Origin of the sequence: Pseudomonas sp. P42, from assembly GCF_017973755.1 — a bacterium.
Classification (GTDB): Bacteria; Pseudomonadota; Gammaproteobacteria; order Pseudomonadales; family Pseudomonadaceae; genus Aquipseudomonas; species Aquipseudomonas iridis.
On sequence record NZ_JACOPU010000003.1, the window covers coordinates 454,337 to 512,007 of the forward strand.

The following is a 57,671-nucleotide window of genomic DNA, read 5'->3' on the forward strand; positions in this document are numbered from 1 at the left end:
CGCAAGGTCTATGTGATTTTCGAACAGAAGGGCTGAGGATTTTCGCTGGCTGATCGGGCCTCATCGCTGGCAAGCCAGCGATGAGGCCCGGACGGGCGCGACAAAACCTGAGAAACAAAAAAGGCCCGTATCGTGAGATACGGGCCTTTTTTGTAAGTCGGGAAAAATCAATTACTTGATTTTGCCTTCCTTGTACATCACGTGCTTGCGAACAACCGGATCATATTTCTTGATCTCGATTTTGTCCGGGGTAGTACGCTTGTTCTTGTCGGTAGTGTAGAAGTGACCAGTACCGGCGCTCGAGATCAAACGAATCAATTCACGCATGATTAGCTCCCTTAAATCTTGCCATCGCGGCGAAGTTCGGCGAGCACGACAGTGATGCCACGCTTGTCGATGATACGCATGCCTTTGGCAGATACGCGCAGACGCACAAAACGTTTCTCTTCTTCAACCCAGAAGCGGTGATGCTGCAGGTTCGGCAGGAAACGACGACGGGTTTTGTTGTTTGCGTGGGAAATGTTATTCCCAGTCACCGGACCCTTACCGGTAACTTGACATACTCTCGACATGCCTCAGCCCTCTAAAACCACATGCCCAACCCGGCATGGGTTGGCCGCTTAATCTCTCAGTCATTTGGCGCCAGGCGCCGCGTTTCTTTAGAGGTCTTACCGGCTACACCTACAGTGAAGGAACCGGGCCCCTAGAAAAGAGCGCTGCTTTATACCAGAAAGACTGGGGTGCAACAACTTTCCGTGTGCAATCAATCCACAAAAAGACGCAGATTCTGCTCGCGAACGCCTTGGACAAAGGCCGGGACGGGGTTTTACCACTCGTCGAAGAAAACCGCTCATGCGCCCGATTCTGGCTCGTCGTTGCACCGAGCACACGCCGGAACTGCGTAAAAACGTCTCCGAAAATACAAAAGGGGATAGTCATTTGCAATCGCGACCTCTAGGGTAGGACTTTTCCAGACTGCACTTGCAGATGGGCCTTCGATCTGTAATAGGAAACCGACCATGCGCCTCGCTGCCCTACCCCTGCTGTTCGCCCCGCTCCTGCTGAGCCCTCTGGCCCAGGCCGCCGCACTGAGCGTCTGCACCGAGGCGAGCCCTGAAGGCTTCGATGTGGTGCAGTACAACTCGCTGACCACCACCAATGCGTCGGCCGATGTGCTGATGAACCGCCTGGTTGATTTCGATACTGCCAGCGGCAAGGTCATCCCGAGCCTGGCCGACAGCTGGGAAATCAGCACCGACGGCCTGACTTATATCTTCAAATTGCACCCGCAGGTCAAATTTCATACGACCGAGTACTTCAAGCCAACCCGCGAGCTGACTGCCGAAGACGTCAAATTCAGTTTCGACCGCATGCTCGATCCGGCCAATCCCTGGCACAAAGTTGCCCAAAGCGGCTTCCCTCACGCGCAATCGATGCAGCTATCGGCGCTCATCAAGAAGATCGACGCGCTGGACCCACTGACTGTGCGCTTCACACTTGATCACCCGGACTCGACGTTTCTGGCGACACTGAGCATGGGTTTCGCCTCGGTCTATTCCGCCGAATACGCCGACAAACTGTTGAAGGCCAACGCCACCGACAAGCTGAACAGCCAGCCAATCGGCACCGGCCCGTTTGTCTTCACGCGATTCCAGAAAGACGCCGCGGTCCGCTACAAGGCCAACCCGGATTACTTCCGTGGCAAGCCCGCCGTGGATCCGCTGATCTTCGCGATCACGCCAGATGCCAACGTGCGCCTGCAAAAACTGCGACGCAATGAATGCCAGATTGCCCTGTCGCCAAAACCCTTGGACGTAGAGGCTGCGCAGAAAGAGCCGACGCTGAAAGTCGAAAAAACCGACGCGTTCATGACCGCCTTCGTCGGTATCAACAGCCAGCATCCGCCACTGGACAAACCGGAAGTGCGTCAGGCGATCAACCTTGCCTTCGACAAGGCCAACTACATCAAAGCCGTGTTCGAAGACACGGCTGAAGCAGCCAACGGCCCTTACCCGCCAAACACCTGGAGTTACGCGAAAAGCCTGCCGGGCTACCCTCACGACGTAGCGAAAGCCAAGGCACTGATGACCAAGGCCGGCTTGAAGGATGGCTTCCAGACCACCATCTGGACGCGGCCGTCGGGCAGTCTGCTCAACCCGAATCCAAGCCTGGGCGCCCAGATGTTGCAATCGGATCTGGCGCAAATCGGCATTCAGGCGCAAATCCGTGTGATCGAATGGGGCGAGCTGATTCGCCGCGCCAAAGCAGGCGAGCATGACCTCTTGTTCATGGGCTGGGCCGGTGATAACGGCGACCCGGACAACTTCCTCACACCGCAGTTTTCCTGCGCCGCGGTCAAGTCCGGCACCAACTTCGCACGCTACTGCAACGCCGATCTCGACAAGCTGATCAGCGCCGGCAAGACCACCAGCGAACAAGGCGTGCGCACCAAGCTCTACGAGCAGGCGCAGGCGCAGATTCAGCAGCAGGCACTGTGGCTGCCGCTGGCACACCCAACGGCGTTCGCGCTGACACGTAAAGACGTTCAGGGTTACTCGGTAAGCCCGTTTGGCCGGCAGGACTATTCCAGGGTAAACCTCAAGTAACCGTCACGCTATAGAACCTGTGGGAACTGGCTTGGCAGCGATGAAGGCGGCACATTCAGCACGAATGTTGCCTGCCGGCTATCGCTGGCAAGCCAGCTCCCACAAGGTTGCGCATGATCCTGAGACTTACATCCAGCCGCACTCGGCCATCGACAGCGGCTCCCCCTCCCCTACGATGAAGTGATCGAGCACCCGCACATCAATCAGGTCCAGCGCCTTTTGCAAACGCTTGGTCAACAACTGATCCGCCTGACTGGGGTCGCTGTTCCCGGACGGGTGGTTGTGACAAAGGATCACCGCCGCCGCGTTATTGGCCAGGGAACGCTTCACCACCTCACGGGGATGTACGCTGGTATTGTCGATGGAGCCGCGAAACAGCGCCTCGAACGTCAACACTTGATGCTTGGAGTCCAGAAACAGACAACCAAATACCTCGTGCGGCTCGTGGCGCAGCATCGATTTGAGGTAATCGCGAACCGCCTGCGGATTCTCCAGTGCGGGTTTCCTGCGCATGCGCTCAGCCAGATGCCGACGGCCCATTTCCAGCACCGCCTGCAACTGGGCGAACTTCGCCGGCCCTAATCCCAGCTCCTTGCTGAATTGCGCAAGATCGGCCTCCAGCAACACGCGCAGGCTGCCGAATTGAGTCAACAGGTGTCGCGCAAGATCCACCGCGCTTTTTCCAGTGACGCCAGTGCGTAAGAAGATCGCCAGCAATTCGGCGTCGGAAAGGCTCGCAGAGCCCTGTTCAAGTAGCTTCTCCCGCGGGCGCTCCGCCGCAGGCCAATCGCGAATACTCATACACTTTCCCTGTCTGTGGGCGCCGCTGTTCCGTAGCGGTCGCTGTGATATCTTAGCCCATCTTTTTTGCGGGCGGATTCACCCTGGGGAGGGGGTTTCGCCACGTATGTCACCCACGAAATCAAAGGCAGACCTATGCAGCGGCTGTATCGGAAACGCATCGTTCTGGGCGTCGGCGGCGGCATCGCTGCCTACAAGAGCGCCGATCTGGTTCGTCGCCTGATCGACCAAGGCGCCGAAGTGCGTGTGGTCATGACCCATGGCGGCGCCGAGTTCATCACCCCGCTGACCATGCAGGCCCTGTCCGGGCACCCGGTTCACCTGGATTTGCTCGACCCTGCCGCCGAAGCGGCGATGGGCCACATCGAACTGGCCAAGTGGGCCGATCTGGTGCTCATCGCCCCGGCCACCGCCGACCTGCTCGCCCGACTGGCCCAAGGCATCGCCAACGATTTGCTGACCACGCTGGTGCTGGCCACCGACGCCGTCGTGGCGGTCGCCCCGGCAATGAATCAGGCGATGTGGCGCGACCCCGCGACCCAAGCCAACCTGCAACTGCTTCAAAGCCGCGGCCTGAAGACGTTCGGCCCGGCCTCCGGCAGCCAGGCCTGCGGCGACGTCGGCATGGGCCGCATGATGGAAGCTACCGATCTGGCGCAGTGCGCGGCGGACTGCTTCCAGCTTCAGGCGCTGACTGGCAAGCACGTCGTCATTACGGCCGGCCCGACCCAGGAAAACATCGATCCGGTGCGCTACATCACCAACCATAGCTCCGGAAAAATGGGCTTCGCCCTGGCCGAAGCGGCGGTGGAAGCCGGCGCCCGCGTGACCTTGATCAGCGGCCCGGTGCACCTGCCGACCCCGGATCGCGTCACGCGCATCGACGTGGTCAGTGCCCGCGACATGCTCGCGGCGTGCGAATCCGCGATCCCTTGTGACGTGTTCATTTCCTCCGCAGCGGTTGCGGATTACCGTCCGGAAGTCATCGCCCCGCAAAAACTCAAGAAAGATCCTACGAGCGGCGACGGCTTCGTCCTGCAAATGGTGCGCAACCCAGACATCCTGGCCACCATCGCGACCCGCCCCGATCGTCCGTTCAGTGTCGGTTTCGCCGCCGAGACCGAACACCTGCTCGACTACGCTGCACGCAAGCTGAAGGACAAGAATCTCGATCTGATCGTCGCCAACGACGTCGCCAACCCGAGCATCGGTTTCAACAGCGAAGAAAACGCCTGCAGCGTAATTGACCGTGAGCTTCACGCCACGGTTTTCGCCCAGACCAGCAAGAGCAAGATCGCTCGCCAACTGGTCACTTTTATCGCCGAACGTCTGAACCAGGTTTAATTTACATGCACGCTTTGCAAGCCAAGATCCTCGACCCACGCATCGGCACCGAATTCCCGCTGCCACAATACGCCACCCCTGGCTCCGCCGGCCTCGACCTGCGCGCCATGCTGGAGCAGGACATCGTGATCAAACCGGGTGAAACCGTGCTGATCCCGACCGGCCTGTCGGTCTACATCGGTGACCCGAACCTCGCCGCGCTGATCCTGCCTCGCTCGGGCATGGGCCACAAACACGGCATCGTGCTGGGCAACCTTGTTGGCCTGATCGACTCCGATTATCAGGGCCCGCTGATGGTTTCCTGCTGGAACCGCGGCCAGACCGATTTCACCATGGCCGTCGGCGAACGCCTGGCGCAACTGGTGCTTGTGCCGGTGGTACAGGCGCATTTCGAGATGGTTGAAGCGTTCGTCGAAACCGAGCGCGGTACCGGTGGTTTTGGCCATACCGGCACCAAATAATCCGCGTAGTGAACTGCCACAGGCGATTTTTTGATCCTGTTTTTTAAACAATCAAAGTCAAAAGATCGCAGCCTGCGGCAGCTCCTGCAGGGGGAAATTTGCGTTATTTCAGCGACAGGTTTTAGCACCGCCAATCAAGGTTTTGCCGGACAAAAGCCACGCCAGCCGAGGCGTCATGGCCCTTTCACACCACGAACTCTCTGTGGAAAACGCCGTCATACCCTTCAGTTTGAGCCTGCCGTCGAGTGAATCGTCGGTGTGACCCACCACTTTCGAGATGGAGCATTTCCGCAGATGAGCACCCCAGCCAAGATTGCCCCGAAGCTGCCTGACAGCATCTTCCGCGCCTATGACATACGCGGCACCGTGCCGGAATTCCTCAATGCCGAAACCGCTTACTGGATCGGCCGCGCCGTCGGATCGCAGAGCCTTGCCCAAGGCGAGCCCAATGTGTCCGTCGGTCGCGACGGCCGCCTGTCCGGGCCGGAACTGGTCGCCGAGCTGATCCGCGGTATCGCCGAGAGTGGCTGCCACGTCAGCGATGTCGGCCTGGTGCCCACTCCGGCGCTGTACTACGCCGCCAACGTGTTGGCCGGCAAGTCCGGCGTGATGCTCACCGGCAGCCACAACCCGTCGAACTACAACGGCTTCAAGATTGTCATCGCCGGCGACACTCTCGCCAACGAACAGATTCAGGCTCTGCACGAACGCCTCAAGACCAACAATCTGAGCAGCGGCAACGGCAGCGTCACCCAGGTCGAGATCCTCGACCGCTACAACACCGAGATCGTCCAGGACATCAAACTGGCGCGACGCCTGAAAGTCGTGGTCGATTGCGGCAACGGCGCGGCCGGCGTGATTGCACCGCAACTGATCGAAGCGCTGAACTGCGAAGTCATCCCGCTGTTCTGTGAAGTTGACGGCAATTTCCCCAATCACCACCCGGACCCAGGCAAGCCGGAAAATCTCGTCGACCTGATCGCCAAGGTCAAGGAAACCAACGCCGATATCGGCCTGGCGTTCGATGGTGACGGCGACCGTGTCGGCGTAGTAACCAATACCGGCAGCATCGTTTTTCCGGATCGCCTGCTGATGCTGTTCGCCCGTGACGTGGTGGCGCGCAACCCGGACGCGGAAATCATCTTCGACGTCAAATGCACCCGTCGCCTGGTACCGCTGATCAAGGAGTACGGTGGTCGGCCGCTAATGTGGAAGACTGGTCATTCGTTGATCAAAAAGAAAATGAAACAATCCGGCGCGCTGTTGGCCGGTGAAATGAGCGGGCACATTTTCTTCAAGGAACGCTGGTTCGGTTTCGACGACGGTATCTACAGCGCCGCACGTCTGCTGGAGATCCTCAGCAAGGAAAAATCCACCGCGGAGGAGCTGTTTGCGACCTTCCCGAACGATATTTCTACGCCGGAAATCAATATCCATGTGACCGAAGAGAGCAAATTCAGCATCATTGATGCATTGCACGACGCACAGTGGGGCGCAGGCGCCGACCTGACCACCATCGACGGCGTGCGAGTCGATTACGCCAAAGGCTGGGGCCTGGTGCGCGCGTCCAACACCACACCGGTGCTGGTGCTGCGCTTCGAGGCCGATGACGAGGCTGAACTGCAGCGCATCAAGGATGTGTTCCACGCCCAACTGAAACGCGTTGCACCTGATCTCCAACTACCGTTCTGATCCACCCGGAGCCCTGAATGACCCTCGAACGCGAAGCCGCCGCCCACACCGCCCAGGTCCTGTCCGAAGCGTTGCCTTACATCCGACGTTATGTCGGCAAGACCCTGGTGATCAAATACGGCGGCAACGCGATGGAAAGCGAGGAGCTGAAAACCGGCTTCGCCCGCGACATCGTGCTGATGAAAGCCGTGGGCATCAACCCGGTCGTGGTTCACGGCGGCGGCCCGCAAATCGGTGACCTGCTCAAGCGCCTGTCGATCGAAAGCCACTTCGTGGACGGCATGCGCGTCACTGACGCCGCGACCATGGACGTGGTTGAAATGGTTCTGGGCGGTCAGGTCAACAAAAGCATCGTCAACCTGATCAACCGCCACGGCGGCAGCGCCATTGGCCTGACCGGTAAAGACGCCGGACTGATTCGTGCGAAGAAGCTCACCGTTACCCGCCAGACTCCGGAGATGACCCAGCCAGAAATCATCGACATCGGCCAAGTAGGCGAAGTGGTCGGGATCAACACCGAGCTGTTGAACCTGTTGGTCAAAGGCAATTTCATCCCGGTGATCGCGCCAATCGGTGTGGGTGAGAACGGCGAGTCGTACAACATCAACGCCGATCTGGTGGCCGGTAAAGTTGCCGAAGCGCTGAAAGCCGAGAAGCTGATGCTGCTGACCAACATCGCCGGCCTGATGGACAAGTCAGGCACGGTTCTGACCGGCCTGAGCACCCAGCAGGTCGACGATCTGATCGCCGACGGCACCATCTACGGCGGCATGCTGCCGAAGATCCGTTGCGCGCTGGAAGCCGTTCAGGGTGGCGTGGGTAGCTCGTTGATCATCGACGGGCGCGTACCGAACGCGATCCTGCTGGAAATCTTCACCGACACCGGTGTGGGTACGCTGATCAGCAATCGCAAGCGTCCCTGATCGCTGAAACGTAAAGATCGCAGCCTGCGGCAGCTCTTACAGGAACTTCATTTGTATGAAGCCTCTGTAGGAACTGACGAAGTCTGCGATCTTTTTTATGCGCGCGGGAAGCGTCTGACTTAACACAGCGAAACGTCCGACATCCCCTCAGAACAAATCTCCCTAGGATCTTCCCCTCATCCACCGGAGATTTACCCATGCAAAAAGACTACGTTCCCTATGGTAGTGATGTTGCCCCAGGCACCTACGAGTGCGTGGATTGCGGCCACCAGTATTCCAATCAAGCCAAAACCTCGATGCCGCCCTGCCCGCAATTTCGCAAGACCGCGCACGTTCTGAACGGCTGGAAGATTCTGACCGGACAAGGTGACGCTCCTAATGATCCCTATCCACAGAAAACCGATAAGCCTTCCGGCATCAAGAGCGCCGAGGTCATTACGCCCTCGCACAAAAAATAACCCCGGAGCGCCTGAGCCATGCAGATCTCGTTCACGATCGACGCCGACGCTTTCGAGCTGGAACAAAAGGAACCGGTGAAAAAGACCTTGCGCATCGGCGATGCGGAAATCACCCACGCCCTCCAGCGTATTGCCAAGGCGAGCCTGACCGAATACCTGAAAATGCTGGTCGAGGGCGGGATGCCCAGCCGGGCCGACGAGGCCAAACAGGATCGCCTGCTTTATCTGATTCAAAGCTACTTCGGGCAGACTTTACCGACTGAATCGCAGATCTCGACCATCTTCCAGTTGACGCAGAGCCAGAGCAAAACCTTGCTGAAAAACACCGTGTCGCGCTTTCGTAATCAGCTCGACGACATCCTGCAGCACAGCATGCGTGCGGTGGTCGATTCTGCGGAGCATGCAAAGGATGTCTATCTGGTCGTCATTAACTCAGACGTGATCCGCGATGAACTGAACATGCTGATCACGCAAAACGAGCCGACCTTCAAACCCATCACCAAGCGCAAGGGCAGTGCCGGGCAGTTTGAGATCAGTGAGGATTCCCACGATTTGTTGTGCGCAACGCTGGGACTCAATGCCGTTCAGTGACATCGTCGCGGTCAGTGGCTTGCTGCTGACCCTGACCACCTTCATGTTCAATCTGGCCTGGCCCAAGCTCAATGAGGCGTTGGCGCTGGATGAACACCAAACCGGCCCGCAGAACAAAAAACGCAGCCGCGAGAAGGTCAAGAATGCTGTTTATTTGCTTGCGTTGCCGCTGACAGGCGCCTTCGTAGCGCTGTTTTACGTCAACCTGCCGGCTGCCGTGGGCATTGTTTGCAGCAGCACGCTGGATCTATGGAACTTCGATATTGATCGAACGCTGTACGTAATGGTGGTTATAGCGCTGTTGGCATTTGCGCTGATTAGTGCAGGATTGACGCTGAGACTGCTAGAAAAGTGGCGCAGTCTGCGTTAGCCGAAAAAAAGACCCCGTTCAGTCAGACTGAACGGGGTCTTTCTTTGCCTGCGATCCCTGTAGGAGCTGCCGAAGGCTGCGATCTTTTGATTTTGATTGTGTCAAAAAATCGCAGCCTTCGGCAGCTCCTACAGGGGATTGCGTCAGGCCAGAATCTGCGTCAAACGCCGAACTGGGCGCGGTACGCTTCCACGGCTGGCAAATGCTGCTTGAGCTGCGGATCGTCAGCGAGGAACTCCAGCACCTGATTCAGCGAAACAATGCTGATGACCGGGATGCCGAAATCGCGCTCCACTTCCTGGATTGCCGACAACTCACCGTTGCCGCGCTCCTGGCGGTTCAGGGCGATCAGCACGCCAGCTGCCTTGGCACCGTCCTGGGAAGCGATGATCTGCATCACTTCGCGGATCGCGGTACCGGCGGTGATCACGTCGTCGATGATCAGCACATCACCGGTCAGCGGGGCGCCAACCAGACTGCCGCCTTCGCCGTGGGCCTTGGCCTCTTTGCGGTTGAAGCACCATGGCAAGTCACGGTCGTGATGCTCGGCCAGCGCGACGGCGGTGGTCGCTGCCAACGGGATGCCTTTGTACGCCGGGCCAAACAGCACGTCGAAAGAAATGCCGCTTTCGGCAATGGCTGCGGCGTAGAACCGACCCAGCTGCGCCAGGGCCGAACCCGTGTTGAACAGGCCGGCATTGAAGAAGTAAGGACTGGTGCGCCCGGACTTCAGGGTGAACTCACCGAAGCGCAAAACGCCGCGATCGATGGCAAAACGAATGAAATCGCGCTGATACGCTTGCATGAAAAAAACCCCAAATACCACGGATTTAGCTAATTAGCTTGACGCCGTGTATCATACACGCACGCGATTTTTGGGGCCATTTATGCGGATCATCAGTGTGAACGTCAATGGTATTCAGGCTGCAGTCGAGCGTGGTTTGCTCAGTTGGCTGCAAGCACAGAATGCCGACGTCATCTGCCTGCAGGACACCCGTGCCTCCGCCTTTGAACTGGATGACCCAGCCTTCCAACTGGATGGCTACTTCCTTTATGCCTGCGATGCTGAAGTCCCCGCCCAAGGTGGCGTGGCTTTGTACTCGCGGTTGCAACCGAAGGCTGTCATCAGCGGTCTCGGTTTCGAGACGGCCGACCGCTACGGGCGCTACCTGCAAGCAGATTTCGACAAAGTCAGTATTGCCACCTTGCTGCTTCCTTCGGGGATGAACGGCGATGAGGACTTGAACCAGAAGTTCAAGCTCATGGACGACTTCGGCAAGTACCTGGACAAACAGCGGCGTAAACGTCGCGAGTACATTTATTGTGGCTCGCTGTATGTCGCGCAGCAGAAGCTCGACATCAAGAACTGGCGCGACAGCCAGCAATCCCCGGGCTTCCTGGCGCCAGAACGCGCCTGGATGGACGAGATTGTCGGCAACATGGGCTATGTAGATGCCCTGCGCGAAGTCAGCCGTGAAGGCGACCAGTACAGCTGGTGGCCGGACAACGAACAGGCCGAGATGCTCAATCTGGGCTGGCGCTTCGACTACCAGATCCTGACTCCAGGCCTGCGGCGCTTTGTGCGCAGCGCACGCCTGCCGCGTCAGCCTCGGTTCTCGCAGCACGCACCGCTGATCGTCGACTACGACTGGACACTGACCATCTAAGCGTCGATTCAGACAAAAAATGCCCGTATCGCGAGATACGGGCATTTTTTGTGCCTCAGACTAAAGTAGTCCGAAGCTCAGACGGCGACAAAAAACGGCAAGACCAGGTACAGCTTGATCACGATGACATTGATAATGTCGATGAAGAATGCACCCACCATCGGCACCACGAGAAACGCAATCTGCGAAGGACCGTAGCGCTGCGTCACCGCCTGCATGTTGGCGATGGCCGTCGGTGTCGCACCCAGCCCAAAACCACAGTGCCCCGCTGCCAATACCGCCGCGTCGTAGTTACGGCCCATCATTCTGAACGTCACGAAAATCGCAAACAGCGCCATGACCAGTGTTTGCGCAGCCAGGATGATGAATATCGGTAGTGCCAGTGCCGCCAGATCCCACAGCTTGAGCGACATCAAGGCAATTGCCAGAAACAGCGACAGGCTGACATTCCCCAACACCGAGACTTCGCGCTCGAACACCTGATACAAGCCCAGCGCTGATAGCCCGTTACGCAGAACGACACCCACGAACAAGACGCAGACAAATGTCGGCAACTCAAATGCGGTGTCGTGCAGAAGACCATTGAGCAAATTGCCGGCCAACAGACTGACTGCAATCAGCGCCAGTGTCTCGATAAACGAGAACGGGGTGATCGAGCGCTCTTTGTTCGGCTGCTCGAAACCTTTTGGTAATCGCGGTGTTTCTTGCGGCTGGCATCCGGGCACTCGAACACGCTTGATGAGCAGGCGAGCCACGGGACCACCAATCAACCCACCCAACACCAGACCAAACGTCGCAGATGCCATGGCGAGTTCGGAGGCGGATGCCAGACCGTACTTATCACTAAACACCGTGCCCCACGCAGCGCCTGTGCCATGACCGCCCGCCAGCGTTATCGAACCTGTCAGTAGACCCATCAACGGGTCCAGCCCCAGCGCAGTGGCAAGACCGATGCCCAAGGCATTCTGAACCACCAGCAAGCCGGTCACCGCCAGCACGAATATGCCCACTACACGCCCGCCTTTCTTCAGGCTCGCAAAATCGGCACTCAAGCCAATAGTGGCGAAAAACGCCAGCATCAAAGGTGTTTGCAGTGAAGTGTCGAAGCGAACCTCGATGTCGAACGTTCGCAGCAACAGAAGAGCCAGCGCCACGACCAGGCCGCCGGCGACGGGCTCAGGAATATTGTAATTACGTAGAAAAGCAATACGTGTAACAAGTCCGCGCCCTAGCAAAAGCACCAGGGAAGCGGCCACAAGCGTTCCATAAAAATCGAGCTGAATCATTGGGATTATTCTTGGCTAGATATTCAGAGGCGAACTTTATACCTGTCCACACCTCATGAATTGGCTGACTTTCTCAACACTGATTGAATTGGATTTCAAGGACCTTCGCTGGCCTGAATACATCGAAATATTCTGCAGGAATATGACGTGCGGGGACTTTAACAACCACTCCGCCTGATTGCCAAGGACATGGGCAGTACTATGTTGGCGCAGTTGTGACTAAAGATGTAAGAGGCTGATGTATATAGCAATCTCAACTACCGCTCATCGCAGCGAGATCATTCCTACACACTTTTCAAACAGATTTAATTGCAAAAATGCAAATCTTTTATAGGCGTTGATTGCTACTTGATCAGTCGCCAAGTAAACGGATAACGATAGGGAAAACCTTCGTTAGCTTTCACACCACCGATGATCGCCAAAACCAACGCAGCAATGGTGACCAGTCCATAAAGGAAGAAACCTACGATGACCAGCATCAGCAGAATGCAGATCGCGGTAACAATTGCGACGGTGATCTGAAAATTCAGCGCCTCTTTGCCCTGTGCATCGATAAACGGATCCGACTCACGCTTCATCTGCCACAGAATCAGCGGCCCGATCAGATTGCCGAAAGGAATCCAGATCCCCAGCAAGGCGGACAAGTGACAAAACATCGCCCACTGACGAACCTCCTGGCTCGGTTTGGGCAGCAGCTCTTGGTCACTCATCGCGTCCTCCTTGCGGGTTATCAACCTGATCAGTCAGCCAGTGCTGACTTCTGCAGTTCGAAGATTTCGTTCATGCCTTTCTTGGCCAGTTCCAGCATGGCGTTCAGGTCTTCTGGCTGGAACGGCGCCCCTTCAGCAGTGCCTTGCACTTCGATGAAGCCACCGGAGCTGGTCATCACCACGTTGAGGTCGGTTTCAGCGGCGGAGTCTTCAAGATAGTCCAGATCCAGCACTGGCTCGCCTTGATACATGCCCACCGATACAGCGCCGATCATTTGCTTGAGCGGATCGCCGCCCTTCAGGCCGCCGCGCTTCTTGATGACCTTCAACGCATCGACCAGGGCCACCATGGCGCCGGTGATGGAGGCAGTGCGGGTGCCGCCATCAGCCTGGATCACGTCGCAGTCGACATAAAGGGTAACGTCGCCCAGCTTGGACATATCCAGCGCCGCGCGCAGGGACCGGCCGATCAGACGCTGGATTTCCAGAGTGCGGCCGCCCTGCTTGCCGCGACTCGCTTCACGCTGGTTACGCTCGCCGGTGGCGCGCGGCAGCATGCCGTACTCGGCAGTCAACCAGCCCTGACCCTGGCCTTTGAGGAAACGCGGCACGCCGTTTTCGACGCTGACGGTGCAGATGACTTTGGTATCACCGAATTCGACCAGTACGGATCCCTCGGCGTGTTTGGTGTAGTTGCGGGTAATGCGGATCGAGCGGAGCTGATCGGCAGCGCGACCACTTGGACGTTTCATAGGAAATACCTGTACTGGGGACGGAAAACTGCCGAGCATTATAGAGCGGTGCACCGCCACTGGGCACGGGTTAAAAATCCGCGACGACGACCGAAGGGTCTCAAACACTTATTACCGACGGGCTGCAGCCCTTTGTCACACCGTATGTTTGGGCGCATTCGCCGCACTGCGCTACAATCCTGCGCCTTTGCTGCCAGTCGGCTTAAATTCATTGATATCGCGCCTGCGGAATTCAGTTTCCGCGCCGATTTGCATTGCGAGGTCACCGCCATGGTGCACAGCATGACCGCCTTCGCCCGCGTCGAAAAAGCCGGCGCACAGGGCACCCTGAGCTGGGAATTGCGCTCGGTCAACAGTCGCTATCTGGAACCGCACCTGCGTCTGCCGGAATCGTTTCGCGACCTCGAAGGGGCCGTGCGCGAAGCACTGCGTCAGGGCCTGTCGCGGGGCAAGCTGGAATGCACCCTGCGATTCACTGAAGAAAGCACCGGCAAAACGCTGCAAGTTGATCGCGAGCGCGCCGCGCAATTGGTCGCCGCAGCCGAAACGATTGCCGGTCTGATCAAGAATCCTGCTGCACTCAACCCTCTGGAAGTGCTGGCCTGGCCCGGCGTTCTGGTCGCCGATGCCAGTGACCCGCAAGCACTGAATGCCGAAGCCCTGGCCCTGTTCAATCAAGGGTTGAAGGAACTCAAGGCCGGCCGTGAGCGTGAAGGCTCGGAGCTGGCACGGCTGATCAACGATCGCCTGACTTCCATTGAAGAAGACGTCGTGACCCTGCGTGAACTGGTTCCGCAGATGCTCGCCACCCAACGCCAGAAAGTCCTCGACCGCTTTGCCGACATGAAGGCCGAGCTGGATCCGCAGCGCCTGGAACAGGAAATGGTCATCCTCGCGCAAAAGAGCGATGTGGCCGAAGAACTGGATCGCCTGAGCACTCACATCATAGAAGTACGCCGCGTGCTTAAATCCGGCGGTGCAGCCGGACGGCGCCTCGACTTCCTGATGCAGGAGCTCAACCGCGAAGCCAATACACTGGGCTCCAAGGCCTTCGACCCGCGCAGCACCCAGGCGGCCGTCAACCTCAAAGTGTTGATCGAGCAGATGCGCGAACAAGTACAGAATATTGAGTAAGGCTACCCCGACATGACCCACAGCACCGGCACCCTGTACATCATTTCCGCGCCATCGGGCGCGGGCAAGAGCAGCCTGGTCAAGGCTTTGACCGATGCCAATCCGGAGATCCGCGTGTCGATCTCCCACACCACCCGCGCCATGCGCCCGGGTGAAGTGAACGGCGTGAACTATCACTTCGTAACCCGCGAAGCCTTCGTAAAGATGGGCGAGCACGGTGATTTCCTCGAACGCGCCGAAGTCTTCGGCAACTTCTACGGCACCTCGCAAAGCCATCTGCAACAGACCCTCGATGAAGGCCACGACCTGATTCTGGAAATCGACTGGCAGGGCGCCGAGCAAGTGCGCAAGCTGATGCCGCAGGCGCGCTCGATCTTCATTTTGCCGCCATCGTTGCAGGCCTTGCACCAGCGTCTGACCAATCGCGGCCAGGACAGCGACGAGATCATCGACGGGCGGATGCGCGAAGCGGTCAACGAGATGAGCCACTACGTCGAATACGACTACCTGATCATCAACGACGACTTCGCTCATGCGCTGGACGATCTGAAGGCGATTTTCCGCGCCAATCAGTTGCAACAGAAACGCCAGCAGGTGCGTTTCGGTAAATTACTGGCCGAATTGCTCGGTTAATCAGCGCTTCCCAAAAGCGCTGCAAGGGCTTTACATTGGCACTTGCAGCGCGTTGAAGAGGTTGATCAAAAAATCAGCGCTTCCCTAATCGCTGGTGTTTTTTTAAACTGCTCAGTCCGCTCGCCCAACCGGGCAGCGCGCATATTGCATTCGCTCCGAGGAATACCATGGCCCGCGTAACCGTTGAAGACTGCCTGAACCACGTGGAAAACCGTTTTGAGCTGGTCATGCTCTCTACCAAACGTGCCCGTCAACTGGCCACCGGCGGCAAAGAGCCACTGGTTCAGTGGGAAAACGACAAGCCTACCGTTGTAGCGCTGCGTGAAATCGCTGAAGGCCTGATGAGCTACGAGTTCATCGCCGAGCAGGAAATCGTCCAGGATGAACCGCTGTTCGCAGCGTTCGAGGACGAGTCCAACGAGGCCGTCTAAGCCTATGCCTGGTCGACGTAGCACGGCGCAGGGTCACAACGTACGGCAGGAGTCATCATGCCGAGCATAGACGCCCTCGCCGATCGCTTATCGACCTACCTCGGCAATGACCAGGTCAACCTGGTCCGCCGAGCGTATTTCTACGCCGAACAAGCCCACGACGGCCAACGCCGACGCAGTGGCGAGGCGTATGTCACGCATCCTCTTGCCGTGGCAAATATCCTTGCCGACATGCACATGGACCATCAGAGCCTGATGGCTGCGATGCTGCATGACGTGATCGAAGACACCGGTATCGCCAAAGAGGCGCTGCAAGCGCAGTTCGGTGAAACCGTGGCCGAACTGGTCGACGGGGTCAGTAAGCTGACCCAGATGAACTTCGAGACCAAGGCCGAAGCCCAGGCTGAAAACTTCCAGAAAATGGCCATGGCCATGGCACGCGACATCCGCGTGATCCTGGTCAAGCTCGCCGACCGCCTGCACAACATGCGCACGCTGGAAGTGCTGTCCGGAGAAAAACGCCGCCGGATCGCCAAGGAAACCCTCGAAATCTACGCGCCCATCGCCAACCGCCTGGGCATGCATGCCATTCGCATCGAATTCGAAGACCTCGGCTTCAAGGCCATGCACCCGATGCGTTCCGCGCGGATCTACCAAGCGGTCAAGCGCGCTCGGGGCAACCGCAAGGAAATCGTCAACAAGATCGAAGAATCCCTCGGCCATTGCCTCGCTATCGACGGCATCCAGGGCGAAGTCAGCGGTCGCCAGAAACACCTCTACGGCATCTACAAGAAAATGCGCGGCAAGCGTCGGGCCTTCAACGAGATCATGGACGTCTACGCGTTCCGGATCATCGTCGACAAGGTCGACACCTGCTACCGCGTACTGGGTGCTGTGCATAATTTGTACAAACCGTTGCCGGGGCGCTTCAAGGATTACATCGCGATCCCCAAGGCCAACGGCTATCAGTCGCTGCACACCACGCTGTTCGGCATGCACGGCGTACCGATCGAGATCCAGATCCGCACCCGCGAAATGGAAGAGATGGCCAACAACGGCATCGCCGCCCATTGGCTGTACAAATCCAGCGGTGACGAGCAGCCGAAGGGCACTCATGCACGCGCCCGCCAGTGGGTCAAAGGCGTGTTGGAAATGCAGCAACGGGCCGGCAACTCGCTGGAATTCATCGAGAGCGTGAAAATCGACCTGTTCCCGGACGAGGTCTACGTGTTCACGCCAAAAGGCCGGATCATGGAGCTGCCGAAAGGCTCCACGGCCGTCGACTTCGCCTACGCGGTGCACACCGATGTCGGTAACAGCTGCATCGCCTGCCGGATCAACCGCCGCCTCGCACCGCTGTCCGAACCGCTGCAAAGTGGCTCCACGGTCGAGATCGTCAGCGCTCCCGGCGCACGACCGAACCCGGCCTGGCTCAACTTCGTGGTCACCGGCAAGGCGCGCACGCACATTCGCCATGCGCTGAAACTGCAACGCCGCTCCGAGTCCATCAGCCTCGGCGAACGCCTGCTCAACAAGGTACTGAACGGTTTCGACAGTTCGCTGGAGAAGATTCCGGCCGAGCGCGTCAAGGCGATGCTCACCGAGTACCGCCTCGAACTGATCGAAGACTTGCTCGAAGACATCGGTCTAGGCAATCGCATGGCCTACGTGGTCGCCCGTCGCCTGCTTGGCGAAGGCGAGCAACTGCCTAGCCCGGAAGGCCCGCTGGCGATTCGCGGCACCGAAGGTCTGGTGCTGAGCTATGCCAAGTGCTGCACGCCGATCCCGGGCGACCCGATTGTCGGGCACCTGTCGGCGGGCAAAGGCATGGTCGTGCACCTGGACAACTGCCGCAATATCAGCGAAATCAGGCACAACCCGGAAAAATGCATCCAGCTCTCGTGGGCCAAGGATGTCACCGGCGAATTCAACGTCGAACTGCGTGTCGAGCTGGAACACCAGCGCGGCCTGATCGCCCTGCTGGCCAGCAGCGTCAACGCAGCCGATGGCAATATCGAGAAAATCAGCATGGACGAACGCGATGGTCGTATCAGCGTCGTCCAACTGGTGGTCAGCGTTCACGACCGTGTGCACCTGGCCCGTGTAATCAAGAAACTGCGCGCACTGACCGGGGTGATCCGCATCACCCGCATGCGTGCATAAGTCCACCATTACAAGGAGTCATGCATGACCAAGACAGTTATCACCAGCGACAAGGCCCCGGCCGCCATCGGCACTTACTCCCAGGCGATCAAGGCTGGCAACACCGTCTACATGTCGGGCCAGATCCCGCTGGACCCAAAAACCATGGAACTGGTTGAAGGCTTCGAAGCCCAGACCGTCCAGGTGTTCGAGAACCTCAAAGCCGTGGCCGAAGCCGCTGGCGGTTCGTTCAAGGACATCGTCAAACTGAACATCTTCCTCACCGACCTGAGCCACTTCGCCAAGGTCAACGAGATCATGGGCAAATACTTCGACCAGCCGTACCCGGCCCGCGCCGCCATTGGCGTTGCTGCCCTGCCAAAGGGTTCGCAGGTTGAAATGGATGCCATTCTGGTCATCGAGTGATGCGCACGGCGCGGCCTTCATACGCCGCGCCGACTGCTCTGCAAGAAAGGTTTTGAAAGGATTCCACCATGCGCAAAGCGCTTGCTCTCTCGCTGTTCGCCATTTTCCTCGGCGGCTGCGCCAGCGACCCTGCCGACCGTGACATCAGCGGCACCTGGATCAATCAGGTGGCGATCGATGCTGCCACCCAGGGCGGCTCCCTGCGCGAAGCGCTTCAGGCTTACGGCCCGAACCTGGAATGGGACGTCAACACCAAGGCCGGCCAGGCCCGCTACACCAACGGTTTTGAGAAAGTCGAAGGTCGGCTGCTGGGCGAACAGTCTGGTGCCTGGAAAGTCGACTTTTATGGCAGCTCCGCCAGCGAGCTGAAACGCGACGGCAATCAACTGCAACAGGCCGCCAGCGACAACGAACCGGAACAGCTCTTCGACCGCGCACAGATCCCGGTGCCAGAAGGCGCGCCGATCGGTGCGAGCTTCGAACGCGCGCTGTATTCAACCTACATGGGCGGCACCTGGAAAATCGCCAATGGTCAGGGCGAAGGCGGCACCGTGCAGTTTCAGGCCGACGGCCAGGTCTCCGGCCTGCCGGGCGCCGATCGTTACGCGTTGTGCCTGGCGGGCGATTGCGCATCGATGAGCAGTGGCAACGACAGCATGTGGTTGCAGCAGAACGGCCAAGGCAACAACTGGATCTTTGTGCGCAAGGGCAAGGAACTGGAAATCCTGCAAGCGGTGAACACCGCTCTGGCGGATGAACAACCGCAGTTCACCGCAGGTGAGCGCAAGTGGTTGCTCGAGAAGCAGTAACCCGCTGCTGAAATCATCGAAGATCCAAATATGGGGGCGAGCCTGCTCGCGTAAGCGGCGTCACAGTCAGCAGAGATGTTGAATGTGACGACCCTTCGCGAGCAGGCTAGCTCCCACAGTTGTGTTGTGGAGCCTGAGATTCAGCATTTACCTTCGAGAATCGCCGCATACCCTTCTCGATAACTCGGATACTTTGGCGCCCAACCCAGCGCTTTCGCCCGCGCGTTGCTGCAACGCTTGCTACCGGTACGCCGAACGCTTTCATCTTCCGACCATCCAGTGACACCCATAAACTCGCGCAGCCAGCCCACCACCTCGGCCAGCGGCGCAGGCGCATCATCGACACCGATGTAGACCGGCTCAAGCGCCACGCCCCGACGGTCAGCCTCAAGCAGAAACGCCAGCAACCCCGCCGCGTCATCAACATGAATGCGATTGCCATACAGTGGCGGATCAACGGCCACTCGATAGCCACGCCGTACCTGAGTCAACAGCCATTCCCGGCCCGGGCCGTAAATACCGGTCAGGCGCAGGATGCTCGCCGGGATACCACTGTTGAGCGCTACCTGCTCCGCTTCGAGCATCAACCGACCTGAGTAACCGGAAGCGGCGGTCTCGCTCGTTTCATCAACCCACTCGCCGTCCAGCTGGCCAAAAACACTGCTGCTGGACACGAAAATCAGCCGATCCGGTACTTGACCATAGTCGTCCAGCCAACTCAGTACATTCTGCAAACCCTGCACATAAGCCGCGCGATAACCGGCCTCATCGTGATCGGTGGCGGCGGCGCAATACACCAGGTAATCCACGGCACCGACCGGCCAAGTCGCCGGGCAGTCTTCATTGAAAAGGTCGCCGGCAACGCCGATGACCCCTTCAGGCAGACGCGAGACATTTCGGCGCAAGCCATGAACTTCCCAACCGGCAGCCAACAATTGCGTGGCCAGACGGCTACCGACATCACCACAACCGGCGATCAAAACAGAAGGCGCGGACATCAAAAAACTCCCATCGGAAAGGCACAGACTAGCCTCGGCAGAGGACGAGCGGCTAGCAATGAAGGAAAAAAAGTTACTCTATTACTTTTGTTAACAAGAATTACTTGCAATAATGCCTGCCACTTTTGTTCTCGGCCTCACGAGGCCTGGAAGAGCATTACCGTTTTTCTATCTCAGGTCCGGCCAGCATGAATCGTAATCAAATCCCCGCTTCGCCAACCAAACGACCTCGCGCCTGGAGCGCGGTGGCGGCTCTGTTGCTCAGCCTGATGCTGTCGCCAACCGCCGCTTTCGCCGACGCTCAGGCACCTGCTGCTCCAGCCGCCTCCGAACAGAGCGCTCCAGCGGCGGCTGCACCGGATGCAACAGCTCCGGTTCAAACCCTCGACGCCACACCTGCCGACGCGCCAGAAGCAGCCGACAACACCCTGGGCATGGCCCACGACCTGTCGCCTTGGGGCATGTACCAGAACGCCGACATCATCGTGAAAATCGTGATGATCGGCCTGGCCATCGCTTCGATCATCACCTGGACCATCTGGATCGCCAAGGGCTTTGAGCTGATGGGCGCCAAGCGTCGTCTGCGTGGCGAAATCGCCGCCCTGAAAAAAGCCACCACGCTTAAAGAAGCCAGCACCACTGCCGCAAAAGAAGGCACCCTTGCCAACCTGCTGGTCCACGACGCCCTTGAAGAGATGCGCCTGTCGACCAACAGCCGCGAGAAAGAAGGCATCAAGGAACGCGTCAGCTTCCGTCTCGAGCGTCTGGTCGCAGCCTGCGGTCGCAACATGAGCAGCGGCACCGGCGTGCTGGCCACCATTGGCTCCACCGCACCGTTTGTCGGCCTGTTCGGCACCGTGTGGGGCATCATGAACTCCTTCATCGGCATCGCCAAAACCCAAACCACCAACCTTGCAGTTGTGGCACCCGGTATCGCTGAAGCGCTGCTGGCCACCGCACTGGGGCTGGTGGCTGCGATTCCTGCGGTAGTGATCTACAACGTGTTCGCGCGCTCCATCGCCGGTTACAAGGCGCAGGTCTCCGATGCCTCGGCAGAAGTCCTGCTGCTGGTCAGCCGTGACCTCGATCACCAGCCTGAGCGCAGCTCGCAACCGCGCATGGTGAAAGTGGGGTAATCGGCCATGGGCCTGCATTTGAAAGAAGGCGCAGACGACGATCTGGCCGAGAACCACGAAATCAACGTCACGCCGTTCATCGACGTGATGCTGGTGCTGTTGATCATCTTCATGGTGGCCGCGCCGTTGGCCACTGTGGATATCAAAGTCGACCTGCCCGCCTCGACCGCCAAGCCGGCGCCGCGGCCAGAGAAACCGGTGTTCCTCAGCGTCAAGGCTGATCAGCGCCTGTTCCTGGGCGAAGACGAAGTGAAGCCTGAGACTCTGGGCGCCACCCTCGACGCCCGCACCAAAGGCAAGAAAGACACCACCATCTTCTTCCAGGCCGACAAAGGCGTGGATTACGGCGACCTGATGAGCGTGATGGATAACCTGCGCTCTGCCGGTTACCTGAAGGTTGGTCTGGTGGGACTTGAGAGCGCAGTCAAAAAATGATCACGACGCGCCATAAGCTGACGCGTTACAGCGGTAGCCTGGCCGTGGTGCTGGGCGTTCACGCGCTGGCCATCGCGCTGGCGCTGAACTGGACCACCCGCCCGCCCATCGAACTGCCTCCCCAGGCAATGATGGTCGAGCTGGCCCCGGTTCCAGCCCCGCCACCGCCAGCTCCGCCAAAAGTCGTCACCCCGCCGCAGCCACCGGCTCCGGTTGAAGAACTGCCGATTCCGAAACTGGCCGAAGCACCGAAAGCCGAAATCGCGGTGCAGAAACCAAAACCGAAGCCAAAGCCTAAACCGCCGAAGCCTGTCGAGAAAAAGCTGCCCGATCCGCCGAAGGAAAAGCCTTCCGAGGAAAAACCGGCCGACACACAACCGACTCAGGCGCCAACGGAGAAATCCGCTCAACCTGCGCCAGGCCCGTCGCCAGCCCAGATGGCTGCCAAGGCCAGCTGGCAAGGCACCCTGCTTGCGCATTTGGCCAAGTACAAAAAGTACCCGCAAAGCGCACAGGCTCGGGGCAAGGAAGGCTTGAATCGTCTGCGTTTCGTGGTTGATGGCGAAGGCAACGTGCTGTCGTTCGAACTGGTGGGCCGCTCCGGCAACGCCGATCTGGACCGGGCCACCCTGGAAATGATCCGCCGCGCACAACCGCTGCCCAAGCCGCCGGCCGACATGTTGACCAATGGCTCGATTGAAATTGTTGCGCCGTTTGTTTACTCGCTGGAACGGCGTCGCTAAGACACACCGCAATACCTGCTCGCGAAGAGGCCGTGTCAGTCGGCATATTTTTTCTGGCACACCGCTTTCGCGAGCAGGCTCGCTCCCACAGTGGCTATCCGCAAGCCGATAGATGCAGCCAAAAAGGCACTGAAAGGTGCCTTTTGCATATCTATGCACGGCAAACCGGCATTGCCCTGTGTCGCACTCCTCCCTCAGTCTGATAACGTGCGTCTATCGATTGCAGCCGGTATGCTTGGCCCGCATCTTCATGGACGCTTGCTATGACCCTCACAGAATTACGCTACATCGTCACCCTCGCCCAAGAGCAGCATTTCGGCCACGCCGCCGAAAAATGCCACGTCAGCCAACCGACCCTGTCGGTGGGCGTGAAGAAACTTGAAGACGAACTCGGTGTGCTGATTTTCGAGCGCAGCAAGAGTGCCGTGCGTGTGACGCCGGTCGGCGAAGGCATCGTCGCCCAGGCGCAAAAAGTACTGGAACAGGCCCAAGGCATTCGCGAGCTGGCCCAGGCCGGCAAGAACCAGCTGACGGCTCCGCTGAAAGTCGGCGCGATCTACACCGTTGGCCCGTACCTGTTTCCACACCTGATTCCACAACTGCACCGGGTCGCCCCGCAGATGCCGTTGTATATCGAAGAAAACTTCACCCACGTGCTGCGCGACAAACTGCGCAACGGCGAACTCGACGCGATCATCATCGCCTTGCCGTTCAACGAAGCCGACGTGCTGACCCTGCAACTCTATGACGAGCCGTTTTACGTCTTGATGCCAGCGCAGCACCCGTGGACCCAGAAAGAAACCATCGACGCCGGCCTGCTCAACGACAAGAGCCTGTTGCTGCTCGGCGAAGGCCACTGCTTCCGCGATCAAGTACTGGAAGCCTGCCCGACCCTGACCAAGGGCAGTGACGGCGCCAAGCACACCACGGTCGAATCCAGCTCGCTGGAAACCATTCGCCACATGGTTGCCTCCGGTCTGGGCATCTCGATCCTGCCGTTGTCCGCGGTCGACAGCCATCACTACGCCCCGGGCGTGATCGAAGTGCGGCCCTTGTCGCCGCCGGTGCCATTCCGCACCGTGGCGATTGCCTGGCGCGCGAGCTTCCCACGGCCCAAAGCCATCGAGATTCTCGCCGACTCCATTCGCCTGTGCTCGGTGGCCAAGCCAGCGGCACCGGTTACAGCCGGTTAAGCGAGCGTCATGACAGAGCTGTCGCAAGTGTCGGTGACGGCACTCAAGGGTGTCGGCGAAGCCATGGCCGAGAAATTGGCCAAGGTCGGTCTGGAGAATCTCCAGGACGTGCTGTTCCACCTGCCGCTGCGCTATCAGGATCGCACTCGCGTGGTGCCGATCGGCCACTTGCGACCGGGACAGGATGCCGTGGTCGAAGGCACCGTCAGCGGCGCCGACGTGGTCATGGGCCGTCGCCGCAGCCTCGTCGTGCGCTTGCAGGACGGCACGGGCGGCCTGAGCTTGCGCTTCTACCATTTCAGCAACGCACAGAAAGAAGGCCTGAAGCGCGGCACGCGCATTCGCTGCTACGGCGAAGCGCGGCCCGGCGCGTCGGGACTGGAGATCTACCACCCGGAATACCGCGCCATCACGGGCGACGAGCCGCCGCCGGTGGATGAAACCCTGACCCCGGTCTATCCGCTGACCGAAGGCCTGACCCAAGCGCGCCTGCGTCAACTGTGCATGCAGACCTTGACCCTGCTCGGCCCGACCAGCCTGCCCGACTGGCTGCCGACCGAACTGGCCCGCGACTATCAACTCGCGCCACTGGCCGATGCGATCCGCTACCTGCACAACCCGCCCGCCGATGCCGACGTCGACGAACTCGCCCTCGGTCATCACTGGGCCCAGCATCGCCTCGCCTTCGAAGAACTGCTGACGCATCAACTGTCGCAGCAACGTCTGCGCGAAAGCATGCGTTCCCTGCGCGCGCCAGCCATGCCGAAAGCGGAAAAACTGCCGCCCAAATACCTGGCCAACCTCGGCTTCGCCCCGACCGGCGCCCAGCAGCGGGTCGGGAACGAAATCGCCTACGACCTCAGTCAGCACGAACCGATGCTGCGGCTGATTCAGGGTGACGTTGGCGCGGGTAAAACCGTGGTCGCCGCCCTCGCCGCGCTGCAAGCGCTGGAGGCCGGGTACCAAGTCGCGTTGATGGCGCCGACCGAAATCCTCGCGGAACAACACTTCATCACCTTCAAGCGCTGGCTCGAACCGCTGGGCATTGAAGTCGCGTGGCTGGCCGGCAAGCTCAAAGGCAAAAATCGCGTCGCCGCGCTGGAGCAAATCGCCGGCGGCACGCCTATGGTGGTGGGCACGCATGCACTGTTTCAGGAAGAGGTGAAGTTCAAGAACCTCGCGCTGGTGATCATCGACGAGCAACACCGCTTCGGCGTACAGCAACGTCTGGCGTTGCGGCAGAAAGGCGTCGGTGGGCGCATGTGCCCGCATCAACTGATCATGACCGCCACGCCGATTCCGCGCACGTTGGCGATGAGCGCCTACGCCGACCTCGACACCTCGATCCTCGACGAATTACCGCCCGGGCGAACCCCGGTCAACACCGTGCTGGTCACTGACACTCGCCGCGTCGAAGTCATCGAACGGGTCCGTGGCGCCTGCGCCGAAGGGCGTCAGGCCTACTGGGTGTGCACGCTGATTGAAGAGTCCGAAGAGCTGACCTGTCAGGCCGCCGAAACCACCTTCGAAGACCTCACTGCCGCCCTTGGCGAACTGAAAGTCGGGCTGATCCACGGCCGCATGAAACCCGTAGAGAAAGCCGCGGTGATGGCCGAATTCAAGGCCGGCAACCTGCAATTGCTGGTCGCAACCACGGTGATCGAAGTCGGCGTCGACGTCCCTAACGCCAGCCTGATGATCATCGAAAACCCGGAGCGCCTGGGTCTGGCGCAACTGCACCAATTGCGCGGCCGTGTTGGCCGAGGCAGTGCGGCCAGCCATTGCGTGCTGCTCTACCATCCGCCGCTGTCGCAGATCGGCCGCCAGCGCCTGGGCATCATGCGCGAGACCAACGACGGTTTCGTCATCGCCGAAAAAGACCTCGAACTGCGCGGCCCCGGCGAAATGCTCGGCACCCGTCAGACCGGTCTGCTGCAATTCAAAGTCGCCGACCTGATGCGCGATGCCGACTTGCTGCCCGCCGTGCGCGACGCCGCCCAAGCCTTGCTGGAACGCTGGCCGACCCACGTCAGCCCCTTGCTCGACCGGTGGCTGCGCCACGGGCAGCAATATGGCCAAGTGTGAGCACCGTCGCAGTTTCTGACAGCCTGCTCTTACAGAGCTGGTTATACTCCAGCACTTGTTTCAAAAACGGATCCAGACCATGACCGAAGCTGCTCTCGCCACCGAATCCCCGCACGCTCCGTCTGTTATTCGGCTGCTGCTGGACAAGCTCGGGATCGCCTACGAAGAAGTGCTCGACCACCACGGCCTGAATGCATCGCGCAAGGTCCAGGCCGTGTTGCTGGACGACGCTGTCGGCGCGCTGATGGTGCTATTTCCACAGAGCCAACTGCTCGATCTCAATCGACTCGCCGAACTGACGGGCCGTCGTCTGACCGCCGTGTCGACTGAGCGCCTGCAAAAAATGCTCGGCAAACACAGCCTGAGCCTGTTGCCAGGGCTGCCGGCGCTGACCAGTTCGCCATGCCTTTACGAAGAAAGCCTGCTGCGCGAGCCGAAGTTGCTGATCAACTCCGGCGAACCGGGCGTGCTGCTGGAAATCACCAGCGAACACTTCAAGACCATGCTCACCAAGGCCAGCGCCGCCAACTTCGGCGAGAACCTGACCAGCATTCGTCCGAACCTCGACCGCCCGGATGACGACCGCAAGGAAATCACTCAGGCTGTGCAGGCGTTCACCGCGCGACGCATCCAGCAGCGACTGGAAGCAACCATCGAAATTCCGCCGCTGGCCGAAACCGCACAGAAGATCATCAAGCTGCGCGTCGACCCGAATGCCACCATCGACGACATCACCGGCGTGGTCGAAACCGACCCTGCGCTGGCCGCGCAAGTGGTGAGCTGGGCGGCGTCGCCGTACTACGCCTCGCCGGGCAAAATTCGTTCGGTGGAAGATGCGATCGTCCGCGTGCTCGGTTTCGATCTGGTGATCAACCTCGCGCTGGGCCTGGCCCTCGGCAAGACATTGAGCCTGCCGAAAGACCACCCACAACAAACCACACCGTACTGGCAGCAATCGATCTACACCGCCGCCGTCATCGAAGGCCTGACCCGTGCCATGCCGCGCGCCCAGCGCCCGGAAGCCGGCCTGACTTACCTTGCCGGTCTGCTGCACAATTTTGGTTATCTGCTGCTGGCCCATGTGTTCCCGCCGCACTTCTCGCTGATCTGCCGTCACCTTGAGGTCAACCCGCACCTGTGCCACAGCTACATCGAGCAACACCTGCTGGGGATCAGCCGCGAACAGATCGGCTCGTGGCTGATGCGCTACTGGGACATGCCGGACGAACTGGCCACCGCCCTGCGCTTCCAGCACGACCCAAGCTACGACGGCGCCTACGCCGAATACCCGAACCTCGTGTGTTTGGCCGTGCGCCTGTTGCGCAGTCGCGGCATCGGCTCCGGCCCGGATGAAGACATCCCCGACGCCCTGCTAGAACGCGTCGGCCTGACCCGCGATAAAGCCAACGACGTCGTCAGCAAAGTGCTTGAGGCTGAAGTCCTGTTGCGCGAACTCGCTTCGCAGTTCAGCCAGGCCTAAACGCAAACAGGCCCGCTCCCTCAGGATTACCAAAATCCCTGTGGGAGCGAGCCTGCTCGCGAAGAATCCAACTCGGTCCAACTACCCGCATCAAGCCTTAGGCTTGGCCTTCCTCGGCTTCAAATACTTCATCAACCCCTGAAACCACATCACCAGCGCCGGATTGCCCTTGATCTGGATCGACTTGTCCTGAATCCCCTGCATAAACGCCAATTGCTTGTTCTTCGCCTGCATCGTGGCAAAACCATACGCCGCGTCTTTAAAGGCAATCGCAAACGCCGGCTCTGCCACTGCGCCAGACTTGCTGGTAATCCGCTGATTCTTCACCACGAAATGCCGCGCCACCTTCCCGTCCAGCGTCTGCATCTGAAACACCAGATCCTTGTCCCCCAACTGCTGCTGGAACGCAGGATTTGTCCGACTGGCCTTACCCATCAACAGACCCAGCATCCACAGAAGAAAACGAAATTTCATGCGCACAGCCTCAAAAGAAAAATGAACGGCCGGGGCAGTGTAAGGGATTCGGACGATAACGCCACTATTGGCAAACGTTGGAAGAGGATGCTGTTATTTTCCTGCACGATGACTACCAAGTCACACCTCTCCTACACGTACCTATAAGCATCTGCCGGCGCAGCGAACGCCGGCGCAGAGAGCAGCAACGACAGGCTGCCCGCGAGATAGAACTGATTCATCGGGAATTCCCTTTCGTCGCTAACCGGCCTGTTTTTCCGTCAGACAATTTGCGTAGCCATCGGCGAACCTGGCGTCGAAAGACAATTCCACCGGCTCGTCCAGTTCCGCCGAGGTATTGAGCAACACGCGCGTTGCCGGGGTGTATTTGATCCAGCCAATGGTGCCGGTGCCGTCGGTGTCAAAGAACAACTGCGCTCGAACGGTTTCACCGTCATCGTCGTCGATAAGCAGATTGACCTTGTCCTTGCCGACGTACTGAAACGGGAAGTCGCTGCTCCTGACCATTTCGGTGAGGTAGCCATAGCAACTCCCCTCACTGGCAATCGCCGGCATGGCGTAAGGCAAAAGCAGAAGCACACTCAGCACGGGCCGAATGAAAAAACGGTTCATCCCATCATCCTTAATCAAGCGGCGGCGATTCCGCGTCGGTCATGCTCAGCAGCCGGAATTCGTTGTTCACAAACTCGTAGTAGCGATCCCGGTTGACGCTTTCCAGCGAATTCCCCTGGGCATCTTCTTCACCGTCGAGGGTGATGCCGGAAATAAGGAGCAAGCGGCTGTCAGGTTGGTAGAGCATGGCGAACGTGCTGCCGTCGTAGGCATTCGGCAGGCCGCCAGCGACTTCTCCGGTTTGTGCATCAAGGACTTCGGCGCAGATGGCACCGCCGCCACAACCCAACGGATTGAGGATGTAATGGCCCGCGAAGTTGACCTTGCCTTTCAAGGCCTTCGCGCGTGCCTGATCCATCACCGGATTGCTGTTTTCCTGTGGCACCAGTGCATGCTGGGGGCCGCTGAAAATTGGCGCGGCGGGATAATCCTTGAAGTCGGGGTCGGCGGCGAATGCTATTGAAGCGGTGGCCAACAACAGGCTGCCGACAAGAACCGAAAATCCTTTCACGCTGTCACTCCGTAACTGAAGGCTTACTGGCAAAGGTGATGGTTTCACTTCATATCCTTCGAATTGATCAATTCCAATTCCCCATCCCGATACACCACTTCACACCCCACCCACGCCGGATCCACCTGCGGCATCACCGCCGACGGCTTGCGCAATTCACGCAACAACGTCGAGCCATGGGACAACCGCCCACCCATTCGCGCAATCACCGCCCGCGCAGCTTGATAGTGCGCATGTCGCCCGGGATCGAGCGTGTCCTCCAGCAAAATGTCCTTCCCGAGAACACCCCGCACCTGCCCCGGATAAATCATGAACCCGGTTGCCTGCTCCGAGCCTTCACGACCGTCCTGCCAGAAGCTACCGTCGCGGCTGCGAATGTCGGGATGCGGCGCGAACCAGTGCTCGCGATCCGCCAGCGGCATCGCGTGATGCAAGCGGAAGAAGATGCGCATCAGATTGTCGCGATACCACTCGCGCACTTGCAGGTAGTAGCCGCGCAGGCCCGGTAGCCCAGTGGAATGAGCGAGGCGGATCAACCCTGACCATTGCGGGAATGGCTGGAGCGGCAATTCGCTCGCCGCTGGCCGAGGGGTGGCCGGGTCGGTCTCCCACGGCAATCGATGCGGACTGTTTTCAAGATTCTCGTACGCGGTCGGCGGGCGCCCGAGCCAGTCGCCGCCACTGCTGGCCAGTGCCGTGGCGATGCACAGGTTGCCTTGCACCACGAACACATAAAACCGGGTGAACCAGTCCGCCAATTGTTGGCCGTCGGCACCTTGGGCGACGAGTTCGGCAAGCTCTTGATCGAAGCGCTGCAAGCCGCGTTCAAGCGTCAGCAGATGACCACGGGCAATGCGCTGCATGCGCAGGAACAGCGGCAACGAGCGCAGCATCTTCAGCGGCTGCCACGGCAGGTGCGGGGTCGCGCCGCCGACTTCACCGGCGTAGTTAGCGGCGCTGATGCCCCAGTCGGCCAACCGGGCGAGGAACAGGTCATTGTTGATGTATGACGCGCCGCCGAACACGGCGGTGAACGGCTCGTTGTCCTGCAACACTCGCGCATCCCACCGCGCCATGATCGCCGGAATACTCGCTGCCGCGCGGCGCTGAGCGTACTCTACAAAAACGCTCGGTTGCGGTGGCAGGATCTCGGCGATGTTCGCGGCGGAGAGGTGCCGGCGCCAGCCGTAATCGCTGATCGGTCGGTATTGCAGCAGCCACAGTTGCGCGCCGTCCCAGGCCCATTCGACGTCGCCGGGCACGTAGTGGAACACGCGCAGCACGTCTTGCAGAAATTGCCATAGCCGCTCTTCGGTCAAGCCGTGGGATGGCGTGAACGAGCCGCTGCGCCAGGCCTCGCCAACCCGCGAAAGCGTTGCCCGCGAAGGGCTGACGTGACCGTCGGCCAGCGACTCCAGATGGCCTTCAACCCATTCCAGTTCTACCGACAGATGCCGCACAAACGCGATCCCGGAAACGACCGGCGTGATGAAGCGCTGCACCACCACTTCCTCAACGCCCTCGGCCGTCAGTTCAGCAATGCGTTTAGGCACATTGGCGGTCGGCTCGCGCAGATAAGTCGTGCTCAACCCGGCGTTGGCCGAGTCGGCCTGATCTTCGCCATAACTGGAGGAGCGCACCGCCCAGGTCACGTCGGGTTGGGCGGCGAGAAACGCCGGCAGACGCGGATCATCGCAATCGTTGAGCGTCAGCGCTGCCGGCACCGGTTGCCGCGCCAGTTCAGCCAAGCGCAAACGCCCGCCCTTGGTGTGCGCGACAAACCCGCGCTCGCCCGACTCCAGCCACTGCGCAAACTGCGCGGGCGAGTCAATCCACGGGTAGTGACCCCATCCCGGTTTGAGGCTGATGGTCAGATCAGCGCGGGCCAGAATCGCCGACCACGCCGCCGCTTGCTCGATGCCCAGCACGTTGTCCTGATCGCCCCAAACCAACTCGACCGGATCGCTGATCCACTCCAGCAGCGGCAGCGCAGTATCGGCACGAATCAGATCCCAGTGCGGCACAAACGCACGACAGCGCGCATAGCCGGCGCCCATGCGTTGGTACTGCGCGGGAGTCCAGGTCTGGTTGGAAAATTTGCGCGCGAACAGCGTGGGTTTATTCGACAGCAACCAGTGAATGGTCTTGCGGATCGGCAGCGGCGACATCAATGCCGGCAAGCGACGCTGCCACAAAAACGCCCCGACCGGCGCCAGCAAAACACTGCGGGAAAAGTGCCCGGGCCGCCGTTGCAACGCATGCAGCACCAGCAAGGCATTGACCCCGACCGCCATGATCGCGCTGCCCTGCTCCGTCATCGCCAGCAACGTCTGCGCGTAGTCCGCGAGATCCTCGCAGGGCGGCTGCGGATTAGCGCCGAAGCCCGGCAACTCCAGCGGTACGACTTCGTAACGCTTGAAGTGCGGCAACGCATCGTCCCACCAATCGGCGGCGCTGCCGTTGCCGGCCAGCAGGTACATCAAGGGCTTGCTCATGAGCGATCCTCAGGTCAGATCGCGCAGAGCGGCGTCGAGGGTTGGATAGCGGAATGTGTAACCGGCCTCAGTCAAACGCTGCGGCACCACGCGCTGACCGTCGAAGAACAACTGCGCCATCTCCCCCGCCAATGCACGCACTGGCGGGGCGGGAATGTGGAACCACACCGGACGCTTGAGGACCTTGCCGGCCTGCTCGGCGAATGCTGCCTGACTGACCGTTTCGGGCGCGACCATGTTGTAAGTGCCGCGCAAACTTTCATCGTCGAAGGCCCGGGCGATTACCTGAAGCACATCGTCGCGATGCACCCAGCTCATGATCTGCCGACCGTCGCCCATGCGCCCGCCGAAGCCCAATCGGAACGGCAAAAGCAGCGGCAACAACGCACCGCCGGGGCCGAACACCACGCCGAGGCGCAGCACCACCTGACGCACGCCAAGCTCGGTGGCCGGTTGCGCGGCGGCCTCCCAACGCGAGCAGAGTTCGGCCATGAAACCGTCGCCCTTGCTGGCGTGTTCGTCGAGGCTTTCGCTGGCATCGCGCACGCCGTAGAAGCCGATGGCTGAGGCTTGAATCCATAGCGCTGGTTTGTGCTTGGTGTTCTTCAGCCAGGTCATCAACGCTTCGGTGGTGCCAACTCGACTGGCGAGCAGTTGCGCCTGACGCTTGGCGGTCCAGCGTGGGCCGGCGACGGGCGCGCCGGCGAGATTGATCACTACGTCGAAGGATTCGTCGTGGCTGATTTCACTCAGAGACCGAACACAACGCACGCGACCGTCGAACAGATTCGCCGCTTTCAACGGATCACGCGCCAGCACACTCACGGTGTGGCCGGCGTCGAGTAATTGATTGACCACCGCCTCGCCAATAAACCCGGTTCCGCCGGTGATCAGCACTCGTTTGTAGGCGCTGCCGGTAAACGGGTTGGACTCGTTCGGTGCTTTTTCTGGACGGGATTTTTTGCGGTCATGGCGATACAGCCAGACCAGCGGCGGCAACAGCAGCAACAGTGCAAAACCGTCGAGCCAGAGATGCGACCAGACTTGTTGTTGCGCTGACAACCACATGTCCTGCGGCGCCCATAACAGGATGCCGGCAATCAACCAGCCCCACACCGCCGGGGCTTTCAGGCGATTGCCCAGGTGCACCAACGCGAGCATGTACAACGAATAGCTTTGCAACGTCGCGCCGAACAGCGCAAGCCACCAGACTTGTTGTTCGTGGCCTGCGGCGGGCACCGGGTCGGCGCCCCAGAAAGCGAGTTCGAGAACTTGCAGATAGCCGTCGAGTAAACCGGAATGCCCGGCCCAGGTCAGGGTGAGACCGGCGAGTATGTGCACGATCGCAGCGGCGTATAGCCAGAGCACTAGCGCTGGGCGAAGCGAGGTCGAGGGGGCTGGCATTCCTTGTCCTGAGCGCATTCCTTGGGGGTGGGGAGTTTAAAGGAAAAGCGTGGGGTTTCGGGGGTTGTCAGTAGCAGTAGCTGGGTTTGATTGGTGTGGTGGAGTTTTTCTTTAACTCATCCAAACGATGGATCGATCCTTTGTTTCCCTTTGCCGCGCCCATTTCATAACAGGCCACAGCGCGGGACAAATCCTTGGTCACCAGTTCCCCCCGCTCGAAAGCGGAGCCTAAAGCACCCAACGCGTGGACGCTGCCCATGGTCGCAGCCCGGATCATTGATTCTTCAGCCAACGCTGGATGTTGGCATGAACCTGTTCCAGCCAATGTGTTGCCGTCGCAGTAATAGAGCGAAAGCATCAGTGCGCCTTCGGGCGAAGTAGCCGCTGCAGCTTTGATCAACGCCTCCAATTTATACGTTGGCAACTGCGGCGCCATGCCCGAAAGGCTCAAACTTGCCGCACTCAAACTGGATTCTGGATCTCCGGAACGCGCTGCGCAAAGGTCATTTTCCAGTGACGCCTCGAAAAGCTCTGCGGTGAGACGGTACTGTTCCAGTCCTCCCAAATTACCAAAGGCGTTGGCACGTTGGCGGCAGAAGTTCTCCTCAACACTCAACTTGGGCTTGCTCGCCACTACCAAGCCTTTCTCACTAATCGACCAATCCTCAACCCCCTCAAGCACCCAACATGCCTGACGAGAGAAGTTGAAGATCTTGATATTGCTGTTACCCGCCCGTTTATCCACCACATTGACGTGACTATCATCGACCTCTTCGATCTCGACCCCTGGTGTCTTGCCGGGTGTGATTGCAGCCATCAGCGGATAGTTGAAAGTAGCTCCACTAACACCCGAGGTCGAAGGCTCAAAGGTACTTCGATCCTTTCCCGCTACCGGTTTCAACACCAGCGACTTGACCGTCATCGCAGTCAGACGGGGCTGTGATTCGCTGTTGGCGGAAAACGCAGTCAGGAAAGGCGCGAACTCCTCCGAGGGGCAAGCGTCGCTGGTGGGTGCCGTCGAAGTGCTCTTGTCGGATGCAAGAGCAGGGACGATCTTGTCCAGATACGCCGAGCGCTCGCGGCTCATTCTGGCGATGCACAAGTTGCTGACCGCCACGTAAGCAGGCTTACCCACCTCGATCTCGAATGCCTCCAATGGACAGTTCGCATCGCGCAATTTCAACCACGCACGCTGCGACTCTTTAACCTTCGCCGCGTACTCCGCACCCAACGCCGGATCTGCTCGATAGTCAGACTCAAGCCGCGTCATCAACTGCTTGTAACTGACATTCAACTGCGCATCGGCAGCCTTCTTCGCCACCTCTGAACACGGCACCATTTCCAGGCTTGAAGTGACCTGGCTGCAGTTATCCTGCGCATAGACCGCCGAAACCGGCAGCACCAGCGCGGGCAGTAGGGTAAAAACAAACCGTTTCACTGTGTTCTTCCTTGAGTCATTCAGGCTTTGCGTTTGGTGAATCGGGTGATGCATTGCTTCGGTCTGTTCATTTCCCAGTAAGTGCTGGTTAACGCCTTGCGTTTGCTGTCGACACGGAGATTGACGAAACCATCGCCGCAGTCCGGCTGCAACTCTTCGAACATTCCGGTTCTGGTTTGGTAAACGAACACCCGGTAGTAATCGTAAGTACCCATGCCGTCATCAAGCTGCCAGATCGCGAAATCCTGGGCGCCGTCGAAATGCGCCCCCCGGATTCTGCTTTCACTTACCGGTCAGTTTGTCCATGCCCGGTTGTAGGCGGAAGCTTTTCAGAATGCTGAGGAAGTCTTCCTTGCTCTGCTCAAAGGTTCTGACTTGTGTCGAAGCGTAATTCTGGGCCTTTAACACCATGCTTGGCTCATAACCCTTGTTGGCCAGACCCGCGGTCATGACGAATCGTTCTGTGGCCTCAGTTTCTCCGCCTTGCGGGTCCGTGGGCTTGTAATACTTGCCGCCCATGATTCCTGTGCGCGATCCGATCTGCACTTTTGAAGGACCGAAGGTTTGAATCTCGCCGGCACTTGGGAACGGGCTGCCCATTATCGGCGTGGTCAATACTGGGAGCAGATTAAGGGCTTTGCCGATGTCGTCACTCAAACTCAGGCTGTAAAGCAGGTTCGGATTGTCAGTGGGATGCCAGGCCATGGTGATCGAGTAGTGGGCTTTGCCATCATCGGCGATGAAGCCGAAGGGCAGGCAAAAGCCAGTCTTTTTGGGTATCTCAAATTCTGCGCGCGTGCGGAATCGCGCGAGCAGGTCACGGGCGGCGGGGAGTAGTTTTTCGAACGAGCTTCTGTGTTCGGAATAGTCGCTTTGTTGGCCGAATGCGAAGCGATAGATTCGGTCGTCACGCCACAAGAGCACGATGAGTTTGTCGGGATAGCGAGCGCCGTAGGCGTCTGGCATGCCGAAGTCGAAGGCGGACTGCTCGGCGTACAGATCGTCCGTGGGGTAGGTGTCGAATTCTTTTTTGTAGTCTTCCAGTTCAATTTCAAAATGTTCGTAGGGACGGTTTTCTCTTTTGAATTGACTTATAAAGTCCGCCAGCACAACGAGTTCGGTGCTTACTTTTCTGATTCTGGTTAATGTTTTGCGGAGATCGAGTCGTTGCTTTTGCAGTGATTTATATTTTGCGGGGTCCGAGCGAGATAAGTCTCCTGTCATTATTTCTGAAATTTTGTCGATTTTGTTTTTTACTACACGTTCTTTTGCCACGGTTATGTCTGGGCGATGGCTGCTGACCAATTCGTTAAAGGTTTCTAAATCGGTTTTAGGTGAGACTTCAATGGTGACTAGACCGTATGCATCATTTGTTGGATCACTGCCGTAACTGAGCTGCTTGTCCGCCAAGCGTATATCCGGTGAATAAGTGGTGAAATCAGTGCCGGCAGTATAGGTCCATTGGTCGTTAAGCAGGTGCCACGCTAATTCTGGTTTTATGTCGAATACCGATCGCCCCAAGCATTCTGTTTGTGATTTAGAGTCTACAGTGCCAGCTTGCGCTACCAGTGAGCTGATCAGCGCTGACGTAAATAAGGCATATGAGAAGTGAGTGGCGTACATCAGGGGCTTCCGTATCCAGTTGCTGATCGCCGTTAACGTGGCTTGTAGAGTGTATTGGTAGATCATTCGCAAAACGTTCGACTACTAAGTTTCTGCAGACCTGAGCAGACTATCCAAGTTAGGCATTGAAAAAATCTGCTCTATTCAAGCACCGCCAGATTGCTTTCACTCACCGGTCAGCTTGTCCATCCCCGATTGCAGGCGGAAGCTCTTCAGGATGTTGAGGAAGTCTTCCTTGCTCTGCTGAATAGTCCTGACTTGTGTCGAAGCGTAACTCTCGGCTTTCAAGACCATGCTCGGTTTCCAGCCTGTATTCTCGGTACCGGCGCCGTTTTCCAAATGCTGGTCCTCGATGCTTTTTTAACAATTTACTGCGTGTTAATAATAGAGCTACTCTTTCGGGTAATACCTGGTAGGGGCCGCACGCTTTCCAATGTATGGATTAATTGATCTTTAACATTTTCAAAGCTTAGTGGTTGATCGTTTGTGAAACTCTCGACTTTTAGGACAAGTGCAGGGCCGGTTTCAGAGTTTGTATGTCCTGCTGTGAGAGTGAAACGCTCCTTTGTGCCAATTTTTCCGGTTTCTGGATTGATCCCTTGATAGCGGGAGCCACCGATTACCCCGTCGACGGTACCAATTTTTGTGGGTTCGGGACCGAACCGATTCAACTCAACTGCGCTCGGAAAAGGATTTGCGAACATCGAGGAAGTTAATAGAGGCAACAGCTTGATACCTTTGTCACTTTTATTACTCAAACTCAAGCTATAAAGAAGATTGGAGTTATTAATAGGGTGCCATGCAAGTGTAATAGCGTAATTATCGGTACCATTGTCGCTAATGTAACCGAAAGGCAAGCAGAATCCCGGTTCTTGGGGGATCTCGAACTGCTCTCGGGCACGGAAGTTTTGCAGGATTTCACGGGCTTTTGGTTCAATTGTTTTTAATGTTTGCTCAGTGTTCAAACCTGAAATATTGGGAGTAGCAGTAAATCGATAAATTCGCTCGTTGCGCCAAAGTAATGCAGTCAGCTTTCCTGGCTTCCAGGTAATCTGGGCCTCGGGGATATTCCAGTCAACGTAACGCTCTTGTTCATATTGCGGGTCAGTCGGATAGTTATTGAGTTCTTTTTGATAAACTTTAAGTTCCGCCTTGAGCTTCTCGGTTGGGCGGCCACTTTCTTCAAAAGTTTCAACTTCGTCTTCTAGAATGAGAATTTTTGAGTGGAGTTTAGTTAAGTGCTTCTGATCATCTTCGAGTGCGTATTGTTTTGACTTCAGAGATTTAAATTCTTGCGGGTTATTTTGCTCTAGTTCCCAAGTCAACCGCTGCTTTATGGCGCTTACTTTATTTTCAATGACACGAGTTTGCGCCCCCTCAACATCAGGGCCGTGGCGATCTTTAAGTTGCTGGAAAATTGCCAGTGTTGTTTTGGGACTAACTTCAATATCAAACAAGAAGCCATCTTTTTTGAAGGGGCTGTCGCCATAACTAAGCTGCTTGTCGCTGGGATCAATATTGGGTGAGTAGATACCAAACTTTGGAAAGTTCCAGTGTCCACCCGCGACATGCCATTCAATGTCGCCAAACACTTCGAATTGCGTACGTCCGAGGCACTCGGTGTGCAATTGGCGCTCCACTTTTGCATGGGCAACATTCGTATCTGCGCTTGCTGAATTTACCCAAGCATCTAAAGACAGCGACACTACCAGCATCAAGAATAGCGGGCGCATTAGGTTCTTCCCCTGTTATTGATATCTGGCGCTATCACTGCATAGTGCTGAGATGTCGCTCCATCACGCATTGGTTCAATTTTCGCCAAGATCGTAAGATTGAATCCGGAGTTGTTATTTTCGTACTTTGTCCAGTAAACCGGGAGCGCTGTGATGAAGCCATATATAGAGGTCGGAAGCTCACCGATCACAGGTTTGTTCCAGAACTCTTTCTCAAAGGGCATAGCATTGCTTGTACTTGCGGCAAGTGTGCCAGAGGATGCAGGGGGAGTAGCCTGTACCTGACCCCATTGTGGCCATATCGATGCATTATTGCGAGGAATGTGGAGGAACGCCTTTTCATAGGCGTCTGCATTGCTTTTGGCTTGGAGCTGGATGGCTTGCCACGTCGCGCGCGCAGCGGGTGTTGCAATAACCTTTTCCAAATCGCTGGCAGGTTTTACTGAGTTCTCCCGTGGCTGCACATCCAGTGCGAAAATTTTCCGCCATAAATTGGTTCGCAGCTGTTTGATTTGAGGACATACGGGATACTGTGATCGGCCATTGATCGACGTTTGAAGGGACGCTGATCCAGCCACGATGACAGCCAATTCAGAATCTCGATCTCCCATTTGGCTGCGGTCGTTTATGTTGGCACTGCCTAGAATGGCGATCCGATCATCGGCAATCAACAATTTGCTGTGGATATAAATTTGTTCAGTCACAGGTTGACCACCGAGCTTCTCCCAAGAGCGCAGATTCAACAGGGTTAGATAACGACTCCAGTCCTCATCCTCGAATACTTTCCTAGTCTCGCTTCTTTTTTTGGGAAATTCGATGGCTTCAATAGCTTGATCCTCGGTTTTACCTCTGTCCATCTGAGCCTTGATGGCCATCGCTCTTTGGATACGCTGGATCAGGCTTTGGTTTCCCAGTGAAATGCTTTGCATGGTCAGGTGAACTTGCGTCATCAAGTTCAACGCGTTTAATGGTCCTTCCGGATGAACGGGAAGCACCATGTAGACATGGAAGTCTTCGCCCATCTCAATTGCACGCTCAATACGATCAGCCAGCGCCTCGCAAAGAGGATTTTTTAGAGCGCTTTGTGGCGTTTGCATGCCTTTGAGAGCTTCGATAGTGGACTGATTACTCAGCACCTGCGTCATTCCTAGCGTGAAGGTTTCCGCTTCCTTGCTGCGAATCATTTTTGCGAGTTCGAAGTAGTTCACATTAGACAAGTTTTTCGGATTATTTTTTATATCCTCCAACCGCAGGCGTTCCTTGTACAAGTCATAGCCAGGCAGGCCCTCAATCTTCATCAAGCTTTGCATCGGGCCCGCAGTGACTGCTGCAATGTCAGCACTATCCTCGCCATACGCACTCTGAAAAAACTGGTTCTCAATGTAAATGAAATGCTGCGCCCCCGAGATCGCTTGCAGCATGGCCTGCATGCAATTTGCCTGAACGCCTGTCGGGGCGGAGGCTGGAGCTTTGGCGCCTGACTTGCTGGCGCCCTGGCGTTCTTCGGTTTGCATGCGCAGCGGAGCGCTTCGCAGTACTTGCATGCTCATTTTGCCCTTTGGTGCGACACGTTCGGGTTGCGCGAGGTAGCGCGGTTTGAACGGGACAGGCTCTAGGTTTTTGTCAGCGAACTTAAGCAGGCCTGCCAGAGCGCTCGGCATCTTCTGCACTTTGCCGTCGAAGCGCGCCTGCAGACTGTTCCAGCGATCGATGAAGTTGCGAGACAGGTCATAAACCGAGCTGCCTTCCAGGCGCATGTGCACGTCATGCCAAGGCATGCGCGGTTGTTTGATGCTGTCGAGCATCATGCCCCCGGGTGGCAGCAGGCGAGTCGCGGGGTCAGCCAGGTACGAATAGGGCTGGCCCGATTGAGCATCGCTCAATCGGTCGAGAACCGAGTGCAGGTAGAGGACAAAAGGTGTGGAGATCTGTTCGAATTCCGTCATCGCCTTGGCGGTGATAATCGGCGTTGGCGTGTTGTTGAGCCAGGCATAAAACGCGCCCAGCCCTGTTTGCTGGATCCACAGACTGGTGAGTTCGCTGCCCTCGTTCAATAGCTGCTCGCTGATTTGACCGCCGGACTTTATGACTTGGCCAGCCCAGGCGGACAAGTCTTGTTGAAGCTTGTCCGCCTGCGGAGCAGCGCGCTCTACCCAGGTCTGCACTTCACCCTTGAGGCGGGTGACCTGAGTTTGCAACTTGGCGCGACCCGGCTGAGTGACCGCGGTCACCGCAGGAATTTTCTGTTGCGCGCGCACCAGCCAGTTCTCGACGCGCTGCTGAATGGCCGAGGCTTGCTCCGGTTTGTTCAGCGCCACACCGATGGCCTCGCTGATGGATTTGGCTTCCTGGCGCAGTTCAGTCAGGGCGCTGTCGGTTTTTTGCAACGTCTGGACTTCATGATCAATGGTGCCGACGGCGCCATCAAGCGAGGTCTTCCATTGGCGCAAGCTTTTCTTCCAGCCTTCCAGATTGTCCCCGGTCAGCTGTTGCTGGATGAACTCGGCAATGTAGATCACGCCACCGGTAGAGTACGCAGCACCCGCACCGAGCAAGCGCAGGCCGTCCTTGCCCTTTTCGGCGAACCATTCGCCGGCGTCTTTCTTAGCCTCGCGCAGAACGTTGAACATCTTGTTGTCCTTGGCCCATGCCAGCTTGCGCTGGGCCTTGCTCAATACATCACCCTCCATCAAGGCTGCGCCGATCAACTCGACGGTGGTCATGTACGGGTATTGCTTGTGGGCTTCGATTTCCTTGATCGGCGGGATGCACGGGTTGTAAAACTCGTTGGCGGTTCGGCCTTCGGCGGCCAGACGAAAGTTGTTGTCATCGCGGCGCCCGTAGGCGAGGTCGATCCCACCGACGTAGGCGATTTCGTTGTCGATCACCACCATCTTCTGGTGATGGGAAAAGAACAGACCGAGGGTGCCCATGTCGCTTTGCTGGATCGCCGGCAGGCACCAAACTTTTTTCTTCGCGAGACCGGCATTCAGAACAAACGCGGCCACCATGGTTTCCAGATCACCGGTATCAACAGCGGCCTTCGGGGACAGCCAGGGCATGAGGTAGATGTCCGGTGCTGCGCCTTTGTGCAACGCATAATGCAAGCAGTCCCACAGCCGGGTTTCGCCCTCCAGCCGCACTTCGTAGTTGATCTGCCAACCGGAAATGAAGATGGACTTCTTGGCGTTTTTTATCGCGTTGGCGACATCTTTGAAGTAGTCACTGCCGGTGGTGAAAAACTTCACTTCGTTGCCCGGGCGCTCAGGTGAAAAAGCTTCGCCGTATTTGGCATTGCCTTTGATGAACCATCCGGGAGCGGAAGTAGCGGTGTAGGCATCGCCGTCTTTTGAGTTGAGCTGGTTCAGTTGCTTGGGCTGAACGCCGTTCAAGTTGCTCATGCCTTAAACCCCTTTAATTTTTCGAAGAGTGCAATGCCGTCGGTCAGTGACAAGTTTTCGAAGGCGCTGAGTTTGTCTGTGCCGGCTTGTTCGTGACGGGCGTTGGTGTGGGGCTCGCTGCTGAAGTCCATACTTGCCAGTGCCAGCAGTTCACGCTGTTCCTCAGACCAGCCGGTGTCGGTATGTGCCTTGAGCGCGACACACTGGCCTGGATACACCAGCCAGAACATTTCCGGATTTTGTGGGTATTCGAGAGAAAGCTTTTTCTGAATGGCATCGGTAAGAGTGACTTTGCCTTCGTCATCGGTTTCGCCTTTGGCGATGACGTCGCTTTCCGCCACACGACCGATTTTTTTCCAGGTCGGCTCGCTCATTTTGATGATGCGCCACGGTGTGTTCGCCAACGCAAAGGCGCCGTCCCCCGGCCGGTCGGCCAGACGAATGTCAAAGCGCAGGTTCTTCGGCTCGACCGGCGGGACGGGCGTTCGGGCATTGCCCTGCGCGCGATCCATCAGGTTTCCGGCCTTGTCTTTATCCGCGAGTACCGGTAGCACAGGCAGCAAGATCGCAATCCCCGAACCTGTTCCCGCAGCCCCGCCGGCGTTGATCTTCACCAGCGGCCCGACGACGGTGATGCCGCCGGCGTCGAGTTTGATAAAGCTGCCTCCCGCGTTGATCGTCAATTCCGTTCCCGCCTCGATCACTATCTTGTCGCCAGACTTCAGGTGAATTTCTTGCCCGGCATAGGTCAACTGAGCCGTGCCCAGTTTGATGTGCTGGTTCTGGCTCACGCTAAGGTGGTCGTTGGCTTTGACTTCAATCTTGCGATCGGAAATCGTGGTGCGGTGTTCTTCAGCCTTGAGCTCGGTGTATGTGTTCTTCTCGACGGTATCGTGACGTTCATTCCCGACCCGAATCTTCTGATCGTGCTCTACGTTTTCATCCCAGTCGCGCTGCGCATGAATGTAGATCTGCTCCGCACCTTTCTTGTCTTCAATGCGCAGTTCGTTGTAGCCGCCGCCCCCCGGCGAGCTGAGTGTCTTGAACACGCTGCGCGTCTTGTTCGCCGGCAATGCATAAGGCACCGGGTTTTCCTTGTGATACAGGCAGCCGGTGACGAGGGGTTGGTCGGGGTCGCCTTCGAGGAAGGTGACGAGGACTTCCATGCCGATGCGCGGGATGCTGATGGCGCCGTAGCGGTCGCCGGCCCAGGAGCTGGAGACGCGCATCCAGCAGCTGGTTTTGTCGTCGGCCTGGCCTTCGCGGTCCCAGTGGAATTGCACCTTGATGCGGCCGTATTGGTCGCAGTGGATTTCTTCGCCTTTGGGGCCGGTGACGTGGGCGGTCTGGCTGCCGAGGACGCGGGGTTTCGGGTGCTCGAGGGCCGGGCGGTAGAACACGTCCCACGGAGTGGCGAGGAAGGTGTTGCGGTAGCCTTGGTGGAAGTCGTCCTTGTTGTCGGTGGTGTCGCTGGTCACGCCTTCTTCGAGGACTTGCGGCTGTTTGCCTTCGTGGACGATTTCGGTGAGCAGCCACAGGTCGTTCCATTCGCTGCGCGGGTGGTCGGACAGTTCCATGAAGTGGCCGCTGACCAGTTTGGTCTGGTCGCCGCGACCTTCGGCCTGGCGGTAGTCGGCGCGGTGGCGTTCGAGGGCGCGCTGGCTGAGGAACTTGCCGCGCGCGCGCTCGATGAAGCGGCCGGGATAGTCGTAGTCTTCCAGGTCCGGCTCAGTGCTTTCACCCTCCGGTTTGTACGCCGCTTCCATTTGCAGGCGCGGCTTTTCGAAATCGTAATCGCGGCGGGTGACGCGGCTGGTGCGGGTTTCCAGGCGCAGTTTGAAGCCTTTGATCACCGGTTCGTCGGCGACCATCCCGCTGCCTTGTACGTACGCAGTGGGCTGGCCGAGTTTCTGGAACACGGTCTGGTCGTCGCCGAACACCAGCAGGTGAGCTTTGTCGCTGTGCTGGAAGTGGTAGTGAATGCCCTCCTCTTCGCACAGGCGCTGGACGAAGTGCAGGTCGGTTTCGTCGTATTGCACGCAATAGTCGCGATCCGGGCACGGCTGGCTCAGCTGGAAGCTGTAGGCGTTGCCCTTGATGCCGTGTTCTTCGAGGATCAGCGCGATGATTTTCGGCGCCGACATCTGCTGATAGATGCGCTGGTTGGTGCGGTGATGCAGGTATTGCAGTTGCGGCACCATCGACACTTTGTAGCGGGTCAGGCGCTTGCCGGCATCGCCTTGGGCGACGCGGTAGATCTGGCCGTGTATGCCCGAGCCTTGTGGATCGAAGGCGAGAAAGGCCTGCTTGTGCAGGAGCTTTTCCAGGTCCAGATCCGGGTTCTCGCTGACCAGTTCGAGGTCGAAGCGATACGGCTGGCTGATGCCTTCGGTGCCGGTGAACGACAGCACTTGCAGGTCGCCGACATAGTCTTCAACCGTCAGGCTGAAGTGGGTCTCGTTAGCTGAGTTGAACATAAAGTGCTCCCTGTTCGAATGTCATCCGTTATGCCCGAAACCGCAGACGTTGCAGCCAGGATGAAGTGGCGCCCAAGGCGTCACGCAATTGTTGGGCAGTGATGGTGCGCTCTGCCGGGTCGAAGCTCAGCGCGGTTCGCAGCGCTGGCCAGCCGTGTTTCGGTAAGTTCGCCGGGGCTTGCAGCTCGCGCTCCAGGTGCTCGTCGCGGGCCTGGGTCGAGGGCAAGCGGCGGAACGGGTGTTTGCCGCTCGCCAGTTCATAGATCACGCAGGCCACGCCGTACACGTCCGCGCTGGCCGACAACGGTTGGCCCTCAAGCAGTTCGGCGGCGGCGTAGCCCGGGGTCCAGGCGTTGAAGCGCTCGCGGCTCAGGTGTGGCAGACCGGGCAAGGTGCCCTCTTCTGCCTGGCCCAAACCGAAGTCGAAGAGGCGCAAGCCGTCTTCGCTGAGCATGACGTTGCTCGGTTTCATGTCACCGTGCAGCACGCCGCGACCGTGGGCATAGGCCAACGTGTCGAGCAGCGGCAGGACGATGTCGCGCAGTTCTTTCCACGGCAGGCCGAGAGGCCGCTCGCAGAGCAATTTGTCCAGGGTCAGGCCACGCATGTATTCCATGGTGATAAAGGCCCGCTGGCAGTCGGTGTCGACTTCAAAGGTGTGCGCACGCACAACGTTGTCGTGGCGCAGGCGTCGGGTCAGCGCGAACTCGCTGTAGAGCAAGGCACTGGCGTCCGGCGACTCGGCAAATTCTTCGCTGAGGATTTTCAGCGCAATGTAAGGGTCGGGATCACCGAACTGTTCATGCAGCAGATCCCTTGCCCGGTAGACGGCGCCCATACCGCCCGCCCCGAGCAAACGCTCGAGGCGATAACGGCCCGCCAATACGTCCGGCAGTGCACCAATGCTGGCCTTGGTAGGCGCCAGCAAAGGCTCTGCAGTATTGGGCTTGGCGAAGGCGAAGTAGGTCAGGTTGCTGGCCTGTTCTTCACTCATCAGCAAGTCATCGATGGGCGATTCGATTTCACTCATTGGCGGATCACCACGGCAGTCAGGTTGTCGCGAGCGGAACCCCGCAGGGCACCGTCGAACAAACGTTCCAGCGCCACATGCGGCGCGCTGAGGCTGAGGGCGGTGCCGAGGGCATCGCTGCTCAGGCCCTGATACAAACCATCGCTGCAGAGCAAAAACGCATCGCCTGGATAGACCTCGAGTTCCAGTACATCCAGGGTCAGCGTGTCGGCCGCGCCGACAGCTCGGGTCAAGGCCTGGGCCGCCGGGTGCGCCGCCGCTTGTTCGACGCTCATTTGCTGTTCGTCGATCAGTTGCTGTTGCAGCGAATGGTCTTTGGACAGCTGATACAGACGCTGCCCGCGCCACATGTAACAACGGCTATCGCCGGCCCAGATGCAGGCCGCGCGATTGCCTTCCACCAACAGCGCCACCACGGTGCTGCCCATGATGCTGTCGTGACGGCCGGCAGTGACGGTCAACTCCTGCCCCAAACGCCGGTTAAGCCAGTGCAGGCATTGGCGGATGGCTTTGAGGCGTTCGTCGAAGTCGTCGTGTTGCGGCAGTTCAGCCAGGCTGGCGACGATCAACTGGCTGGCGATGTCGCCACCCTGATGACCGCCCATGCCGTCCGCGACCACCCACAGCCCCTGCTGCGGAAGGTCGAGGAAGGCATCTTCGTTGCGCGCCCGCACCTTGCCCGGGTCGGTACGCGCCGCGCTGCGCCAGGGACTGGCCACCAGCATCAGAGCTGCACCGGCATACGGAAGGTGCGCAACACGCCGAGGTCGAACGGGTTCGGCGAGCGTTGGCTGGTCAGCAGGTAGTTGGCGCGCAGGCCACCTACGTCAGCTTTCAGCACCAGCACGTCGCGACCGCTCAGGTACTCGGTTTGCATCAGGTCGAACAGACGGAACAGCGACCATGGGCCGGAGTTCTTCTCGATACCGATCGGACGCCCGGCCATTTTGTCCATGACCAGACTGGTGCGGCCGTCTTCAGCATCGGTCGGCCATTTGAACGACATTGGCAGGATCGGGCCATGACGGTATTCCATGGTCTTGTCGCCGAACTTGAACTCGGAACGGCTGACCGCCGGATCGAGGGTGTACGGCTCCAGTTTGAACTGCACGGTCGGTTCGGCCGGGTTGATCGAGAAGAAGCTCTGACGAATCGTCAGCGCAGCCGCCATCTGATCGAGGTAGACCTTGGACACCGGCAGGCTGTGGCCGTCGACGCTGCGCATCCGGTAGTTGCCCGGATCACCGCTGACGAACGGACGCATGTAGCTGTCGAAGAAGCGGTCGACGGTGCCTTGCGCGCGGAAGAACTCGCGGAAGTCGCTGATCGCCACGTCGCTGGTGCTGCTGGCGCTGAACGGATAACGCTTGCTGATGGTTTTGCCATACACGCTGTACAGCTCGTTCTGATAACGGCCGTTCAGGTATTGGTAAGCATCGTTGAGCACCAGGCGCCAAGAGTCTTCGGCCAGCACGTTGAACCACACGCTCAGCGGACGCGGCAGACGACCCGAGGCTGCACGCAGGTTGGTCAGCGCATCACGCTGGCCGCTCATGCGGGTTTTGGCCATTTCGAACGCGGCTTGTTCCGGCGTACTGGAACGGGCCAGACCGGACAATTGCAGTTGCAGATCGTTGAGTGCGCTGAGGGCTGGAGTCAGGTCAGCGGCCGGGCCGTTGTTGTCATCGAGCAAACGATGCAGCGGCTCAAAGCGACGTTGCAGGGATTTCTTGGCGGTGTCCGGCAGGTTTTTCGCGACGCTCAAGGCCGAAGCCTTGTCCGCTGCGGCGGCTGCCAGTTTGCCGACTTTACCCAGTTTACCCTTCTGCCCGGCCAGCGCATCGGCGGCTTCGCCCGCTTCGTCGACCGGGTCTGCGGCGGCCTCGAAGCGCGTGTTTTCGCGCACTTCCGTCAGCAACGCGAGCACCGGCGAGTTGGCCGAAGTCAGGCCCGCCAGTTGCTCGGCGCCTTCACCGGCGTCGCTGATCGGTGGCAAGGCCACTTGGCCAACGGCCTCGCTCCAGTAGTTGGCATAGTCGCGGAAATACAATTGCTCCAGTTCGACCATCAGGCGACGCAAGTCCATGTCGCTGATGCCCGCGCCTTCACCCAGTACCCAGTTGTCACGCAGGATGTCGGTGACCAGCGCCGAACCCTGTACCGAGAAATACTGCTGATAACCGGTTTGCGTGTAGAAACCCGGGATCACGTACTCGGTGCCGATAAACAGCGAACCCTGCGGGCCGAGGTGTTGGCTGAAACGGTATTCCGGCAGGTTGCGCGCCTGCTCACGAAGCATGCGATAGACCACGGTGGCCAGCGATTCGCTGCGCAGAACCTGACGCGCCTGGGTCACCAACTGATCGTTCAGCGGGTAGATGAAAGGTTGCTTCAGCAGGCGTTCGAGGTGGACGTTCAGGCCGTTCTGCACCGCCGTGTTGCCGGTGTAGCGTTGCGACCAGTCACTTGCGATCCAGTCCTTGAGCCATGCGGCATCGCGGCGATCCTTCATGTTCAGCATCAGGTACGCGCGCAAGCTGTTGAGCAGCTTTTCGCGGTCCTTCATGTTGGTGCGGATCTGCCCTTCGAGCATCGTGGCAACCCGTGGCAGCAGTTGCGCTTCGAGCTCACGCTCGTACGCCGCTTTGACCGACGGATTGATGTCTTCGCCCTGATACAGACCGCCGCGCTCGTGGTACGACACGTCGCCCTTCTTCGGGAACACCTGAGTGGCGGCGTAGCTGGTGTCGAGGGTTTTCAGCACGCCCATCGCGTCATCACGCGGGGTCAGCGCCGAGCGCTGCTGAGTCCAGTTTTGCGCCAGTGTGCGCAGGTTTTCCAGACGCTCGTAGTTGGCCGAGAATCCGCCCGCCCAGAGCATGCCGAACAGTGCCAGCGCCGCCAGTGCGCCGACATACAGCGCACGCTGGCCCCAGTGGATGCGGCTGCGTTCGCGTTTGTCCAGACCAGCCAGATCGGCCTCCGGGAAAATCACCTGGCTAAGCAGGTGGTGGATGAAGCGCGAACGACCGCTGCGCAGCGTCGGCAGCACCCCGGCATTCATGCCGAGGCTGGCGCCGATGCCGGCGGTGGTCGAATCCATTTCCTGGGTCAGGTGCGGTGCACTGGTCAGGTAGAAACCACGCAGTTGCGTTGCACGCTGATAGCGGTTGCCGGTGAACGCCATGTCGACGAACAGGCACAAACGCTCGCCGATCTGCCCCAGTTGATGCGGGAAGTCGAGGATGCGACCACGGCGCTGGGTATCGCGCTCGGAGTGCATGCGCATGATCACCTGGCTGTTGAGGCGACGCAGCAGTTCTTCGAACTCGTTGCGCAGCACAGCCACGTCGGTGCCGACCTGTTCCTTGCGGAAACTGGTGCCCAGCACCTGATCGCTTTCTTCGCGGGTCAGTTGATCGAAGAACTCGTCGAAGCCGAGCAGCTTGTCGGCCTTGCTCAGGACCAGATACACCGGCACATCGACGTGCAGCTTCTGATGAATGTCCTGCAGACGACCGCGCACCTGGCGCGCCAGGGTGTCGATGTCCTGCTCGCTGCCACCGGTGAGGGTTTCCACCGGGATGGTCACCAGCACGCCGTTCAACGGACGGCCGCGACGACGCTTGCGCAGCAACTCGAGCAATGTGCGCCAGGCACTGCCGTCGACTTCTGCGTCCGGTTGGGTGGTGTAGCGCCCGGCGGTGTCGATCAGCACACCGTGATCGGCGAAGTACCAGTCGCAATGACGGGTGCCGAGGGTGTCGCGGGTCAGCTTGCGATCAATCTTGTTGATCGGGAATTCCAGACCGGAAAAGTCCAGCAGGCTGGTTTTGCCAGAGGCTTGCGGACCGATCAGCAAGTACCACGGCAAGTCACTGCGCCAGCGCTCGCTGCGACCACGATACAGGCTCGACGTCTTCAGGGTTTTCAGCGCGTCTTTGAAGCGTGCCTTCAACTCTTTCTGCTCGTCGTCGATCTGCTCTTCACGGCGGATACGATCCTGGCCGTCTTCGCTTTCTTCGACAGCTTTTTTGCGGATACCGGCGCGCCAGCTGACGAAGACCATGGTCAGGCCCCAGATCAGGAACAAGACGCTGATGGTCAGCAGACGCGAGGTCGCGCTTTCCCAGAACTTGTAATCATCAACCGCCAACAACGGGCCGACGAACCACACCAGCAGTGCCGCGAACAGCACCAGCAGCAGGGTCCAGACCCAGGTCTGGCGCAGGAAGGCGCCGACTTTCTTGAAAAACTTTTTCATCACACGTCCCTGTTTACGGCTGCGACTGCGGTTGAACCGCGGCTGGATCAAGCGGCTGGTATGGTTGCAGAACGGTTTCGCGCTGCTCGCCCAAGACCCAGGCGAAGCCCGAATACATCACCACCAGACAGACGAAAGTGAACAACACCACCATCCACGCCGGCACGATGCGCACCAGACTGCGGCGCTGATCGTTGAGGCCTTCCCAGTGCGGCGACAACTCACGCGGCACGTCGCCACGCAACTGACGGATCTGGCGGTACAAGGCATCGCGGATGCCTTCAAGCTCGAGCATGCCACGCGCCTGCACGCGGTACTTGCCCTCGAAACCGAGGGACAGGCACAGGTACATCAGCTCGAGCATCGGCAGGTGCTTGACCGGGTTCTTTGACAGCCGATCGAGCAGCTGGAAGAACTTCTCGCCACCGAAGGTTTCGTTGTGGAAGCTGCTGAGCAGGCTCATCTGCGACCATTCGCTTTCGTTGCCCCACGGCGTGGTCACGACGGCTTCGTCGACCACGGTGCAGAGCACGTAACGCGCGGCCATCACCTGGCTGCTTTCGGCGCCGTTGTGCAAGGCGCGCACTTCAAACAGCTTGAGCCCGGCGGTCAGGCGCTCATTGAGCGCGTAGAGGTCTTCGCGGGTTTCGCTGTGCTTGAGGCGTACCACTTCCGAGAGCAGTTCGGAGGACGCGGCCACCAGCGAATTGAGGCTGATATTGAACGCCTCCGCCGGGCGCAGGCGCGCGGCGTAGATCATGCGTTCTTCCAGTTGCTCGAAACGCGGCGGCGCAGCGAAGTCGGTCAGCGGACTCGATGCCGGTCCGTGGCCCTGACGATCGAGCAGGACAGTTTTGTCGTCCTGGTTGTAATCCGTTTCCTTGATCATGTCGGTCAGTTCCTGATGGCCCAGAATTTCAGTTCAAGCTCGGCAAATTCGCCGGACACGTGGAACGCGAAGCCGCCGGAGCGCTCGAGTTGTGCCAGGTCTTCGGAACTGAGTTCGAGGATGAAATAGGTTTTGTTGGAGTGGAACGCGATCTGCCGCGGGGCCACCGGCAACGGTTTGACCTTGATCCCCGGCAAGTGCAGGTTGACCAGTTGGCGGATGCGCTCCACCGGGCCGACCTTGAGGTGCGCCGGCAAGCGGTGGCGCAGTTCTTCGGAGTCGCAATTGGCACTGGCTGCCAGCACGAACGAGGCCGAGCCCAGCAGTTTGTGGTCGTGCAACGGCGACACGATGATCCCGTACTGACGCGCCTGCAGGATCAGTTCGATGGCGTGCTGTTCGAGCACCATCGACAGCACCTGACGGATCGCTTCCATCAGTTTGCGAAAGCTCCCGCCCTGGTCGGCGTGGGAGTAGCGGCTGTCCAGACGCGGACGTTTGCTCTCGCCGGAGAAGGTCGCCAGATCGCCGAGCATGGTCAGCAGCGTGCGATACAACTCTTCCGGGTGCACCTGCTCCAGGCCCAGATAGTGGCGCAGCAGCAGTTCGGTGCGGTTGATCAGTTGCAGCATCATGAAGTCACCGACCTCGGCGCCGCCGACCTTGCCGTTGGAGCGAATGCGCTCGGCAATGGTGTCGCCCCGGTGGTTGAGCATGCTGATGACTTCTTTCAGACACGACAGCAGATAGCTGGACGCGTGGGCCTGAATGTAAGTCGGCACGAAGTCCGGATCGAGGCTGATCACGCCGTCGGGCGTGGTGTCGAGCACGTCGCAGATCTTCAGCTTCACGTAGGCCTGATCGCTCTGCTGCTCGCCGAGCAACAGTTTGAAGTCCGGGCGACCACAGCTGACCTGGCTGGCGGAATCGTCGCCGGCGTTGGAGTCGGCCACTTCGGCGTCATACGCGGTGTAACGCGCCAGCACGTCGGACTGCTCCGGACGGCGCGACTCGATGTGGTTACCCGTGACCAGCGGCAGCGCCAGATAGATCGGCGTGTTGCCGGTGTTCGGCGGCACATCCAGCGCCAGCGGTTCGGTGTTGCCACCGAGTTCGAACAGGCTGCCGTCCGGCAGAATCCCCGAGGCTTCACTGATCACCAGTTTGCCCATGTTGAGGAACTGCAAGTCGATCTCCAGATTGAGGAAACCCCAGGTGTAGCCACCCAGCAATTGGGTGCGGGTTTTCATCTGGTGATCGTAATAGCGATCGTTGTGCTGGAAGTGCTGCGGACGCAGCAGCATGCCTTCCTGCCAAATGACTTTATGGGTATTCATGATCAGTCATCCGCCTTGGCGAGCACTTGATTTGTGTTGCGGATGCCGGTCTGGTCCAGAGTCAGATCGACTTCGGTGACTTCCAGCGGAGTGATCTGCACCGTGTGGCGCCACTGGCTTTCCGGCAAGTCGCGGTAAGCGGCGAGAACGCCAACATAAAGGCTGCCCTCTTCCACCTTGAGCTTCATTTCCACGGTTTCACCCGGGCGCAGTTCGAGTTCTTCGCTGGCCACCAGATCCGGGTTGAGGGATTCCTTGGCGCGCTCGTAAAGGCTGAAGAAATCGGCATTCTCGAATGTCACCGGGTGCTTGAGCTCGAACAGGCGCACCACAATCGGCGACGGGCGACCGTTGAGGTCCGGGTTGAGCTGATCGCTGCCGGTCAGCTTCAGGTTGATCTTGGTCACTTTCGAGTACGGCGACAGCGACGAGCAACCGGCGAGCAGCACCAGCACGGTGAGCGCAGTCAGCGTCTTGAAAAAAGCGGTCGAACGGCGAGACATGCGCATCATCCTTGGTGGTCGGTGTGGAGGGTGGAGATCAGGCGGATCTGTTCTTCGTAAGCCTGGGCGAAGTCGCGGGCCAGCAGACGCTCGCTCCAGTCATCGTCCTGACGCAGCGCCTGGTGATAACGACCAAACGCTCTCCAGCGCCCGCCGGACGTCGCGATCAGCGGCTTGCTGTCGCGCTCGAAACGCAAGGTCAGTTGCTCGGGCGAGAAGTGCTCCAGCGTGCCGCGCACGGCGGCGCGGCTAGCGGTCAGCAGTGCCACTTGATGCGCCTGCAAATCGCGGAACGCGCGGGAGATGGCTTGCTCGGCCGGCAGATGCCCGGGCTTGCTTGGCTGCAACAGAATCTCCAGCGCTTCGCTCGGATCGACGGCGAATTTCAGCGGGTTCTTGTTGGTGCCTTGCACGGTGGTCTGGGCCAGACGCAGTTCGTTTTTCAGCTCCGAGCGGGTACGCAGGCTCTGCTGCAAACCGCCGACGCTCTGACGCAGCAAACGCGCGGCGTTCAGCGCCAGGGCTTCGCGTTCGTCGTGGCTGAGGCCTTTGACATCGACACCCAGCGCAGCACCGAAGTGCTCCCAGAAACCTTCGCTCTGACGCTCGACGGCTTTCGGTGCCGGAGCGGGTTCAGGTTCTGCGGGCGCGGCGATCAGCTCCGGCACCATCAGGCTTTCCATGTCGATGCGCGCGTAGTCGGCACGCTGACGGGAGTCTTCAGGTTTGGTGTTCGGCGCCAGCAGTTCGTCGATTTCCGAGTACACGCGCTCTTGCTGTTCGAGGGCGTTGAGCGGGTCGAGATCGAGGAACGCGTCGTCCGGAATGATGCTGCCGGCCGCACGCGGACGGCCGACTTCGCCGTCGAAGGTCGCCGGGTCACGCACAAGACGCGCGCGAATTTCGAAGTCGCCGAGCACGTAAGTGCTGCCGTGCTCGATGCGCATCGGTTCGCCCTTGTGCAGGCGTGCGCCGCTTGTGCCGTCCTGAATACCGTTGCTGCTGGTGTCGGTCAGGAAAAACGTGCCTTCGCGGTAGCTGACAATCGCGTGGTGATTAGACAGATGACGCTTGCGGTCAGGGATGATCCAGTCGCAGTCCTCGCCCCGTCCGATCACGCCGCCGGCCTGTTTGAAGGTCTTCTGGCACAACTCGGTGGGCACGAACTGCTTGGTGTTCAGCATTTCGAAAACCAGTTCCATGTTTGATGCTCCTTGCGGTCACTTGCCGCGATTGACCGCTTGCGGATCACCCAACGGGCGATAGTCGTTGTCGTTGAATTTATAATTGCCGCTACAGCCGCCAAGGCCACATAGAACGACGAGGGTCAGCAGGACAGCGTGCCAGTGACGAACAGACATCAGAGGGTCTCCAGGGGTAGACAAAGCACAAAGCGCCGACCCTTGCGGGCGGCGCTGAAACAGGTTTTTCGGGGAGAAAACGATGATCGTTGCCTACCCATCGAAATCTCCCAGATTGATGTTCAACCGCCCGAGGCGGTATAGCAGGGTGCGGCGTGGCAGGCCCAATTCGCGGGCGGCGAGGGTCTGGTTGCCGTCGTTCTTGCGCAGGCAATCGAGCAGCAATGTGCGTTCGACCCGCTCCATGCGCTCGCGCAGATTCAAGCCGCTGTTGTCTTCGGGCATCGGCTCCATACGCAGGGCAAAATGCTCGGCCAGTAACTCACCGCCCTCGCACAGCAACACCGCGCGCTCGACCAATGCCTTGAGTTCGCGAACGTTGCCGGGGAAGGTGTAACCGGACAAATGTTCCAGCGCCGGGGCCGACCAGCGCACCGGATCACGCTGCAGGAATGTGCAGGTCTTTTCGGCGAAGTGCCGCGCCAGATCGAGGATGTCGCCTTCGCGCTGACGCAGGGCCGGCAGTTCGATGGGGAATTGCGCGAGGCGGTAATACAAGTCCTCGCGGAATTTGCCTTCGCTGACCAGCACTGACAAATCGCGGTGCGTCGCGGCGATGATGCGCACATCAATCTTGTGCGTGTCGTTGGAACCCAGCGGGCGGATCTCGCCCTCCTGCAACACGCGCAAAATTTTTGCCTGGAGCGACAGCGGCATATCGCCGATTTCGTCGAGCAACAGCGTGCCACCGTTGGCCGCATCGAACAGCCCGGCGCGGTCGCGGTCGGCGCCGGTGAACGCGCCTTTGCGATAGCCAAACAGCTCGCTTTCCAGCAGGTTCTCGGGGAACGCCGCGCAGTTCTGCACGATGAACGCCTGAGAACGACGCGGCCCGCAATCGTGAATCGCCCGCGCGACCACCTCCTTGCCGGTGCCGGTCTCGCCGCGCAACAGCACGGTGTACGGGCTGTGCAGGACTTTGCTGATCAGCGAATAGGTCTGGCGAATCGCCGCGCTTTTGCCGATAAGCCCGTAACCGCTGATGCTCGGCACGCTGCGTACCGCTGACGCCTGAACATCCAGTGGCTGGCGCAGGCGTTGCAGCAAGTGCAGCTGGCCGAGCACGAACGAGCCGAGCTGGCCGAGCGAATCGGCAAAGCCTTGCAGATCCACGCGACGACGGCTGGCACACAGCAGCAGACCTTCCACAGCCTTGTGCTGATTGACCAGTGGCACGCACAACAATGATTGCCACGGCGAAGACGCGGCCGGCAGGAAACTGGTTTCGTGCAGGCTGGCGCCAAGGTCGTCGAGGCACACCACGCGGTTCTGGCACAGGGCGAACTGCAGCAATTGCTCACCGTTGTAATCCGCCGGCAGGCTCGCCGCCTGGCGCGGTTGCAACGCGCCGTCGAGGCACTCGGCGTTCATCCCAAGGCAGGTGTGGGTGGCATCGAGCAGATACAGCTGCGTCAGTTCGCAACCGCTCAGCTCGGCAAGCCCACGCACAAATTCACCCAGCAGCGCAGCACCGTCCGCCGCACGCGACAGGCTGGCAAACTGCGCCAGCAACGCTTCGGCGTAAGCCAGCGGCTGCGGCACTTGAGTGAACATCACGCCCACCTCAGGCGAACTCGCACGTCACGCTGGCGTTGCCGTCGAGCGTGGCATGCACGCGCTTGAGGCTTTCACCCGTGGCCATGGCATCGAGCAAGCGATCGGCTACCAGCGGCAGCACATGCTGATCGAGCAGATGGTCGATCAGACGCGCGCCGCTGTCGCTTTGCGTGCAGCGCTCGGACAGATGATCGACGAGGTTCTGGCACCAGCTGAAATCCAGCTGACGACGGTTCAGGCGCTCGCCCAGGCGACCGAGTTTGATCTCGATCAGCTCGCGCAAGACCGGGCCACCGACCGGGTAGTAAGGCACCACTTTCATCCGCGCCAGCAGGGCGGGTTTGAAATGTTTGCTGAGTACCGGGCGAATCGTCTCTTCGAGCACTTCGGCGGTCGGCCGCGCGCCGCCTTCGCAGAGGTCGCTGATGCGATCGCTGCCAAGATTCGAGGTCATCAGGATCAACGTGTTGCGGAAGTCGATCTCGCGACCTTCGCCGTCGTTGGCCACGCCTTTGTCGAAGATTTGGTAGAACAGGTTGAGCACGTCCGGATCAGCCTTTTCGACTTCATCGAGCAGCACCACCGAATACGGTTTCTGGCGCACGGCTTCGGTGAGCATGCCGCCCTCGCCGTACCCGACGTAGCCCGGTGGTGCACCGATCAGGCGGGAAACGGTGTGCTTCTCCTGGAACTCGGACATGTTGATGGTGGTAATGAAACGGTCGCCGCCGTACAGCAGGTCAGCGAGGGCCAGCGCGGTTTCGGTTTTACCGACGCCGCTCGGGCCGACCAGCAGGAACACGCCGACCGGCGCGTCAGGTTTGTTCAGGCCCGCAGCAGTGGCGCGCATCGAGCGATCCAGTGCGTGTACGGCCTGCTCCTGACCACGAATGCGCGTGCGCAGGTCGGTGGCAAAACTGGCGACCTTGGCGTTGTGCTCACGGGCCAGTTGCGCCAGTGGCACGCCGGTCCAGGCGCTGATCACTTCGGCGACCAGACGCGGGCAGACTTCGAAGCTGACCAGGCGTTCTTTGACCTGGGCGGCGGTGAGTGCGCTGTGGGTTTCGTTGAGTTGGGCTTCCAGCGCTGCGACGCTTTGGCCTTCTTCGACTTCAGCGGCCAGGGTTTCGATGACGGTGCCTTCGGCGTCTTCCTCAACCGATACGGTCGGCTCGACGGCAGCGGCTTCGCGCGCCTTGGCCAGTTGCTGACGCAGGTCCAGCAAGCGCTCGGCCAGTGCCTTCTGTTCAGTCCACAGGGTTTCCAGCGCGACCATTTCGTCTTCGGCTTCTTCCAGTCGCGCTTCCAGTGCATCCAGCGCTTCGTGGTCGATCAGCAAACCGGCCTCGGCATCGCGGCGCAGGGCCTGACGCTGGCGGCCACCTTCGGCCAGTTCGCCACGCAGACGCTCAAGGCTTTCCGGGGCGGCGGCGAGGCTGATGCGTACGCGGGCGCAAGCGGTGTCGAGGACATCGACGGCTTTGTCCGGCAGTTGCCGACCCGCCAGGTAACGCGCGGACAATTCAGCCGCCGACACCACCGCGTCGTCACGCAGGTAAATGCCGTGGCTCTTCTCGTAGACCTGAGCCAGGCCACGGAGGATGGTCACCGCTTCGCTGACGGTCGGTTCGTGCAGTTGAACTGGCTGGAAACGACGGGCCAGCGCCGGGTCTTTCTCGAAGTATTTCTTGTACTCGGCCCAAGTGGTCGCAGCGATGGTGCGCAGTTCGCCACGGGCCAGTGCAGGTTTCAGCAGGTTGGCCGCATCGGAACCGCCAGCGTTGCCGCCCGCGCCGATCAGGGTGTGGGCTTCGTCGATGAACAGAATGATCGGTTTTGGCGAAGCTTTGACTTCGTCGATCACACCTTTTAGACGACGCTCGAATTCACCTTTGACGCTGGCGCCGGCCTGCAACAGGCCCATGTCCAGCGACAGCAGTTCAACGCCCTTGAGCACTTGCGGCACTTCACCGGCAGCGATGCGCGAAGCTAGACCTTCGACGATGGCGGTTTTACCTACACCAGCCTCACCGACCACAATCGGGTTGTTCTTGCGGCGACGAGCGAGGATGTCGACCATCTGACGGATCGCGCCATCGCGGCACAGCACCGGATCGAGTTTGCCGTCGCGGGCCTGTTGAGTCAGGTTGTGAGTGAAGCGCTGCAACAGCGATTCGCCCTGCGCGGCCGGTTTACCGTTGGCCGCCGGTTGCTCCTTTTGCGACAGGGCAAATTCTTTCAGGCGATCGATATTCAGCTTGGCGAGCAGCGGCTGATAACGACTGCCGGCGTAACGCATCGGGTTGCGCAGCAGGGCGAGGATCAACGCAGCGTCTTCGACCTGAGTCTGGCCCAGCTCGAGGTTGGCCACCAGCAGCGCGTCTTGCAGCCATTGCACCAGTTCCGGGGCAAATACCGGGTTGCGCGAAGCACTGTGTTCGACCCGCGATTGCAGCGCGGCGCTGAGTTCACCGGCATCGACATCGGCGTCCTGCAACGCGCGTGCGAGCAAGCCATTCGGACGCTCCAGGAGGCCAAGCATCATGTCTTCGACGAGGATCTTGCTACCGCCACGGGCTACACAGCGCTCAGCCGAACGCTCCAGATCACGACGGGTTTCGGCGTCCAGCGCCTGAATGAGTTGTTGCAGGTCTACGTTGATCATGGCTCACGTCCTTAATGAATTTTGCTGCCCAGTGTCACCACGCCGTCCGCCTTCTCGCGGCCCAGCCAACTGGTCCAGCCGAGGCGACAGGCGTTCTGCTCACCGATGCGCAGTTCGCGGATTTCTTCCTGGCGCAAGACCAGGCGAATGTCGTAATCGAGCGGGTCACGCAGGGTGAACCGCACCAGCGCGCAGAGCGGCTGGTAACCAAAACCGATTGGCAGGAATTCGTGGAATCGCTGCCAGTCGAGTTGGGTGATATGAATGCGGAATTTGCCGCTGCGGTCGCGCACGCGCTCACCGAGCACCAGGTCCTCGCCAAGCACACTGTTGTCGCGGCCCAAACGATTGCGCTGCTCGTCGAGAATTTCCACGCGGCGCTCGATGCACTGCTCGATGACCAGGTCTTCGTGCTTGAAGTAGTAACGCAGCACGGCCTCGATCAACGCCGCCGAGTGCGCCCGCAAGCTGAGCAGGCCGAGGTACGGCAGCAGGCGTTTCCAGTTGAGTTCCTTGGCCTTGCGAATCTCG

Annotated in this window: 52 protein-coding genes and 1 pseudogene (2 of these 53 running past the window's edge); 22 read left to right on the top strand and 31 right to left on the bottom strand. The window is 59.2% G+C overall.

Annotated features, from left to right (window positions below; translation table 11 throughout):
- A protein-coding gene (locus tag H8B20_RS11480; protein WP_210623186.1) for a cupin domain-containing protein crosses the window boundary here: on the top strand, positions 1-36 show its final stretch. It extends 327 nt beyond the left edge of the window; the window shows 36 of its 363 coding nt (coding positions 328-363); its start codon lies off the left edge, out of view; it ends in the stop codon at positions 34-36.
- A 135-nt stretch (positions 37-171) separates the two neighbouring features.
- Here H8B20_RS11480 and rpmG read toward each other — a convergent pair whose 3' ends face one another.
- Both rpmG and rpmB read right to left on the bottom strand, forming a co-directional pair.
- Positions 172-327, bottom strand: coding sequence for a 50S ribosomal protein L33 (gene rpmG, locus H8B20_RS11485; protein WP_016772554.1), 156 nt, complete (start codon positions 325-327; stop codon positions 172-174).
- 11 nt (positions 328-338) lie between these two features.
- Positions 339-572, bottom strand: a complete 234-nt coding sequence (gene rpmB / locus H8B20_RS11490; RefSeq protein ID WP_007920377.1) for a 50S ribosomal protein L28 — start codon at positions 570-572, stop codon at positions 339-341.
- A gap of 447 nt (positions 573-1,019) precedes the next feature.
- Between rpmB and H8B20_RS11495 the strand changes: the two genes are divergently transcribed.
- On the top strand, positions 1,020-2,606 hold the full coding sequence (locus tag H8B20_RS11495; protein WP_210623187.1) for an ABC transporter substrate-binding protein: 1,587 nt from the start codon (positions 1,020-1,022) through the stop codon (positions 2,604-2,606).
- Between the two features lie 126 nt (positions 2,607-2,732).
- Here the strand turns inward: H8B20_RS11495 and radC are convergent, their stop codons facing one another.
- Positions 2,733-3,407 (bottom strand): RadC family protein, encoded by a 675-nt coding sequence (gene radC, locus H8B20_RS11500; RefSeq protein WP_042561750.1) that lies wholly within the window; start codon positions 3,405-3,407, stop codon positions 2,733-2,735.
- Positions 3,408-3,542: 135 nt separating this feature from the next.
- Between radC and coaBC the strand changes: the two genes are divergently transcribed.
- From coaBC to H8B20_RS11535, 7 genes and pseudogenes are all read left to right on the top strand, one after another.
- The gene (gene coaBC, locus H8B20_RS11505) at positions 3,543-4,751 is read left to right on the top strand and encodes a bifunctional phosphopantothenoylcysteine decarboxylase/phosphopantothenate--cysteine ligase CoaBC (RefSeq protein ID WP_210623188.1); all 1,209 of its coding nucleotides are present in this window, start codon (positions 3,543-3,545) and stop codon (positions 4,749-4,751) included.
- 5 nt (positions 4,752-4,756) lie between these two features.
- Positions 4,757-5,212 (top strand): dUTP diphosphatase, encoded by a 456-nt coding sequence (dut, locus tag H8B20_RS11510; protein ID WP_042561752.1) that lies wholly within the window; start codon positions 4,757-4,759, stop codon positions 5,210-5,212.
- Positions 5,213-5,500: 288 nt separating this feature from the next.
- Positions 5,501-6,904 (top strand): annotated as a pseudogene (locus H8B20_RS11515) (phosphomannomutase/phosphoglucomutase); the annotation flags it as partial.
- 17 nt (positions 6,905-6,921) lie between these two features.
- Positions 6,922-7,827, top strand: a complete 906-nt coding sequence (gene argB, locus H8B20_RS11520) for an acetylglutamate kinase (protein WP_003229488.1) — start codon at positions 6,922-6,924, stop codon at positions 7,825-7,827.
- Positions 7,828-8,024: 197 nt separating this feature from the next.
- On the top strand, positions 8,025-8,285 hold the full coding sequence (locus H8B20_RS11525) for a hypothetical protein (protein WP_210623190.1): 261 nt from the start codon (positions 8,025-8,027) through the stop codon (positions 8,283-8,285).
- An 18-nt stretch (positions 8,286-8,303) separates the two neighbouring features.
- On the top strand, positions 8,304-8,876 hold the full coding sequence (locus tag H8B20_RS11530; RefSeq protein ID WP_210623191.1) for a hypothetical protein: 573 nt from the start codon (positions 8,304-8,306) through the stop codon (positions 8,874-8,876).
- Positions 8,863-9,246, top strand: coding sequence for a hypothetical protein (locus H8B20_RS11535; protein ID WP_210623192.1), 384 nt, complete (start codon positions 8,863-8,865; stop codon positions 9,244-9,246). Before H8B20_RS11530 ends, H8B20_RS11535 begins: the two co-directional genes overlap by 14 nt.
- Before the next feature lie 160 nt (positions 9,247-9,406).
- On the opposite strand, the gene pyrE is transcribed toward H8B20_RS11535, so the two are convergent.
- The gene (gene pyrE, locus H8B20_RS11540) at positions 9,407-10,051 is read right to left on the bottom strand and encodes an orotate phosphoribosyltransferase (RefSeq protein WP_041071932.1); all 645 of its coding nucleotides are present in this window, start codon (positions 10,049-10,051) and stop codon (positions 9,407-9,409) included.
- An 82-nt stretch (positions 10,052-10,133) separates the two neighbouring features.
- On the opposite strand from pyrE, the gene H8B20_RS11545 reads away from it, so the two are divergent.
- Positions 10,134-10,913, top strand: a complete 780-nt coding sequence (locus tag H8B20_RS11545) for an exodeoxyribonuclease III (RefSeq protein ID WP_007920349.1) — start codon at positions 10,134-10,136, stop codon at positions 10,911-10,913.
- A 77-nt stretch (positions 10,914-10,990) separates the two neighbouring features.
- Here H8B20_RS11545 and gltS read toward each other — a convergent pair whose 3' ends face one another.
- The 3 genes from gltS to rph form a co-directional block, all read right to left on the bottom strand.
- Positions 10,991-12,199 (bottom strand): sodium/glutamate symporter, encoded by a 1,209-nt coding sequence (gene gltS, locus H8B20_RS11550; RefSeq protein WP_210623193.1) that lies wholly within the window; start codon positions 12,197-12,199, stop codon positions 10,991-10,993.
- 344 nt (positions 12,200-12,543) lie between these two features.
- The gene (locus H8B20_RS11555) at positions 12,544-12,909 is read right to left on the bottom strand and encodes a DUF4870 domain-containing protein (RefSeq protein ID WP_042561756.1); all 366 of its coding nucleotides are present in this window, start codon (positions 12,907-12,909) and stop codon (positions 12,544-12,546) included.
- A 29-nt stretch (positions 12,910-12,938) separates the two neighbouring features.
- Complete coding sequence (rph, locus tag H8B20_RS11560) at positions 12,939-13,661, bottom strand: ribonuclease PH (protein WP_042561757.1); 723 nt, start codon at positions 13,659-13,661, stop codon at positions 12,939-12,941.
- 270 nt (positions 13,662-13,931) lie between these two features.
- On the opposite strand from rph, the gene H8B20_RS11565 reads away from it, so the two are divergent.
- The 6 genes from H8B20_RS11565 to H8B20_RS11590 all read left to right on the top strand — a co-directional run bounded on the left by H8B20_RS11565 (position 13,932) and on the right by H8B20_RS11590 (position 19,236).
- Positions 13,932-14,795 (top strand): YicC/YloC family endoribonuclease, encoded by an 864-nt coding sequence (locus H8B20_RS11565; protein WP_150593444.1) that lies wholly within the window; start codon positions 13,932-13,934, stop codon positions 14,793-14,795.
- A 12-nt stretch (positions 14,796-14,807) separates the two neighbouring features.
- Positions 14,808-15,428, top strand: a complete 621-nt coding sequence (gene gmk, locus H8B20_RS11570; RefSeq protein ID WP_042561759.1) for a guanylate kinase — start codon at positions 14,808-14,810, stop codon at positions 15,426-15,428.
- A 167-nt stretch (positions 15,429-15,595) separates the two neighbouring features.
- Positions 15,596-15,859, top strand: a complete 264-nt coding sequence (rpoZ, locus tag H8B20_RS11575; protein ID WP_016985812.1) for a DNA-directed RNA polymerase subunit omega — start codon at positions 15,596-15,598, stop codon at positions 15,857-15,859.
- Positions 15,860-15,916: 57 nt separating this feature from the next.
- Complete coding sequence (gene spoT, locus H8B20_RS11580) at positions 15,917-18,022, top strand: bifunctional GTP diphosphokinase/guanosine-3',5'-bis pyrophosphate 3'-pyrophosphohydrolase (RefSeq protein WP_007920338.1); 2,106 nt, start codon at positions 15,917-15,919, stop codon at positions 18,020-18,022.
- A gap of 24 nt (positions 18,023-18,046) precedes the next feature.
- Positions 18,047-18,427, top strand: coding sequence for a RidA family protein (locus tag H8B20_RS11585; RefSeq protein WP_003229509.1), 381 nt, complete (start codon positions 18,047-18,049; stop codon positions 18,425-18,427).
- A gap of 68 nt (positions 18,428-18,495) precedes the next feature.
- Positions 18,496-19,236 (top strand): hypothetical protein, encoded by a 741-nt coding sequence (locus H8B20_RS11590; protein ID WP_047304166.1) that lies wholly within the window; start codon positions 18,496-18,498, stop codon positions 19,234-19,236.
- Between the two features lie 140 nt (positions 19,237-19,376).
- Here H8B20_RS11590 and H8B20_RS11595 read toward each other — a convergent pair whose 3' ends face one another.
- Positions 19,377-20,234: an SDR family oxidoreductase gene (locus H8B20_RS11595; RefSeq protein ID WP_210623194.1), complete on the bottom strand. Its 858-nt coding sequence runs from the start codon at positions 20,232-20,234 to the stop codon at positions 19,377-19,379.
- A gap of 188 nt (positions 20,235-20,422) precedes the next feature.
- Here H8B20_RS11595 and exbB point away from each other — a divergent pair, with 188 nt between their 5' ends.
- From exbB to H8B20_RS11625, 6 genes are all read left to right on the top strand, one after another.
- On the top strand, positions 20,423-21,370 hold the full coding sequence (gene exbB / locus H8B20_RS11600; protein WP_210623195.1) for a tonB-system energizer ExbB: 948 nt from the start codon (positions 20,423-20,425) through the stop codon (positions 21,368-21,370).
- 6 nt (positions 21,371-21,376) lie between these two features.
- Positions 21,377-21,805: a TonB system transport protein ExbD gene (gene exbD, locus H8B20_RS11605; RefSeq protein ID WP_103302606.1), complete on the top strand. Its 429-nt coding sequence runs from the start codon at positions 21,377-21,379 to the stop codon at positions 21,803-21,805.
- Positions 21,802-22,548, top strand: coding sequence for a TonB family protein (locus H8B20_RS11610; protein WP_042561764.1), 747 nt, complete (start codon positions 21,802-21,804; stop codon positions 22,546-22,548). Before exbD ends, H8B20_RS11610 begins: the two co-directional genes overlap by 4 nt.
- Before the next feature lie 263 nt (positions 22,549-22,811).
- Entirely contained in the window at positions 22,812-23,741 is a 930-nt protein-coding gene (locus tag H8B20_RS11615; RefSeq protein WP_042561765.1) for a hydrogen peroxide-inducible genes activator, read from the top strand.
- 9 nt (positions 23,742-23,750) lie between these two features.
- Positions 23,751-25,826, top strand: a complete 2,076-nt coding sequence (gene recG, locus H8B20_RS11620; protein WP_210623196.1) for an ATP-dependent DNA helicase RecG — start codon at positions 23,751-23,753, stop codon at positions 25,824-25,826.
- Between the two features lie 79 nt (positions 25,827-25,905).
- Positions 25,906-27,306 carry an aminoacyl-tRNA deacylase and HDOD domain-containing protein gene (locus H8B20_RS11625; protein WP_210623197.1) on the top strand — a complete coding sequence of 467 codons (1,401 nt, stop codon included), beginning with the start codon at positions 25,906-25,908 and terminating at the stop codon, positions 27,304-27,306.
- A 90-nt stretch (positions 27,307-27,396) separates the two neighbouring features.
- On the opposite strand, the gene H8B20_RS11630 is transcribed toward H8B20_RS11625, so the two are convergent.
- The 23 genes from H8B20_RS11630 to tssG form a co-directional block, all read right to left on the bottom strand.
- Positions 27,397-27,780, bottom strand: coding sequence for an SCP2 sterol-binding domain-containing protein (locus H8B20_RS11630; protein WP_042561768.1), 384 nt, complete (start codon positions 27,778-27,780; stop codon positions 27,397-27,399).
- Between the two features lie 240 nt (positions 27,781-28,020).
- Positions 28,021-28,392, bottom strand: a complete 372-nt coding sequence (locus H8B20_RS11635) for a hypothetical protein (RefSeq protein WP_042561772.1) — start codon at positions 28,390-28,392, stop codon at positions 28,021-28,023.
- Positions 28,393-28,402: 10 nt separating this feature from the next.
- Positions 28,403-28,903, bottom strand: a complete 501-nt coding sequence (locus H8B20_RS11640; protein WP_210623198.1) for a hypothetical protein — start codon at positions 28,901-28,903, stop codon at positions 28,403-28,405.
- Positions 28,904-28,947: 44 nt separating this feature from the next.
- A complete protein-coding gene (locus tag H8B20_RS11645) occupies positions 28,948-31,398 on the bottom strand; it encodes a PEP-utilizing enzyme (RefSeq protein WP_210623199.1) in 2,451 nt (816 codons plus the stop codon).
- A gap of 9 nt (positions 31,399-31,407) precedes the next feature.
- Positions 31,408-32,802, bottom strand: coding sequence for a TIGR01777 family oxidoreductase (locus H8B20_RS11650; protein ID WP_210623200.1), 1,395 nt, complete (start codon positions 32,800-32,802; stop codon positions 31,408-31,410).
- Positions 32,803-32,869: 67 nt separating this feature from the next.
- Positions 32,870-34,240 carry a lysozyme inhibitor LprI family protein gene (locus H8B20_RS11655; protein ID WP_210623201.1) on the bottom strand — a complete coding sequence of 457 codons (1,371 nt, stop codon included), beginning with the start codon at positions 34,238-34,240 and terminating at the stop codon, positions 32,870-32,872.
- Between the two features lie 20 nt (positions 34,241-34,260).
- A complete protein-coding gene (locus H8B20_RS11660; RefSeq protein ID WP_414704597.1) occupies positions 34,261-34,515 on the bottom strand; it encodes an XAC2610-related protein in 255 nt (84 codons plus the stop codon).
- A 7-nt stretch (positions 34,516-34,522) separates the two neighbouring features.
- A complete protein-coding gene (locus H8B20_RS11665) occupies positions 34,523-35,863 on the bottom strand; it encodes a T6SS immunity protein Tli4 family protein (protein WP_210623202.1) in 1,341 nt (446 codons plus the stop codon).
- A gap of 165 nt (positions 35,864-36,028) precedes the next feature.
- Positions 36,029-36,157, bottom strand: coding sequence for a hypothetical protein (locus H8B20_RS28080; RefSeq protein ID WP_274611385.1), 129 nt, complete (start codon positions 36,155-36,157; stop codon positions 36,029-36,031).
- Between the two features lie 74 nt (positions 36,158-36,231).
- On the bottom strand, positions 36,232-37,596 hold the full coding sequence (locus H8B20_RS11670; protein ID WP_210623203.1) for a hypothetical protein: 1,365 nt from the start codon (positions 37,594-37,596) through the stop codon (positions 36,232-36,234).
- Positions 37,596-40,997: a hypothetical protein gene (locus tag H8B20_RS11675; RefSeq protein WP_210623204.1), complete on the bottom strand. Its 3,402-nt coding sequence runs from the start codon at positions 40,995-40,997 to the stop codon at positions 37,596-37,598. Before H8B20_RS11675 ends, H8B20_RS11670 begins: the two co-directional genes overlap by 1 nt.
- A complete protein-coding gene (locus H8B20_RS11680) occupies positions 40,994-43,474 on the bottom strand; it encodes a type VI secretion system Vgr family protein (protein WP_228732679.1) in 2,481 nt (826 codons plus the stop codon). The genes H8B20_RS11675 and H8B20_RS11680 overlap by 4 nt, the downstream gene beginning before the upstream one ends.
- Positions 43,475-43,502: 28 nt before the next feature.
- The gene (locus tag H8B20_RS11685) at positions 43,503-44,504 is read right to left on the bottom strand and encodes a serine/threonine-protein kinase (protein ID WP_210623205.1); all 1,002 of its coding nucleotides are present in this window, start codon (positions 44,502-44,504) and stop codon (positions 43,503-43,505) included.
- Complete coding sequence (locus H8B20_RS11690; RefSeq protein WP_042561783.1) at positions 44,501-45,229, bottom strand: PP2C family protein-serine/threonine phosphatase; 729 nt, start codon at positions 45,227-45,229, stop codon at positions 44,501-44,503. Before H8B20_RS11690 ends, H8B20_RS11685 begins: the two co-directional genes overlap by 4 nt.
- On the bottom strand, positions 45,229-48,768 hold the full coding sequence (gene tssM / locus H8B20_RS11695) for a type VI secretion system membrane subunit TssM (protein ID WP_210623206.1): 3,540 nt from the start codon (positions 48,766-48,768) through the stop codon (positions 45,229-45,231). Before tssM ends, H8B20_RS11690 begins: the two co-directional genes overlap by 1 nt.
- A 13-nt stretch (positions 48,769-48,781) precedes the next feature.
- Complete coding sequence (gene icmH / locus H8B20_RS11700; RefSeq protein WP_042561785.1) at positions 48,782-49,657, bottom strand: type IVB secretion system protein IcmH/DotU; 876 nt, start codon at positions 49,655-49,657, stop codon at positions 48,782-48,784.
- Between the two features lie 5 nt (positions 49,658-49,662).
- Positions 49,663-50,994, bottom strand: coding sequence for a type VI secretion system baseplate subunit TssK (gene tssK / locus H8B20_RS11705; protein WP_007920300.1), 1,332 nt, complete (start codon positions 50,992-50,994; stop codon positions 49,663-49,665).
- Positions 50,995-50,996: 2 nt separating this feature from the next.
- On the bottom strand, positions 50,997-51,497 hold the full coding sequence (gene tssJ, locus H8B20_RS11710) for a type VI secretion system lipoprotein TssJ (RefSeq protein ID WP_210623207.1): 501 nt from the start codon (positions 51,495-51,497) through the stop codon (positions 50,997-50,999).
- A gap of 5 nt (positions 51,498-51,502) precedes the next feature.
- On the bottom strand, positions 51,503-52,699 hold the full coding sequence (gene tagH, locus H8B20_RS11715) for a type VI secretion system-associated FHA domain protein TagH (protein ID WP_210623208.1): 1,197 nt from the start codon (positions 52,697-52,699) through the stop codon (positions 51,503-51,505).
- Positions 52,700-52,717: 18 nt separating this feature from the next.
- Positions 52,718-52,858 carry a hypothetical protein gene (locus H8B20_RS11720; protein WP_003229566.1) on the bottom strand — a complete coding sequence of 47 codons (141 nt, stop codon included), beginning with the start codon at positions 52,856-52,858 and terminating at the stop codon, positions 52,718-52,720.
- 93 nt (positions 52,859-52,951) lie between these two features.
- A complete protein-coding gene (locus tag H8B20_RS11725) occupies positions 52,952-54,472 on the bottom strand; it encodes a sigma-54 interaction domain-containing protein (RefSeq protein WP_210623209.1) in 1,521 nt (506 codons plus the stop codon).
- A gap of 10 nt (positions 54,473-54,482) precedes the next feature.
- Positions 54,483-57,140 (bottom strand): type VI secretion system ATPase TssH, encoded by a 2,658-nt coding sequence (gene tssH, locus H8B20_RS11730; protein ID WP_042561790.1) that lies wholly within the window; start codon positions 57,138-57,140, stop codon positions 54,483-54,485.
- 11 nt (positions 57,141-57,151) lie between these two features.
- Positions 57,152-57,671 carry the 3' portion of a type VI secretion system baseplate subunit TssG gene (tssG, locus tag H8B20_RS11735; RefSeq protein WP_042561791.1) on the bottom strand. 488 nt of this gene lie beyond the right edge of the window, so 520 of the gene's 1,008 nt are visible here — the last part of the coding sequence; its start codon lies off the right edge, out of view; it ends in the stop codon at positions 57,152-57,154.

Bases quoted from the DNA above. Each gene is read 5' to 3' on its own strand.
- H8B20_RS11670 (WP_210623203.1), bottom strand. From the start codon at position 37,596: ATGCGCCCGCTATTCTTGATGCTGGTAGTGTCGCTGTCTTTAGATGCT.
- coaBC (WP_210623188.1), top strand. From the start codon at position 3,543: ATGCAGCGGCTGTATCGGAAACGCATCGTTCTGGGCGTCGGCGGCGGC.
- H8B20_RS11690 (WP_042561783.1), bottom strand. From the start codon at position 45,229: ATGCTGGTGGCCAGTCCCTGGCGCAGCGCGGCGCGTACCGACCCGGGC.
- spoT (WP_007920338.1), top strand. From the start codon at position 15,917: ATGCCGAGCATAGACGCCCTCGCCGATCGCTTATCGACCTACCTCGGC.
- gmk (WP_042561759.1), top strand. From the start codon at position 14,808: ATGACCCACAGCACCGGCACCCTGTACATCATTTCCGCGCCATCGGGC.
- dut (WP_042561752.1), top strand. From the start codon at position 4,757: ATGCACGCTTTGCAAGCCAAGATCCTCGACCCACGCATCGGCACCGAA.
- argB (WP_003229488.1), top strand. From the start codon at position 6,922: ATGACCCTCGAACGCGAAGCCGCCGCCCACACCGCCCAGGTCCTGTCC.
- recG (WP_210623196.1), top strand. From the start codon at position 23,751: ATGACAGAGCTGTCGCAAGTGTCGGTGACGGCACTCAAGGGTGTCGGC.
- H8B20_RS11630 (WP_042561768.1), bottom strand. From the start codon at position 27,780: ATGAAATTTCGTTTTCTTCTGTGGATGCTGGGTCTGTTGATGGGTAAG.
- H8B20_RS11685 (WP_210623205.1), bottom strand. From the start codon at position 44,504: ATGAGTGAAATCGAATCGCCCATCGATGACTTGCTGATGAGTGAAGAA.
- H8B20_RS11495 (WP_210623187.1), top strand. From the start codon at position 1,020: ATGCGCCTCGCTGCCCTACCCCTGCTGTTCGCCCCGCTCCTGCTGAGC.
- H8B20_RS11610 (WP_042561764.1), top strand. From the start codon at position 21,802: ATGATCACGACGCGCCATAAGCTGACGCGTTACAGCGGTAGCCTGGCC.
- tssM (WP_210623206.1), bottom strand. From the start codon at position 48,768: ATGAAAAAGTTTTTCAAGAAAGTCGGCGCCTTCCTGCGCCAGACCTGG.
- H8B20_RS11590 (WP_047304166.1), top strand. From the start codon at position 18,496: ATGCGCAAAGCGCTTGCTCTCTCGCTGTTCGCCATTTTCCTCGGCGGC.
- H8B20_RS11615 (WP_042561765.1), top strand. From the start codon at position 22,812: ATGACCCTCACAGAATTACGCTACATCGTCACCCTCGCCCAAGAGCAG.
- H8B20_RS11535 (WP_210623192.1), top strand. From the start codon at position 8,863: ATGCCGTTCAGTGACATCGTCGCGGTCAGTGGCTTGCTGCTGACCCTG.
- H8B20_RS11725 (WP_210623209.1), bottom strand. From the start codon at position 54,472: ATGTTCACTCAAGTGCCGCAGCCGCTGGCTTACGCCGAAGCGTTGCTG.
- H8B20_RS11665 (WP_210623202.1), bottom strand. From the start codon at position 35,863: ATGTACGCCACTCACTTCTCATATGCCTTATTTACGTCAGCGCTGATC.
- tssJ (WP_210623207.1), bottom strand. From the start codon at position 51,497: ATGTCTCGCCGTTCGACCGCTTTTTTCAAGACGCTGACTGCGCTCACC.
- H8B20_RS11635 (WP_042561772.1), bottom strand. From the start codon at position 28,392: ATGAACCGTTTTTTCATTCGGCCCGTGCTGAGTGTGCTTCTGCTTTTG.
- rph (WP_042561757.1), bottom strand. From the start codon at position 13,661: ATGAAACGTCCAAGTGGTCGCGCTGCCGATCAGCTCCGCTCGATCCGC.
- exbB (WP_210623195.1), top strand. From the start codon at position 20,423: ATGAATCGTAATCAAATCCCCGCTTCGCCAACCAAACGACCTCGCGCC.
- rpmG (WP_016772554.1), bottom strand. From the start codon at position 327: ATGCGTGAATTGATTCGTTTGATCTCGAGCGCCGGTACTGGTCACTTC.
- H8B20_RS11545 (WP_007920349.1), top strand. From the start codon at position 10,134: ATGCGGATCATCAGTGTGAACGTCAATGGTATTCAGGCTGCAGTCGAG.
- gltS (WP_210623193.1), bottom strand. From the start codon at position 12,199: ATGATTCAGCTCGATTTTTATGGAACGCTTGTGGCCGCTTCCCTGGTG.
- icmH (WP_042561785.1), bottom strand. From the start codon at position 49,657: ATGATCAAGGAAACGGATTACAACCAGGACGACAAAACTGTCCTGCTC.
- pyrE (WP_041071932.1), bottom strand. From the start codon at position 10,051: ATGCAAGCGTATCAGCGCGATTTCATTCGTTTTGCCATCGATCGCGGC.
- tssK (WP_007920300.1), bottom strand. From the start codon at position 50,994: ATGAATACCCATAAAGTCATTTGGCAGGAAGGCATGCTGCTGCGTCCG.
- H8B20_RS11720 (WP_003229566.1), bottom strand. From the start codon at position 52,858: ATGTCTGTTCGTCACTGGCACGCTGTCCTGCTGACCCTCGTCGTTCTA.
- H8B20_RS11625 (WP_210623197.1), top strand. From the start codon at position 25,906: ATGACCGAAGCTGCTCTCGCCACCGAATCCCCGCACGCTCCGTCTGTT.
- H8B20_RS11525 (WP_210623190.1), top strand. From the start codon at position 8,025: ATGCAAAAAGACTACGTTCCCTATGGTAGTGATGTTGCCCCAGGCACC.
- H8B20_RS11650 (WP_210623200.1), bottom strand. From the start codon at position 32,802: ATGCCAGCCCCCTCGACCTCGCTTCGCCCAGCGCTAGTGCTCTGGCTA.
- tagH (WP_210623208.1), bottom strand. From the start codon at position 52,699: ATGGAACTGGTTTTCGAAATGCTGAACACCAAGCAGTTCGTGCCCACC.
- H8B20_RS11675 (WP_210623204.1), bottom strand. From the start codon at position 40,997: ATGAGCAACTTGAACGGCGTTCAGCCCAAGCAACTGAACCAGCTCAAC.
- rpoZ (WP_016985812.1), top strand. From the start codon at position 15,596: ATGGCCCGCGTAACCGTTGAAGACTGCCTGAACCACGTGGAAAACCGT.
- rpmB (WP_007920377.1), bottom strand. From the start codon at position 572: ATGTCGAGAGTATGTCAAGTTACCGGTAAGGGTCCGGTGACTGGGAAT.
- H8B20_RS11530 (WP_210623191.1), top strand. From the start codon at position 8,304: ATGCAGATCTCGTTCACGATCGACGCCGACGCTTTCGAGCTGGAACAA.
- radC (WP_042561750.1), bottom strand. From the start codon at position 3,407: ATGAGTATTCGCGATTGGCCTGCGGCGGAGCGCCCGCGGGAGAAGCTA.
- H8B20_RS11565 (WP_150593444.1), top strand. From the start codon at position 13,932: ATGGTGCACAGCATGACCGCCTTCGCCCGCGTCGAAAAAGCCGGCGCA.
- H8B20_RS11680 (WP_228732679.1), bottom strand. From the start codon at position 43,474: ATGTTCAACTCAGCTAACGAGACCCACTTCAGCCTGACGGTTGAAGAC.
- H8B20_RS28080 (WP_274611385.1), bottom strand. From the start codon at position 36,157: ATGGTCTTGAAAGCCGAGAGTTACGCTTCGACACAAGTCAGGACTATT.
- H8B20_RS11595 (WP_210623194.1), bottom strand. From the start codon at position 20,234: ATGTCCGCGCCTTCTGTTTTGATCGCCGGTTGTGGTGATGTCGGTAGC.
- H8B20_RS11645 (WP_210623199.1), bottom strand. From the start codon at position 31,398: ATGAGCAAGCCCTTGATGTACCTGCTGGCCGGCAACGGCAGCGCCGCC.
- H8B20_RS11585 (WP_003229509.1), top strand. From the start codon at position 18,047: ATGACCAAGACAGTTATCACCAGCGACAAGGCCCCGGCCGCCATCGGC.
- H8B20_RS11555 (WP_042561756.1), bottom strand. From the start codon at position 12,909: ATGAGTGACCAAGAGCTGCTGCCCAAACCGAGCCAGGAGGTTCGTCAG.
- exbD (WP_103302606.1), top strand. From the start codon at position 21,377: ATGGGCCTGCATTTGAAAGAAGGCGCAGACGACGATCTGGCCGAGAAC.
- tssH (WP_042561790.1), bottom strand. From the start codon at position 57,140: ATGATCAACGTAGACCTGCAACAACTCATTCAGGCGCTGGACGCCGAA.